At 73.2% G+C, this 48,261-nt stretch carries 38 protein-coding genes; 15 read left to right on the top strand and 23 right to left on the bottom strand.

What is annotated here, in order from left to right; all coding sequences use genetic code 11:
• Positions 1–150: 150 nt before the first annotated feature.
• Positions 151–525, bottom strand: a complete 375-nt coding sequence (locus tag ABZ385_RS31170; protein ID WP_030360404.1) for an RNA polymerase-binding protein RbpA — start codon at positions 523–525, stop codon at positions 151–153.
• 256 nt (positions 526–781) lie between these two features.
• The gene (locus ABZ385_RS31175) at positions 782–1,492 is read right to left on the bottom strand and encodes a hypothetical protein (RefSeq protein WP_358701017.1); all 711 of its coding nucleotides are present in this window, start codon (positions 1,490–1,492) and stop codon (positions 782–784) included.
• Positions 1,493–1,556: 64 nt separating this feature from the next.
• Here ABZ385_RS31175 and ABZ385_RS31180 point away from each other — a divergent pair, with 64 nt between their 5' ends.
• Positions 1,557–3,056, top strand: a complete 1,500-nt coding sequence (locus ABZ385_RS31180) for a PLP-dependent aminotransferase family protein (protein WP_358588069.1) — start codon at positions 1,557–1,559, stop codon at positions 3,054–3,056.
• A gap of 494 nt (positions 3,057–3,550) precedes the next feature.
• Here ABZ385_RS31180 and ABZ385_RS31185 read toward each other — a convergent pair whose 3' ends face one another.
• Together ABZ385_RS31185 and ABZ385_RS31190 are read right to left on the bottom strand one after the other, a co-directional pair.
• Complete coding sequence (locus ABZ385_RS31185) at positions 3,551–5,167, bottom strand: hypothetical protein (protein ID WP_358913988.1); 1,617 nt, start codon at positions 5,165–5,167, stop codon at positions 3,551–3,553.
• 37 nt (positions 5,168–5,204) lie between these two features.
• Complete coding sequence (locus ABZ385_RS31190; protein ID WP_030560547.1) at positions 5,205–5,399, bottom strand: hypothetical protein; 195 nt, start codon at positions 5,397–5,399, stop codon at positions 5,205–5,207.
• Between the two features lie 276 nt (positions 5,400–5,675).
• On the opposite strand from ABZ385_RS31190, the gene ABZ385_RS31195 reads away from it, so the two are divergent.
• Positions 5,676–6,068 carry an ankyrin repeat domain-containing protein gene (locus tag ABZ385_RS31195; protein ID WP_358913989.1) on the top strand — a complete coding sequence of 131 codons (393 nt, stop codon included), beginning with the start codon at positions 5,676–5,678 and terminating at the stop codon, positions 6,066–6,068.
• Positions 6,069–6,369: 301 nt separating this feature from the next.
• Positions 6,370–7,794, top strand: a complete 1,425-nt coding sequence (locus ABZ385_RS31200) for a HEAT repeat domain-containing protein (protein WP_358913990.1) — start codon at positions 6,370–6,372, stop codon at positions 7,792–7,794.
• A gap of 33 nt (positions 7,795–7,827) precedes the next feature.
• On the opposite strand, the gene ABZ385_RS31205 is transcribed toward ABZ385_RS31200, so the two are convergent.
• The 5 genes from ABZ385_RS31205 to ABZ385_RS31225 form a co-directional block, all read right to left on the bottom strand.
• The gene (locus tag ABZ385_RS31205; RefSeq protein ID WP_358913991.1) at positions 7,828–8,697 is read right to left on the bottom strand and encodes a biotin-dependent carboxyltransferase family protein; all 870 of its coding nucleotides are present in this window, start codon (positions 8,695–8,697) and stop codon (positions 7,828–7,830) included.
• Positions 8,694–9,344 carry an allophanate hydrolase subunit 1 gene (locus ABZ385_RS31210; protein ID WP_358588079.1) on the bottom strand — a complete coding sequence of 217 codons (651 nt, stop codon included), beginning with the start codon at positions 9,342–9,344 and terminating at the stop codon, positions 8,694–8,696. The genes ABZ385_RS31205 and ABZ385_RS31210 overlap by 4 nt, the downstream gene beginning before the upstream one ends.
• Positions 9,341–10,105 (bottom strand): 5-oxoprolinase subunit PxpA, encoded by a 765-nt coding sequence (locus tag ABZ385_RS31215; protein WP_358913992.1) that lies wholly within the window; start codon positions 10,103–10,105, stop codon positions 9,341–9,343. The genes ABZ385_RS31210 and ABZ385_RS31215 overlap by 4 nt, the downstream gene beginning before the upstream one ends.
• Before the next feature lie 115 nt (positions 10,106–10,220).
• Complete coding sequence (locus tag ABZ385_RS31220) at positions 10,221–11,003, bottom strand: putative hydro-lyase (RefSeq protein ID WP_358913993.1); 783 nt, start codon at positions 11,001–11,003, stop codon at positions 10,221–10,223.
• Complete coding sequence (locus tag ABZ385_RS31225; protein WP_358913994.1) at positions 11,000–12,325, bottom strand: MFS transporter; 1,326 nt, start codon at positions 12,323–12,325, stop codon at positions 11,000–11,002. The genes ABZ385_RS31220 and ABZ385_RS31225 overlap by 4 nt, the downstream gene beginning before the upstream one ends.
• Positions 12,326–12,453: 128 nt before the next feature.
• On the opposite strand from ABZ385_RS31225, the gene ABZ385_RS31230 reads away from it, so the two are divergent.
• From ABZ385_RS31230 to ABZ385_RS31245, 4 genes are all read left to right on the top strand, one after another.
• Positions 12,454–13,158 (top strand): GntR family transcriptional regulator, encoded by a 705-nt coding sequence (locus ABZ385_RS31230; RefSeq protein ID WP_358588085.1) that lies wholly within the window; start codon positions 12,454–12,456, stop codon positions 13,156–13,158.
• A gap of 117 nt (positions 13,159–13,275) precedes the next feature.
• Positions 13,276–14,802: a hypothetical protein gene (locus ABZ385_RS31235; RefSeq protein WP_358588087.1), complete on the top strand. Its 1,527-nt coding sequence runs from the start codon at positions 13,276–13,278 to the stop codon at positions 14,800–14,802.
• Positions 14,803–14,908: 106 nt separating this feature from the next.
• A complete protein-coding gene (locus tag ABZ385_RS31240) occupies positions 14,909–15,802 on the top strand; it encodes a hypothetical protein (RefSeq protein ID WP_358913995.1) in 894 nt (297 codons plus the stop codon).
• A gap of 91 nt (positions 15,803–15,893) precedes the next feature.
• Positions 15,894–20,570 (top strand): hypothetical protein, encoded by a 4,677-nt coding sequence (locus tag ABZ385_RS31245; protein ID WP_358913996.1) that lies wholly within the window; start codon positions 15,894–15,896, stop codon positions 20,568–20,570.
• On the opposite strand, the gene ABZ385_RS31250 is transcribed toward ABZ385_RS31245, so the two are convergent.
• The 5 genes from ABZ385_RS31250 to ABZ385_RS31270 all read right to left on the bottom strand — a co-directional run bounded on the left by ABZ385_RS31250 (position 20,563) and on the right by ABZ385_RS31270 (position 27,392).
• Positions 20,563–21,684, bottom strand: coding sequence for an aromatic ring-hydroxylating dioxygenase subunit alpha (locus tag ABZ385_RS31250; protein WP_358913997.1), 1,122 nt, complete (start codon positions 21,682–21,684; stop codon positions 20,563–20,565). The genes ABZ385_RS31245 and ABZ385_RS31250 overlap by 8 nt on opposite strands.
• Before the next feature lie 14 nt (positions 21,685–21,698).
• Entirely contained in the window at positions 21,699–22,877 is a 1,179-nt protein-coding gene (solA, locus tag ABZ385_RS31255; RefSeq protein WP_358913998.1) for an N-methyl-L-tryptophan oxidase, read from the bottom strand.
• A gap of 16 nt (positions 22,878–22,893) precedes the next feature.
• Positions 22,894–25,338, bottom strand: coding sequence for an FAD-dependent oxidoreductase (locus ABZ385_RS31260; RefSeq protein WP_358913999.1), 2,445 nt, complete (start codon positions 25,336–25,338; stop codon positions 22,894–22,896).
• Positions 25,335–26,420, bottom strand: coding sequence for an S-(hydroxymethyl)mycothiol dehydrogenase (locus ABZ385_RS31265; RefSeq protein ID WP_358914000.1), 1,086 nt, complete (start codon positions 26,418–26,420; stop codon positions 25,335–25,337). The genes ABZ385_RS31260 and ABZ385_RS31265 overlap by 4 nt, the downstream gene beginning before the upstream one ends.
• Before the next feature lie 186 nt (positions 26,421–26,606).
• Positions 26,607–27,392 (bottom strand): IclR family transcriptional regulator, encoded by a 786-nt coding sequence (locus ABZ385_RS31270; protein ID WP_358585230.1) that lies wholly within the window; start codon positions 27,390–27,392, stop codon positions 26,607–26,609.
• 190 nt (positions 27,393–27,582) lie between these two features.
• On the opposite strand from ABZ385_RS31270, the gene ABZ385_RS31275 reads away from it, so the two are divergent.
• Positions 27,583–27,906: a bifunctional 3-phenylpropionate/cinnamic acid dioxygenase ferredoxin subunit gene (locus tag ABZ385_RS31275; protein WP_358585228.1), complete on the top strand. Its 324-nt coding sequence runs from the start codon at positions 27,583–27,585 to the stop codon at positions 27,904–27,906.
• Between the two features lie 228 nt (positions 27,907–28,134).
• Here ABZ385_RS31275 and ABZ385_RS31280 read toward each other — a convergent pair whose 3' ends face one another.
• Entirely contained in the window at positions 28,135–28,611 is a 477-nt protein-coding gene (locus ABZ385_RS31280; RefSeq protein WP_358914001.1) for a hypothetical protein, read from the bottom strand.
• Positions 28,612–29,163: 552 nt separating this feature from the next.
• On the opposite strand from ABZ385_RS31280, the gene ABZ385_RS31285 reads away from it, so the two are divergent.
• The 4 genes from ABZ385_RS31285 to ABZ385_RS31300 all read left to right on the top strand — a co-directional run bounded on the left by ABZ385_RS31285 (position 29,164) and on the right by ABZ385_RS31300 (position 33,706).
• On the top strand, positions 29,164–32,025 hold the full coding sequence (locus tag ABZ385_RS31285) for a nitrate- and nitrite sensing domain-containing protein (RefSeq protein WP_358585224.1): 2,862 nt from the start codon (positions 29,164–29,166) through the stop codon (positions 32,023–32,025).
• Entirely contained in the window at positions 32,022–32,462 is a 441-nt protein-coding gene (locus ABZ385_RS31290) for a roadblock/LC7 domain-containing protein (RefSeq protein ID WP_358585222.1), read from the top strand. Before ABZ385_RS31285 ends, ABZ385_RS31290 begins: the two co-directional genes overlap by 4 nt.
• A gap of 84 nt (positions 32,463–32,546) precedes the next feature.
• Positions 32,547–32,990 (top strand): DUF742 domain-containing protein, encoded by a 444-nt coding sequence (locus ABZ385_RS31295; RefSeq protein WP_358585240.1) that lies wholly within the window; start codon positions 32,547–32,549, stop codon positions 32,988–32,990.
• 110 nt (positions 32,991–33,100) lie between these two features.
• Entirely contained in the window at positions 33,101–33,706 is a 606-nt protein-coding gene (locus tag ABZ385_RS31300) for an ATP/GTP-binding protein (RefSeq protein WP_358585220.1), read from the top strand.
• Positions 33,707–33,807: 101 nt separating this feature from the next.
• On the opposite strand, the gene glpK is transcribed toward ABZ385_RS31300, so the two are convergent.
• The 5 genes from glpK to ABZ385_RS31325 all read right to left on the bottom strand — a co-directional run bounded on the left by glpK (position 33,808) and on the right by ABZ385_RS31325 (position 39,130).
• Positions 33,808–35,328 carry a glycerol kinase GlpK gene (gene glpK, locus ABZ385_RS31305; RefSeq protein WP_358914002.1) on the bottom strand — a complete coding sequence of 507 codons (1,521 nt, stop codon included), beginning with the start codon at positions 35,326–35,328 and terminating at the stop codon, positions 33,808–33,810.
• Positions 35,329–35,350: 22 nt separating this feature from the next.
• Positions 35,351–36,106, bottom strand: a complete 756-nt coding sequence (locus ABZ385_RS31310; protein ID WP_358585216.1) for an MIP/aquaporin family protein — start codon at positions 36,104–36,106, stop codon at positions 35,351–35,353.
• 361 nt (positions 36,107–36,467) lie between these two features.
• Positions 36,468–37,658: a lipid-transfer protein gene (locus tag ABZ385_RS31315; RefSeq protein WP_358585214.1), complete on the bottom strand. Its 1,191-nt coding sequence runs from the start codon at positions 37,656–37,658 to the stop codon at positions 36,468–36,470.
• A complete protein-coding gene (locus ABZ385_RS31320; RefSeq protein WP_358585212.1) occupies positions 37,655–38,101 on the bottom strand; it encodes a benzoylsuccinyl-CoA thiolase in 447 nt (148 codons plus the stop codon). The genes ABZ385_RS31315 and ABZ385_RS31320 overlap by 4 nt, the downstream gene beginning before the upstream one ends.
• A 222-nt stretch (positions 38,102–38,323) precedes the next feature.
• Entirely contained in the window at positions 38,324–39,130 is an 807-nt protein-coding gene (locus ABZ385_RS31325; RefSeq protein ID WP_358698127.1) for a M15 family metallopeptidase, read from the bottom strand.
• Positions 39,131–39,202: 72 nt separating this feature from the next.
• On the opposite strand from ABZ385_RS31325, the gene ABZ385_RS31330 reads away from it, so the two are divergent.
• Positions 39,203–39,736, top strand: coding sequence for an NUDIX domain-containing protein (locus ABZ385_RS31330; RefSeq protein WP_358585208.1), 534 nt, complete (start codon positions 39,203–39,205; stop codon positions 39,734–39,736).
• A 298-nt stretch (positions 39,737–40,034) separates the two neighbouring features.
• Here ABZ385_RS31330 and ABZ385_RS31335 read toward each other — a convergent pair whose 3' ends face one another.
• Positions 40,035–42,410: a glycoside hydrolase family 31 protein gene (locus ABZ385_RS31335; RefSeq protein ID WP_358914003.1), complete on the bottom strand. Its 2,376-nt coding sequence runs from the start codon at positions 42,408–42,410 to the stop codon at positions 40,035–40,037.
• A 214-nt stretch (positions 42,411–42,624) separates the two neighbouring features.
• Between ABZ385_RS31335 and ABZ385_RS31340 the strand changes: the two genes are divergently transcribed.
• Positions 42,625–44,610 carry an acetoacetate--CoA ligase gene (locus ABZ385_RS31340; RefSeq protein WP_358914004.1) on the top strand — a complete coding sequence of 662 codons (1,986 nt, stop codon included), beginning with the start codon at positions 42,625–42,627 and terminating at the stop codon, positions 44,608–44,610.
• Between the two features lie 83 nt (positions 44,611–44,693).
• Positions 44,694–45,587: a hypothetical protein gene (locus tag ABZ385_RS31345; RefSeq protein ID WP_358914005.1), complete on the top strand. Its 894-nt coding sequence runs from the start codon at positions 44,694–44,696 to the stop codon at positions 45,585–45,587.
• A gap of 72 nt (positions 45,588–45,659) precedes the next feature.
• On the opposite strand, the gene ptsP is transcribed toward ABZ385_RS31345, so the two are convergent.
• Positions 45,660–47,330, bottom strand: a complete 1,671-nt coding sequence (ptsP, locus tag ABZ385_RS31350) for a phosphoenolpyruvate--protein phosphotransferase (protein WP_358698048.1) — start codon at positions 47,328–47,330, stop codon at positions 45,660–45,662.
• A 77-nt stretch (positions 47,331–47,407) separates the two neighbouring features.
• Positions 47,408–47,857 carry a PTS glucose transporter subunit IIA gene (locus ABZ385_RS31355; protein WP_358585198.1) on the bottom strand — a complete coding sequence of 150 codons (450 nt, stop codon included), beginning with the start codon at positions 47,855–47,857 and terminating at the stop codon, positions 47,408–47,410.
• Between the last annotated feature and the right edge of the window lie 404 nt (positions 47,858–48,261).

Consider the following 48,261-nt stretch of genomic DNA (forward strand, 5'->3'; position numbering starts at 1 on the left):
CGGCCCCACCCCCTGGCGCCGCGCTCCCGCCCCCGGGGGCCGCTCACCGCCGGGGGGGGGGCCTTAGCCCCCCCGGGGGCGGGGGCCACTGCTGAGCAGTGGCCCCGGCCCTCGTGTTTCGTGCTGTGCGGTGGTGCGCCGCGTCCGTCGTCAGGCGGACTTGCGGCTGTCCCGCGGATGCACCGCGATGTTCATGGCGCCGGACCGAAGGACCGCCAGGCGCTCCTCCAGGACCTCTTCGAGTTCCTCTCGAGTACGGCGCTCCATGAGCATGTCCCAGTGCGTACGCGCCGGCTTGCCCTTCTTCTCCTCAGGTCCGTCGCCGTCTACCAGGAGTGCCTGGGCCCCGCAGACCTTGCACTCCCACTCCGGCGGGATCTCCGCCTCGACCGAGAACGGCATCTCGAAACGATGTCCGTTCTGGCATGCGTACTCCACGGCCTGGCGCGGAGCCAGGTCGATGCCGCGGTCGGTCTCGTAGCTTGTCACCACGAGACGCGTGCCGCGAAGAGCTCGCTCACTCATGAATCGTGCCTCCCGGGCTTGTCGCCCACAGGACAGGTGTCGCTGTCGTCGTCATCCGGTCAACGTCCGGTCGGCGGTAAAGATTCCCGTTCAGGGTCATGCGTCGCCGTCGTATGCCGCCCCTTGTTGTACCCACCAGCGCCCGGTTTGTCACATCTGGCAGCAGATGTCACCCAGCGTTTCTGACGCTCCAGATCGCAGTAACGGTCCGCCTGGCAGGCCAAACGCGTACACTACCGCCCTTTGCCCTCAGTTGCTAAATCTTCTCGGTACGAGGTTCCCCCGCGTCGCGCGCGAAGCGGCGGTCGACCACCCGGATCCCGGCGGGGGCAAGGGCGCGGGCGGGGCCGAAGTGGCGCAGGAAGAACTGGGCGAGCGGGCCGATGGCGAGCGCGTACAGGACGGTGCCCGGGCCGACCGTGCCGCCGAACGCGAAGCCGGTGGCCACGACCGTCACCTCGATGAGCGTGCGCATCAGGCGGACCGAGCGGCCCGTGCGCCGGTGCAGGCCCGTCATCAGGCCGTCACGCGGTCCGGGGCCGAACGCGGCGGTGATGTACAGGCCGGTCGCCACACCGTTGAGGACGACACCGGTCAGCAGCAGGGGGACGCGGACGGCCAGGGTCTGCGCCTGCGGCAGCAGCGCCAGCGTGGCGTCCATCGAGAGACCGCAGACGAAGACGTTCGAGATCGTGCCGAGACCCGGCCGCTGGCGCAGCGGGATCCACAGCAGCAGCACCGCCGCGCCCACGGCGATGGAGACCACGCCGATCGACCGGCCCGTCAGCTCGGACAGGCCCTCGTTGAGCACGTTCCACGGCTCGGGACCGAGCCCCGCGGCCACCATCAGCGCGGAGCTGGCGCCATACAGCGTCAGACCGACGTACAACCGCGCCAACCGACGCACGAGCTGTGGCTTCATCCCGGACAAGTGGTGCTCCCCGCTGGTGACAGTGGCATGACGCATGACACCCTGTGGCTTGGAAGTAGACCGCGACCATGGCCAATCCGGGGAAGGTGGACTGGGAATCATGGCTCAGTGGACTTCGGCGATGGGCTCGACCCAGCTGGCCCGGCTCCTCGCCTCCCAGCAGGCACGCCCGAGCGGCACGGGCACCCGCCGCCCGCCCGCCTACCGCGCCCTGGCCGACGGCATCCGGCTGCTCGTGCTCGAAGGCCGCGTCCCGGTCGCCGCGCGCCTGCCCGCCGAACGCGAACTCGCGGTGGCGCTCGCCGTCAGCCGCACCACCGTGGCCGCCGCCTACGAGGCGCTGCGCACCGAGGGCTTCCTGGAGTCCCGCAGGGGCGCCGGCAGCTGGACCGCCGTCCCCGCCGGGAACCCGCTGCCCGCGCGCGGGCTCGAACCGCTGCCGCCCGAGGCGCTCGGCTCCATGATCGACCTGGGCTGCGCCGCGCTGCCCGCGCCCGAGCCCTGGCTCACCCGCTCCGTGCAGGGCGCCCTCGAAGCGCTGCCGCCGTACGCCCACACCCACGGCGACTACCCCGCGGGGCTGCCCGCCCTGCGCGAGATGCTCGCCGAGCGCTACACCGCGCGCGGCATCCCGACCATGCCCGAGCAGATCATGGTCACCACCGGCGCGATGGGCGCCATCGACGCGATCTGCCACCTCTTCGCGGGGCGCGGCGAGCGCATCGCCGTCGAGTCCCCCTCCTACGCCAACATCCTCCAGCTGATGCGCGAGGCGGGCGCCCGCCTCGTCCCCGTCGCCATGGCCGAGGGCCTCCAGGGCTGGGACATGGACCGCTGGCGGCAGGTGCTGCGGGACGCCGCTCCCCGGCTGGCGTACGTCGTCGCGGACTTCCACAACCCCACGGGCGCGCTCGCGAGCGAGGACCAGCGCCGGCAACTGGTCGAGGCCGCCCGCTCGGCGGGCACGGTCCTCGTCGTCGACGAGACGATGAGCGAGCTGGGACTCGACCCGGACCTCGACATGCCGCGGCCCGTCTGCGGCTTCGACCCCGCCGGCTCCACCGTCATCACCGTCGGCTCGGCGAGCAAGGCGTTCTGGGCGGGCATGCGCATCGGCTGGGTGCGCGCCGCTCCCGACGTGATCCGCAGCCTCGTCGCGGCACGCGCGTACGCCGATCTGGGCACCCCCGTCCTGGAGCAGCTCGCCGTGAACTGGCTCCTGAACACCGAGGGCTGGCAGGCCGCCGTGGACCTGCGCAGGCAGCAGGCCAGGGAGAACCGCGACGCGCTGGTCACCGCCGTGCGCCGCGAGCTGCCCGGCTGGGAGTTCGAGGTGCCGCGCGGCGGCCTCACGCTGTGGGTGCGCACCGGCGGCCTGTCGGGCTCGCGGCTCGCCGAGGTGGGCGAGCGCGTGGGGGTCAGGGTTCCGTCCGGGCCGCGGTTCGGTGTCGACGGGGCCTTCGAGGGGTACGTGCGGCTGCCGTTCACCGTGGGCGGCGCGGTGGCCGACGAGGCGGCGGCGCGCCTGGCCGCCGCGGCCCGCCTCGTGGAGACGGGCGCCGGCACGGGCGCGGAGGTCGCGCATCCCTTCGTGGCCTGAGGACGCCCCCCGCCGCGACGCCCCGCTGGTTCGGCTCTGCCCTGGGCTGGGCTCCCGCCGGTGTCAGCTCCCGCCGGTGTCAGCTCCCGCCGGTCTCGGCTCCCGCCGGCGCCAACTCCTGCCGGTCTCGGCTTCCGCCGGGCTGGGCTTCCGCCGGTGTCGGCTTACGCCGGGCGGGCTCCCGCCGGCGCCAGCTTCCGCCGGGCTGGGTTCCCGCCGGTGTCGGCTCCTGCCGGGCTGGGTTCCCGCCGGTGTCGGCTTCCGCCGGGCTCGGCTCCCGCGGGTGTCGGCTTCCGCCGGGCTGGGCTCCCGCCGGGCTCGGCTCCCGCCGGTGTCGGCTTCCGCCGGGCTGGGTTCCCTCCGGCGCCAGCTCCTGCCGGTCTCGGCTTCCGTCAGGCTCGGTTCCCGCCGGTGTCAGCTTCTGCCGGGCTTGGCTTCCGCCGGGCTCGGCTCCCGCCGGTACCAGCCCCCGCCGGGCTCGGCTCCCGCCCGCCTCAGCTCTCCGCGGCGACCGGGGCCGGCTCGGTGACCTCCTGGAGTTCTTCGGCCCGCTGTTCTGCGATCTGCTCCGTGATCTGTTCCGTGGGGCCCGTCTGCGGGGCGGTGCTCCGTTCCGGCAGCAGGTCCAGGACCGCGCGTCGGTGCGCCTCGCTCGTCGCGTCGTCGTACGGGTCGGGCGTCGCGGGAACCTGGAGGCGGTGCACCGGACCGGTGCCGAGCCGGGCGTAGCCACGCCCGGGCGGGACCTCGGACGTGGGCGTCGTGTGGGGCGGCGCCCCGAGGACCTCCTCCAGCCGGCGGGCACCGGCGGGCCCGAGCACCACGCGCGCGCGGGTGTGCTGGCGCACGGCGTCGCTGAGGGCGTCCAGGCAGTCCAGCTGGTCCGCCACGGCCACCGTCACGTTCGCCGCCCTGCCGTGCCGCAGCGGGACCTGGAGCAGCGACTGGGGATCGTCGCGCCCGTCGGCGGCCGCGAGGTGGCCGAGGGCGCTCGGCCGGTCCAGGAGGATCCACAGGGGGCGCTTGATGTCCTCGGGCGCCGAGTGGCCCGCCTGCCGGGCGCGGTTGGCGGCGATGAGCCTGCGCTCGGTCTCATGGGCCGCCCATTCGAGGCTCGCGAGCGCTCCGGCGACCCCGCATTCGATGGCGAGGACGCCCTCGCGGCCCGTCAGGCAGGCGTAGTCGCCGGTGCCGGTGCCCTCGACGACGAGGACATCGCCGTACTGCAGCGCCTGGAGGGCGATCGAGCGCAGCAGTGTGGTGGTGCCGCTGCCGGGCTGGCCGGCGATCAGCAGATGGGGCTCGGTGGAGCGGACGCCGGTGCGCCAGACGACGGGGGGCACGTCGCGGCACTGCTCGCCGTCCGTGACCGGCAGGGTGCGCCGCACGTCCGTCTCGTCGGTGAAGCCGAGGACGGTCTCCCCGGGGGCGGTGACGAAGCGCTGGGCCGCGATGTCGGTGGGGAGCGGGGGGAGCACGCTGACCGTCAGTTCGTTGCCCTCCTCATCCCACGCGAAGTGGTATTCGCGTCCGCGGCCCGACTTGGCGTGCAGCAGTTGTTCGATCCGCGCGCGGGACTCGGCCTCGCCGTCCGTGAAGTACGCGGGGTAGTGCACGACGAGCCGGGAGATCCGTCCCGTGTCGTCGAACGTGTAGGAGGGGAAGGCCTTGTCCCACGCGCCGCCGTGCGCGAAGAGCGGGTCGGGGTCCTCCGGGACGGAGAAGTAGGGGACGAGCGCTTCGTAGAGCGACTGCAGCCGCTGTGCCTGTGCCTCGTCCGGGCCGTCCGGCGCGGGCGGGTTGCGCTCCCGGCCGGTCCACGCGCAGGCCCCCATCAGACAGATCCCGGCGAGCAGGGGCCCGTAGGGGACGAGGGCCACCACCAGAATCACGGAGGCCACCAGGAACAGCAGCGGTCCGCGCTTGTCCTTCGGGGTCTCGGCCCACCTGCGCCGCCCGGCGGCAGCCAGCCGGCGCAGTCCACGAGCGATCGTGATCAGCGGGTGGAGAACGTCGGTGGCGCTGTCGGCGGCCGACCGTGCCAGCTCCCGGCTGCGCGCCAGGGACGCGGTGCCGTTGCTCAGGATGCGGGGGAGTGGGGGCCTGGCCACGTCAGTCTCCTGGAGGTGCGTGCGAAGGAAGGGAGCCTCAGAACTTGATGCCGCCGAGGAGGCTCGCGAGGCTCGCGCTGCCGGCCTTGATGCTCGGGGCGATGGCGGTGCCCGCCAGGAAGAAGCCGAAGAGGGCGCAGACCAGGGCGTGGGAGGCCTTGAGGCCGTCCTTGCGGAAGAAGAGGAAGACGATGATTCCGAGCAGTACGACGCCCGAGATGGAAAGGACCATGACGGTTCTCCTGATGTGGTGGGGACAGTCACCATGAGTTCTTCCAGGTTCACAGCATGTATCCATACGACAAAAGGTGCAAAAGAGTGAAATTCCCGGAATTTCCCTCGAATGGCAGAGCCCTTTCGGAGCTGTCGAAGAGCGGGCCGGCGGGTCTCGCGTGCGTGCCGTGATCTCTGCCTCGGCCGGGCCGCGTCATGTGCCCGCCCGGGCAGTACCCTGTCGATTCACTCGTACGGCTGCACCCGCAGCGCATCCCGGAAAGGCGGACACCCCATGAGCGAAGCCCCCGACCCCGAGGTCGTGGAGCTGGCGACCAAGATCTTCGATCTGGCCCGGCAGGGGGACACCGCGGCGCTCACGGCCTACGTGGACGCGGGTGTCCCGGCCAACCTCACCAACGACAGCGGAGACTCCCTGGTGATGCTGGCGGCCTACCACGGGCACGCCGACGCGGTCCGGGCCCTCCTGGAGCGCGGCGGCGACGCCAACCGCGCCAACGACCGGGGGCAGACGCCGCTCGCCGGAGCCGTCTTCAAGGGCGAGCAGGCGGTGATCCGCGCCCTCCTGGACGGCGGGGCCGACCCGGCCGCGGGGACGCCGTCGGCGCTGGACACCGCACGGATGTTCCAGAAGACGGAGCTGCTGGAACTGTTCGGGGCGCTCTGAACGGGTAACCGGGCAGCAGTGACGGGGGCGCTGGAAATGTGGTCGCGGCGGACATGACCGCCGGGTCATCATGACGACGTGATTCACGGACGCGACGGTGGGGCAAAAGGCGCCGAACCGCGTGGTCCGTGAGCGGCCCGCCCCCGGACCTCGGTCCGGGAACCCTTAAGGGCCACCGACGAGAGGCAGAGGAAGATGGTCTTCGACAAGCAAGAGACGGCGGGCGGCCCGACGTGTTGGCGTGCGGCCAGGTAATGCGTGATTCCCGGTTGCGTCGACGCTTGATGTGAGGCTGTTTCCCATGTTCGATCCGGTCATAGCGCCCAGCGGTACGCTGCTCGGCCTGCTGCAGCGGGGCCGCGGCGACGGCACGCTGCACGCGCTCACGGCACCCCGCTCCGAGGCGCTCGCCGCCCTCGACCACTGCGTGCTCAACGATCCACGCCACGACTGGCAGGTGGAGAACCGCTCGCTGTACTACGCCCGGCTCTACCTCGACCTGCACGGCGGGCTCGGCGAGATCGAGCGGCACCTCTTCGACGCCGAGGACGCCCTGGACCCGGACGACTCGCGGACCGGGCTCGCCCTCGCCGTCCTCGGGCACCTCGCCTCGTACGGCAGGCCCGACGCCCTCGCGCTCCTAAGGCGGTACGCCGCCCACGGCGTGAACTGGGCCTGGGCCCTGGACGAGCTGGCCCTGCGTGACGACGACGCGGGCCTGCGCGCCCTCGCCGCCCCCGTGCTCGCCAGGTTCCCCGCCGACGCGCAGGGCGAGGCCGACCTGGCCGCCGCCGTCCGCGACGCCTACGAACCACGGCCCTGGCGGCTGTGGGAGGAGGACCCCCGCCCCGAGATCGGCGCCCGCGTGCGGGCCGCGCGGGAACAGGGCTCCTTCGACCGCTGGCAGCGCCAGATGCGGCCCGCCGGACCGCGCCCCGGATGGAGCGTCCAGGCCGTCTTCGACTGGGCCCAGGAGGGCCTGGAGCGCGGTGCCGTGCTGCATGTGCCCGCCGCCCGCTGCCTGAGCGCCGTCGCGGGACCCGAGGACCGCCCGGCGATCCTGAAGGCCGCCCGCGCCGGCTCCGACGGCGCACGCGGCGCCGCCCTGCGCTATCTCGCCGACGCCCACGACCCCGAGGTCTTCGACCTCATCGAGGGGGCCGTGGAGAGTCACTCCCCGGCCGTCGTGGAGGCCGCGACCGAGGCCTTCGAGCGGATGCGCGGCGTCGCCGCCGTCGAACGGGCCCGGCGCTGGGCCTACCGCCCCGACGCCCTGGGCGCCGCCGCCGGCCGCGTCCTCGCCTGCCGCGGTGGCGCGCAGGACAGCGAGCTCGTCCTCGCCGCGCTGCGCGAGGCGGTCCGCGGCGAGGGGCCCGACGCGCCCACGCTGTGGACGCTCGTCGACGGCGCGGGACGCCTCGGCATCGCCTGCGCGGCCCCCGTGCTGCGCCACGTCTACCGCGAGACCGCCTCGTCCCAGCTGCGCGGCCGCGCCGCCCGCGCGCTCGCCGCCACCGACCCCACCTTCGCCTCCGGCTTCGCCGTCGAGTGCCTGTGGGACTGCGAGGAGACCACCCGCGGGGTCGCCGCACGGCACGCCGAGACCGGTGACGCCCGGGTCGTCAACCGGCTCCGCAGGCTCGCCGCGGACCCCGCCGAGGAGGACGAGGTACAGACCGCGGTACGCAGCAGGATCGGCCCCGACGCCGACGCGCCCGCCGTGTAGCGCCCGCCGCGCCGCGCCGTGCGGCCGGGCCGGTCACCGCCGGCCCGTGCCCAGGAAGCGCACCGGCGTGCCGGGCGCCGCCTGGGCGGCCGCCGCCAGGTCGGCCTCCCGGACGACCGCCACCACCGGATAGCCCCCGGTGGTCGGATGGTCGGCGAGGAAGACGACGGGCCCGCCGTCCGGCGGCACTTGTACGGAGCCGAGCACCATGCCCTCACTGGGCAGTTCGCCGTGGACCGCGCGCTCCAGCGGCGGACCCTCGGTGCGCAGTCCGATGCGGTTGCTCGCCGAGGACACCCGGTACGCGCGCGTGGTGAGCGTCTCGAGCGCCGCCCGCGTGAACCAGTCGGCGCGCGGGCCGAGCGTCACCCGCAGCACCAGCACCCGGGGTGGGGCGGGCTGTGGGACGCTGTCCACGCGCGCGTGCGGCCCGGCCGGGGCGCCGAGCGGCAGCACCGCCCGGTCCGCGAGCGGGGGCGGACCGAGCCCGGAGAGCAGGTCCGACGAGCGGCTGCCGAGCACCGCCTCGACGGCCACACCGCCGTCGAAGGCGACGTAGGACCGCACTCCTTGGACGGCACCACCGACGTCCAGGACCGCCCCCGCCGGCACCCGTACGGGCGCTCCCCAGGCGGCGGGCCGGCCGTCTACGGTCACGGGGCAGGGCGCGCCGCCGACGGCCACCGTCACGGGGCGGCGGGGGCGCACCGCGCAGCCGTTCAAGGTGGTCTCCAGGACGGCGGCGTCCGCAGCATTGCCCACCAGGCGGTTGACCAGGCGGGCGGCGGGGAGGTCCAGGGCGCCGGAGCGCGGGACCCCGAGGTGCGCGTACCCGGGGCGCCCCAGGTCCTGCACGGTGGTCAGCGCGCCGGCCCGCACGACGGCGAAGGCCCGGTCCGTCATCGCCGCTCCCGGGTGGCGTCCGGCGCGTCCGAGGGCGGGCCTTGCGGTACGAAGCGGACGCGCACGCCGGGAGAGAGCAGCGCGGCGGGCACGCGTGTGTGGTCCCACAGCACGGCGTCCGTCGTGCCGATCAGCTGCCAGCCGCCGGGCGACGCGCGGGGATACACCCCCGTGTACGGCCCGGCGAGGGCGACGCTGCCCGGGGGGACCGAGGTGCGGGGCGTGGCCCGGCGCGGCACCTCGTAGCGCTCGGGCAGCCCGGTCAGATACCCGAACCCCGGCGCGAACCCGCAGAAGGCGACACGGAAACGCGCCGCCGAGTGGATCCGGGCCACCTCGGGGACGCCCACGCCCCAGTGCGCGGCGACGTCCGCGAGGTCCGGGCCGTCGTACCTGACCGGGATCTCCACCACGGCCCCCGCGCGCGCGGGCAGCGGCGGAATGCCCCACCCGGGCAGTTCGGCGCGGACCCGGGCGGGCTCGTCCAGTCCGTCCAGGAGCACCGTGCGGGCCGCCGGGACGATCTCGCCCACCCGCAGGGAGCCGGCCGCGCGGCGGCGCAGCAGTTCCGCGTGGAGGGCCTGGGCCTCGGCGCCGTCGGCGAGTTCCACGAGCAGGGCCCGCTCGCCCACCGGCAGGACCCTCACGCGAAGGCCTCCACGCGCACGCCCGCCGACTCCAGGCGGGCCCGGACCCGGCGGGCCAGGTCCACCGCGCCCGGCGTGTCGCCGTGCAGACACAGCGACCGCGCGCGCACCGCGATCTCACGGCCCGTGCGCGAGGTGACCCTCCCGGAGCGTGCCATGTCCAGGGACCGTTCGACCACGGCGTCCGCCTCCGTGATGACCGCGCCCTCGCCGCTCCTCGGTACGAGCGTGCCCTCCTCGGTGTAGGCGCGGTCCGCGAACGCCTCGGTGACGGCCGGGAGCCCGGCCCGCCGCGCCGACTCCAGGAAGCGGGACCCGGGCAGCCCGAGGACCGGCAGCGAGCCGCCGGCGAGCAGCACGCCCTCGACGACCGCGCGGGCCTGCTCCTCGTCGTGGACGACACGGTTGTAGAGCGCGCCGTGCGGCTTCACGTACGACACGCGCGTGCCGGCCGCCCGGGCGAAGACCTCCAGGGCGCCGACCTGGTACGCCACTTCGGCCGCCAGCTCCTCCGCCGGCACGTCCATGGCGCGCCGCCCGAAGCCCGCCAGGTCGCGGTAGGAGACCTGCGCGCCGATCCGGACCCCGCGCTCAGCGGCCCGGTCGCACACCCTGCGCATGGTCACGGGGTCCCCGGCGTGGAAGCCGCAGGCCACATTGGCGCTGGTGACGACGGACAGCAGTTCCTCGTCGTCCGTCAGGTGCCAGCGGCCGAAGCCCTCGCCGAGGTCGGCGTTCAGATCGATGGAGGTGGTGCTCATCCGCGCGGGTCTCCTGGGTTCTCGGCGGCCGGTGGGGTTCTCGCCGGTCGGGCGGTTGTCGACGGTCGGGCGGGTTCTCGGCACCCGGGTACGGCGGTGCCGCGGGCCTCGGCTCTCAGGTCACGCGGTACTGCTCGTCCCGGGCGTCCGTGATGAACATCCTGCCCGGCGCGTGGGTGATCGCGAAGGGAGGCCTGGACGCCATCACGGCGGCCTGCGGTGTCACCCCGCACGCCCAGAACACCGGGATGTCGTCCGGCCCGGCCGCCACCGGGTCACCGAAGTCGGGCCGGGTGAGGTCCTCGATGCCGAGCCCCGCCGGGTCGCCGCAGTGCACCGGGCTGCCGTGCACCGCGGGCATCAGGGCGCTCTCCCTGATGGCGGCGGCGAGAGCGCCGGGCGGGACCGGGCGCATCGACACCACCATGGGGCCGCGCAGGCGCCCCGCCGGGCGGCAGGGGCGCGCGGTCACGTACATCGGGACGTTGCGGCCCTGCTCGACGTGGCGCAGCGGCACCCCGGCGTCGGCCAGCGCCCACTCGAAGGTGAAGCTGCACCCGATGAGGAACGACACCAGGTCGCCGCGCCAGCGGCCGACGACGTCCGTGGGCTCGTCGGTCAGCTCACCGTGCTCCCACACGCGGTAGCGGGGCAGATCCGTGCGCAGATCGGCCCCCGGGGCGAGCGGCGTGCTCCAGGAGCCCGCGTCCGTGGCGTCGAGCACCGGGCAGGGCTTGGGGTTGCGCTGGCAGAACAGCAGCATGTCGTACGCCCAGTCGGCGGGGACGGAGACGAGGTTGGCCTGGGTGAACCCCCGCGCCCGGCCCGCGGTGGGGCCGCTCTCGCCGGCACGGAAGGCGGCGCGCGCCATCGCGGCGCCGGTCTTTTCGGCGGTCACAGGAGTTCCCTCCCCCGCGTCTCCGGGAGGCCGAAGAGGGCGATGACGGCGAGGCCGTAACCGAGTGCCCCGAAGATCAGCGCGCCGCCGACGCCCCAGCTGTCGGCGAGGAAGCCGACCATGGTGGGGAACACGGCGCCGACCGCGCGGCCGGTGTTGTACGTGAAGCCCTGGCCCGTGCCGCGCACGGCGGCCGGATACAGCTCGCTGAGGAAGGAGCCGAAGCCGCTGAAGATCGCGGACATGCAGAAGCCGAGCGGGAAACCGAGCACAAGGAGAAGGCCGTTGGCCCCGTCCGGGATGTTCGTGTAGGCGAGGATGCTGGCCGCGGAGAGGAAGGCGAAGAGCGTGATGTTCCGTTTGCGGCCGAGCCTGTCGGTGAGATAGCCGCCGGTCAGATAGCCGAGGAAGGCACCGGAGATCAGGAAGGTGAGATAGCCCCCGGTGCCGACGACGGTCAGGCCGCGCTCGGTCTTCAGATACGTGGGGACCCAGGTGGCCAGTGTGTAGTAACCGCCCTGCACTCCGGTGGACAGGAGCACCGCGAAGCACGTGACGCGCAGCAGCCCCGGCTTGAAGATGGCCGTGAAGGACCCCTTGTGGGCGCTGTCACGACGTTGGGCGGCCGCCTCCGGGGCATCGTGCACGTTGCGGCGCACGTAGATCACCAGGAGGGCGGGCAGGGCGCCGGTCCAGAACATCACGCGCCAGGCGAGGTCGTCGTCCAGGAACTGGAAGACCACGGTGTACACGATCGCGGCGAGCCCCCAGCCCACGGCCCAGGCACTCTGGATCGCGCCGAGGGTGCGGCCCCGGTTCTTGGCGGTGGCGTACTCGGCCACGAGGATCGCGCCGACCGCCCACTCACCGCCGAAGCCGAGGCCCTGAAGCGCACGGAAGACCAGCAGCGTCTCGTAGTCGGGCGCGAAACCGCAGGCGACGGTGAAGACCGCGTAGGTGACCACCGTGATCATCAGCGCCTTCACGCGCCCGATCCGGTCGGCGACCACACCGGCGACGGCGCCGCCCACGGCGGAGACGACGAGGGTGACGGTGGTGAAGAGCCCGGTCTGGCCGCTGTCCAGGCCGAAGTACGCGGCGAGCGCCACCATGCTCAGCGGCAGCGTGAAGTAGTCGTAGGAGTCCAGGGCGTAGCCCCCGAAGGCGCCGGCGAAGGCCCGGCGGCCGCGCGGGCCGAGCGCCCGCAGCCAGCCGAACGCCCCGCTGTCGTCGGGGAGTCCGCCCTGGTCGCCACGCACGCCGGCGGGTACGCCGTCGCTCGTCTTGGCCGGGGTGGCCTGGGGTGGTGGAGTCGTGCTCATGGGCACCTCGCAGGAGAAGGACGGGGAGGGTGCTGGAGCGGGGATCTGGTGCCACAAGGTAGAGGATCGTTGAACGATCCCTCAATACCTGTGTTGTTTCGTCCTCGCTTCTGCGATTGAATCCGGGCATGGCTGAGGGGATGGCTGGAGTGGGCGAACTGGCCGACGACCGTGCGCTCCTGGGGCGCACCAGTACGGCGGAGAGGGTCGCGGACATCCTCCGGAGCCGCATCGCCGAGGGGTACTTCCCGCCCGGCACGCGACTGTCCGAGGACAGCATCGGCGGGGCGCTCGGCGTGTCCCGCAACACCCTGCGCGAGGCGTTCCGCCTGCTCACGCACGAGCGGCTGCTGGTCCACCAGCTCAACCGCGGGGTCTTCGTGCGGGTCCTCACGGTCGAGGACGTCCGGGACATCTACCGCACGCGCCGCCTCGTGGAGTGCGCCGTGGTCCGTGGTCTCGGCGAGCCCCCCTTCGCGCTCGACGGGGTGGCCGGAGCCGTCGCCGACGGCGTGCGGGCCGCCGCCGAGAAGGACTGGAAAGGCGTCTCCACGGCCAACATCCACTTCCACCGGGAACTCGTCGCCCTCGCCGGCAGCGAGCGCACCGACGAGCTGATGCGCAGCGTCTTCGCCGAACTCCGCCTGGCCTTCCACGTGGTGGCCGATCCGCGCCGCCTCCACGAGCCCTACCTCGAACGCAACCAGCGCATCCTCGACACCTTGCGGGCGGGCCATGCGGCGCGGGCCGAACGCCTGCTCGCCGCCTACCTGGAGGACTCGCTCGCGGGCCTCGTCGAGGTGTACGGGCGCCGGGTGGCCGAGAGCGGCTGAAAGTCGCCGTACGCGGGCGGCTGAGGCGGACGTTCCGGTGCGGCGGCCCCGGCCGGGGAGCCGGTCGCTTCTGCGCCGTTTCGACCGTTGTCAGACCGAGGACCTAGTCTGTGCACCGTGACTTCGCCTGCCGTTACGGACACCGCTCCGCCCCAGCTCAGCGCGGGGCCGAGGCCCGCCACGGGCCCGGCCGCCGACGAGGGCCTGGCGCGCCGCCTGCGCGCCCTGGCCTGCACGGCTCCGCTGCACGACCTCGACGTGCGCAAGGCCAACCTCGCGGGCGAGTACTCGGTCTACGCGATGGCCGAGGTGGCCCTGTCCGCCATCGACCTCGTCACGCTCACCATGGACTTCGACACCGGCGCCGACCACGAGCAGATCGTCGCCAGGCTGTTCCCGCGCGTCGCCGCGCAGGCCCCCGAGCGCCCCGCCGCCGAGCACGAGCGCGTGGCCCGCTGGGTCCTGGAGAACCTGATCAACGTCGGCAGCGTGGACCGCGGCTTCCGCGCGGTGTACGGCACCTTCGCGCCCGACGGGACGTACGTCCGCAGGGACTACGACTTCAAGCTCCTCGAAGAGGTCCCCGGGTACGGCGGCAGCGTCTATCTGCGCACGACCGACGAGGCGGTCAACGTCCTGGTGGGCGCCCTCGACACGGACGTCACCAGCGCCCAGATCGCCGCCGAGGTGAAGCTGGAGGTCCTCATCAGCCGCGGCAGGCTCGCCGACGCCCAGCTCGCCGCCGAGCAGGCCCGCTACCGGACCGTGCAGTACTCGGAGACGCTCCGCAAGGCCCTCGACGCCACCCGGCGCAACGTCCGGGCGGTCGACTGGCTCCAGGCCGTCCCCGACATGATCGCCGAGGCGCTCGACCACGTGGCCGACCGCTACCGCCACGAGAACGCCATCCTGACCAACATCCGCAAGGCCCGCGACGAGTCCGAGGACCCCGAGCAGAAACGCCGCGCCGCCGAGCTCGTCGACATCGTCAAGGACTGCATCCGCCGCCACACCCAGCTGCAGTCCCGCCTCCTCGAAGCGGGCCCGCTCTTCCGCGCCGAGCAGGACCGGCAGGCCTTCGCGACGCCCACAGCGCGCGCGGGGCTCGACCTGTACGGGCAGCTCCTCGCGCCCATCCTGCCGCTCCCCGCCGAGCGGGCGATCCGCGTGACGGACGCCTTCTTCGCGCGCGGCACCGGCCTGCGCACCCCCGTGTCCGTACGGGTGGGCGACCTCGTCGACATACTGCTCACCCCGCCGACGGAGCGCGAGCACCTCGGCGCGGAGATGCCCGAGCCCGACCTCATCGCCACCCCGGACGACAGCCGCTTCAGCGAGGAGCAGCTGGCGAGCGCCATGGAGTTGCTGACGCTGCCCGCCGACGCGCCGCGCCGCCTCTCCGGTCTGCTCGCCGAAGCCCGCCTGCGCGACCCCGAACTGCCCTACCTGGTCGCCCTCCTCGCCGTCCACGCGGCCAGCCCGCCGGTGGGCACCGCCTACCGCCAGGGCGAGGAGAAGCTGCTCTTCGCCGTGGACGACGGCACCGAACTGGACGACGAGGAGTTCGGCGGCGCCGACCTCATCGTCGGCACGGCCCTCCTGGACGCCGCCGGCATGGCGGCCGACCGCAAGGAGGCGTCGTGAACTCCCGTACACGCAGGTGCCCCTCCCGCACCCCAGGGCACCCCCCTGGCCGCCTCATGCGTCACCCCGGCCCCCTCACGCCCCACCCGACCAAGGAGCACACGCCGTGACCGACCACCCCGCAGAGCACGCCGCGTGGGGCGAGCCGGACTCCGCCACGGCGCCCGCCGCCCCCGCGCCCGTCACCCCGGCCGACGCCGCCGACGCGGCCCGCCTCGTCTCCTTCGGCCTGCAGCCCAAGCTCCAGCCCGCCCGCGACCAGGAGTACGGCGAACTGCTCCGCCGCTACCGCGAGGACCCGCCCTTCGCGCGGCTCGCCGACGCCGTCGCGACCGGGCTCGGGCTGGTCGTCCTGGAGGTCTCCCCGCGCGCGGGCATGGCCGTGACCGCCGCCGAGGACTCCGTCTTCGCCGTCCGCATGGGCGACTACGCCCGCCGCGCGGCGACGGACTCCACCGACCGCTTCCTGCACGGCCTCGCACACCTCGCGGTCGCCGCCATGGCCTTCCCGCGCCCCGAGGACCTCGCCGACGACGGATACATCGGCCGGGTCACGGTCAACGGCGTCGACGCGTTCGTGCGCCAGGCCTGCCGCCGACTGGAGGAGCGCGCCGAGGAGCAGGGCGAGAACACCGACCCGGCCACCGACGCCCCCGGGCTGGAGGCCGCCTGGCGGATCTGGGCGCGGCGCAGCTCCACCGGGGCCACCAAGGACGCCCGCCGCCTCGCCGGTTCGACCACCGGCATCGTCGGCAAGGCCGTCGCCTTCCTCACCGACTCCGGCTTCCTCCAGCGCACGGGCGACGACTCCGGAGGGACGTACCGCACCACGGCCCGCTACCAGCTCCAGGTCCGCGACATGGCCGGCAGCGCGGCCATGGCCGAGCTCCTGGACCTCGGCGTCGTACCGGTCACGGACGGCTCGGCGACGCTGCTGCCCCCCGAGGACACCGACGACCTGGAGCTGGCCGCCGACGCGGGACTGCCCTTCCACTCCTGACCCCGCGGCCCCTCCCGACCCACGCGGCGCCGCCGCCCCCGCCCCGCACCTCCCCGCCGTTTCCCACGACTTACGACGAGAGTCCGCCGCCATGTACGAGCTGTCCCGGATCCGCCTCTACTCCATCGGTCCGGCCGGTGCGCGCTACGCCGACACCGTGCTCGACCTGCGCGGTGTCGGCGCCGTGGTGCCCGACCCCGCACCCACGCAGGCGGAGTTCTTCGAGGACGAGCCGACAGGGCCGCCGCGCCGCCCCGCCCCCGCGGGCGTGCTCTTCCTGGAGAACGGCGGCGGCAAGTCCGTCCTGCTCAAGCTGATCTTCTCGGTGATGCTGCCGGGCCACCGGAACACCCTCGGCGGCGCCAGCTCCGGCGTACTGCGCAAGTTCCTGCTCGCCGACGACTGCGGGCACGTCGCCCTGGAGTGGCAGCACACCCTCACCGGTGAGTGCGTGGTCGTGGGCAAGGTCAGCGAGTGGCGGGGACGCCAGGTCTCGAACGACCCGCGGAAGTTCGCCGAGGCCTGGTACTCCTTCCGGCCCGGCCCCGGCCTGAGCCTGGACTCGCTGCCGGTCGCCGAGTCCACCGCCGTACGGCCCTCCGTGGAGGGCGCCTCGGGCGCGCAGGGACGCCGGCGCACCATGAAGGGCTTCCGCGACGCGCTGACCGAGGCCACCAAGGCCTACCCCCACCTCGAAGTGCACTGGGAAGAGATCCACGACCGCTGGAACGAACACCTCGGCGACCTCGGTCTCGACCCCGAACTCTTCCGCTACCAGCGCGAGATGAACGCCGACGAGGGCGAGGCCGCGGGCCTCTTCGCCGTCAAGAAGGACTCCGACTTCACCGACCTGCTGCTGCGCGCCGTCACGGACACCCGTGACACCGACGGCCTCGCCGACCTCGTCCACGGCTTCGGCAACAAGCTGGGCCGACGGGCCGAACTGATGGCCGAGCGGGACTTCACCGCCGGCTCCGTCGACCTGCTCGGGCGCATCGTCGAGGCCGCCGGCACCCGGGCACGCGCACGTGACGTGCACGCGGCCGCCGAGCGCAGGACCCGCACCCTGGCCCGGCGCCTGTCCGCCCGCGCCGTCGAGGAGCGCGGGCGCGCCGCGACCCTGACCGAACAGGTCACCGCCGCCGCCCACACCGTCACCGAGGCCGAACAGGCCCGCGGCAAGAGCGCCCTCATCTCCGCCGAACTGGCCTACCGCCACGCGTCCTTGGCGCTCACCGTCGCCGAGAAGGCCGCCGCCGCCCAGCGCCGCGAACTCGCCGACGCCCGCACCCTGCACGCCGCCTGGCAGGCCGCCGAGGCCGTCCTGCGCCACCGCGCGGCGGCCGACCGCTCCGCGCGCGTGGCCGCCGCGATCCGCGAGGCCGAGCGGGACGCCGCGCCCGCCCTCGCCGCCCGCGCGAAGGCCGCCGCCGACCTCGTGCGCGCCCTGCACACCGCCGCCGAAGGCGCCGAGGACGTCGCGAACGAGGAGGAGGAGCGCTCCGCCGCCCTCCAGGAGACCGGCGAGAGCGCGCACCGCGACGCCACCGCCGCCGCCACCGAGGCCCAGCGGGCCCGCAGCGAGGCCGGCCACCTGCGCCAGCGCCTCACGGAGGTCGAGCAGGAGACCGCCGAGGCCGTGCGCGCGGGCTGGCTCGACGACACCGCGCCCGACGCCGACCCCGCGCGGGCCGCCCTCGCCGCGAGCGACGCGGAGAAGACGACCGTCGCCGCCTGGGACACCGCCCGCGAGGCCGCCCGCCGAACCGCCGACCACGCCAAGGAGGCGGCCGCCGCCGAGGCCCGCGCCGAACTGACCGCCGCCCGCGCCTCGGACGCCGCGACCGCCGCCGAGGCCGCCCACGACGCGGAGCGCCGCGCCGCCGAGTCCATCGCCGGGGACGAACGGCTCGCCGAACTGCTGAGCCTGCCGACCGGCGTCAGCGCCGTCCCGCGCCCCCGCGGCGCCGAAACCGACAGCGCCCCCTCCCCGGCGCGCGGTGCCCTCTCCGTGGAGGAACTCGACCGCTCCGCCGACGAGCTGCGCGCCCTCCTCGAAGAAGGCGTCGCCTCCGCCGAACGGCAGCTCTTCGACCTGCGCACCGCCGCCGCCGATGACTCCCGCATCCTCGGCGCCCTCGGCGACGGCGGACTGCTGCCGCCCGGCCCCGACGTCCTCGCCACCGTCGAGTTCCTCGGCGAGCACGGCATCCCCGCACTGCCCGGCTGGCGCTATCTCGCCCAGGCCGTCGACCCCGCCGACCACGCGCGCGTGCTCGCCGCCCGCCCCGAGCTGGTCGACGGCGTGGTCATCACCGACCCGGACACCCACGCCCGCGCCCGCGAAGCCCTCGCGGACGCCGCCCTGCTGCCCCGCTCGGCCGTCGCCGTGGGCACCGCCGCCGCCCTCCTCGCCCCCACACCGGGCGAGCAGGCCACCGACAGCGGCGTCTTCCTCGTACCGCCGAACCCGGCCATGCACGACGAGCACGCCGCCGACGAGGAGCGGCAGGCGCTGCGCGCGCGGGCCGCCCGGCGGGACGAGGAGATCCGCTCCCTCGCCGCCCGGCTCGCCAAGGACCGCGAGCTGGCCGCCCGGCTCACCTCCTGGCGCGCAGGCTGCCCCGGCGGCCGCCTCGCCGAACTCGCCACCGCCGCCCAGGATGCCCGCGCCTTCGCCGAGGAGGCCGAGGCCGAGCTGGCCGAGGCCCGCACCGCCCGCGCCGAGGCCGACGAGGCCGCGAGCGAGGCGGCACGCGTGCGGGACGAACGCCAAGAGGCCGCCCAGCGCGCCCGCCGCGCCGCCGACGCCCTCGCGGGCCTCGCCTTCCGGCTCCGCGAGCGGGCCGGCTGGCAGGCCAAGCTGCGCGAACTGGCCGACGACGCCGCCGAGTCCGAGGCCCGCGCCCAGACCTGCCTGGACCGCGCCCGCGCCGCCGACGAGGACCGCCGCGCCGCCCAGCGCGCCGCCGACGACGCCCGCCGCACCGCCCGCGCCCTGCGCGCCGAACGCGCCGAGATCGCCGGCGCCCCCGAGGACATCCCCGAGGACACCGACGCCCCCAAGACGTCGCTGCCCGCCCTCCGCGAGGCCTACCGCGCGGCATCGCAGCTCTACGAGAAGGTGGGCGTCGGCGCCGACCTGCGCGCCGAACAGGCCCGCGCCGAGAGCGACGAGAGCGCCGCCCTCGCCGAGCTGGACCGGCTCAGCAACAAGGTGCGCACCCGCGCCGCCCTGCTCCTCGAAGGCACCGACGGCTCCGACGGCCCCTCCCGGCAGGCCGCCGCCGCCCGCGCCGAGGCCCAGGTCCAGCTCATCGAGGCCCGCGCCGCCACCGCCAGCGAGCAGCTCGGCCGGCTGCGCGGCGAGGCCGAGCGGCACGCCCCCGAGGACGGCGAGGCCCACACCGAGCTGCCCGAAGAGCTGGTCCCCGCCGACGCCGAACAGGCCCAGGCACTGCTGCGCACCGCCACCGGCGAACTGGCCGCGCACACCGAGGCGCTGGGCCGCGCCAAGGAGTCCCACGCCGCGCTGCTCCAGGCGCACCGCGCCACGGAGGACGCTGCGGGCGGCTTCGACGAGACGGCCGCCCTCCTGCGCGACCTCCTGCGCGAGCACCAGGAAGACCCCGAAGAGGAGCCCGACCCCTACTCCGGCACCCTGGAGGAGGCCCGCCAGGCCGCCGCCGAGGCCCGCCGTTCTTTGCGCGGCTGCGCCGCCGACCTGTCCGCCGCCGACACCGCCGTCCGCGAGGCCGGCGACATCCTCGTCCGGCACGCCAACTCCACCCGCTACGAGCAGGTCCGCACGCCCGCCCGCCAGCAGATCCGCGAGCTGCCCGCCTCCGCGCTGCCGGAGCACGCCAAGAAGTGGGCCGACGCCTTCGCGCCCCGGCTGCGGGTGCTGACCGACGAGCTGGCGCAGCTGGAGCGCAACCGCGACAGCATCGTGGACCGCCTGCGCGGTCTCGTGGAGTCGGCCCTCGCGACGCTCAGGTCCGCCCAGCGCCTGTCCCGCCTGCCCGAGGGCCTCGGGGAGTGGTCGGGCCAGGAGTTCCTGCGGGTCCGCTTCGAGGAGCCCGACCAGGCCACCCTCGTGGAGCGCCTCGGCGAGGTCATCGACGAGGCCACCCGCGCGGCCGTGAAGAAGAACTCGGACCTGCGGCGCGACGGCATGTCCCTGCTGCTGCGCGGCGTCCAGGCCGCGCTGGAGCCGCGCGGCGTCGCCGTCGAGATCCTCAAGCCGGACGCCGTGCTGCGCGCCGAGCGCGTCCCGGTCGGACAGATGGGCGACGTCTTCTCCGGAGGGCAGCTGCTCACCGCCGCCATCGCCCTGTACTGCACGATGGCCGCCCTGCGCAGCAACGACCGGGGCCGGGACAAGCACCGGCACGCCGGCACGCTCTTCCTCGACAACCCCATCGGCCGCGCCAACGCGACGTACCTCTTGGAGCTCCAGCGGGCCGTCTCCGACGCGCTCGGTGTGCAGCTGCTCTACACGACCGGCCTGTTCGACACCACGGCGCTCGCGGAGTTCCCGCTGGTCATCCGGTTGCGCAACGACGCGGACCTGCGGGCGGGGCTGAAGTACATCAGCGTCGAGGAGCACCTGCGCCCCGGCCTGCCGCAGCGGGACCCCGATGACCCCGACGGCGAGACGGTGCACGGCGAGATCACGGCCACGCGGATGTACAAGCGCCCCACGGCGCAAGCGTCTTTGCCGGCGCGGCCCTCTTCGGCGCCCCAGCCCTCCTCGGCCACTACGTAGCGAGCTGTTTGGTGAGCCACTCGTGGAAGAGCCCGATGTGGTGCTCGGTCGGCACGAGCACCCCGCCCCCGCGGTAGGCGCGGGACGCCATCGCGGGCTGGGTGCGCTCGCAGGCCGCGAAGTCCTGGACGTTGACCCGGTGGAAGAGTTCCACGGACTTCGACAGGTCGGCTCCGGAGGCGACGACGTCGGGTGCGTACAGCCAGTCGCACTCGACGAGCGTGTGGTCCTCGGCCATCGGGAACATGCGGTGCAGGATCACGTGGTCGGGGACGAGGTTGATGAAGACGGTCGGTTTCACGGTCACCGCGTAGTAGCGGCGGTCCTGCTGGTCGCCGACCTCGGGGAGGCGGCCGAAGCCCGCGCTGCCGTCGACCGTGAAACCCCCGACCTCCTCGCCGAACGCGGCGCCGTGCCCGACGTAGTACTGCGCGGCGAAGCCGTCCGCGAACTCCGGCAGGACGTCGGTGAGTTCGGGGTGGATGGTCGCGCAGTGGTAGCACTCCATGAAGTTCTCCACGATCAGCTTCCAGTTGGCGCGCACGTCGTACGTGACGCGCCGGCCGAGCGCGAGCCGCTCGGTGCCGTAGCGCTCGATGGAGGCCGCGTCGCCCAGCCGCTCGACCACCGCGCCGACGACGCTCTCCTCGAAGGAGGGCGGTTCCTCGGCCAGGCACAGCCAGAGGTAGCCGAGCCACTCCCGCAGGGCCACCTTCACCAGGCCGTACGCGGAACGGTCCACGTCCGGCATCCTGACCAGGTTGGGCGCGGCGATCAGTCTGCCGTCGAGGTCGTACGTCCAGGCGTGGTACGGGCATTGGAGGGCGCGGCGGACCTGCCCGGACTCCTCGGCGCACAGGCGGGCGCCGCGGTGCCGGCACACGTTCAGGAAGGCGCGCGGTTCGCCGGTGCGCGAGCGGGTGACCAGGACGCTCTCCCGCCCGACCCGTACCGTGCGGAAGGCGCCCGGCGTGTCGAGATCGGCGGCGCGCACCGCGCAGAACCAGAGCGCTTCGAGGACGCGTTCCTGCTCCTGCCGGAAGATCTCCGGGTCGGTGTAGTAGCGGCCGGGGAGGGTCGCGATGAGACTCGGCGGCAAGGGGGTCGTCGTCACGGTGGTCGTCCTCCTCAAGAAGGCGCTCGGACTCCGCGGGCGGGCGCGGCGGCGAACCGGGCGGGGTCGAACAGCTCGATGGGCTGCCCGGTGGCGCCGTCCAGCGCCAGGTCGGCGACGATCTCGCCGACCACGGGCACGAACTTGAAGCCGTGCCCGGAGAACCCGGCGGCGACGGTGACCGACCCGGGGTGCGCCGGATGGCGCGCGATGACGAAGTGCTCGTCGGGAGTGTTGGAGTACATGCAGGTGGCGGCCTTCAGGAAGCGGCCGGGGAGCGACGGGATCAGCCGGCCCACCTGTTCGGCCATCGCCGCGATCTCGTGGTCGTGGACCGTCCGCTCGATGGTCCGCGGCGTGCAGGGCGTGCCCTTGCGGAAGAAGGCCACCTTGACCCCCAGCTCGGGCCCGTCGATCGCGGGGAAGCCGTACACCTGTACGCCTCGCGCGTCCTCCCATACGTAGATCGGATGCCGGTCCGGCAGGAAGGGCCGTACGCCGCCGGTGGGCTGGAACCAGTACATGACCTGCCGTTCGACGTGGAACGGCACGCCCAGGTCGGTGAGCAGCTCCGGCGCCCACGCGCCGGGGCAGACCACCAGGTGGCCCGCCGTGTACGTGCCTGCGGCGGTGTGGACGCGTACGCCGCCCCGGCAGGGCTCCCAGCGCGTCATGGGCTCCTCGAAGCGCAGGTCGGCGCCGTCGCGCGTGGCGAGCTCCAGGTGGGCGGCCACCGTGCTCTCGGGGCGGACCAGGCCCGCCCGTGCCTCGTACAGCGCCACCTCGTCGTCGTCCGGGGTGAGGGTCGGGAACCGGCGGCGGATCTCTTTCGCGTCGAGCATCTCGTGGGGCAGGCCCCACCGTTCGGCGGAGAGCAGCGAGCCGGCAACGGGGCGGCTTTCGGGCCGGCCGAGCATCACGCCGCCGCACAGGGTGGCGATCTCACGGCCCGTGTCCCGTTCGAGGCGCTCGTACAGCTCGTACGCGCGCAGCAGCAGCGGGACGTACGCGGGGTCCTCGAAGTAGGACTGCCGGGTGACGCGGGAGCCGCCGTGGCTGGAGCCGCGCCGGTGCGCGGGGCCGTACCGCTCCAGGCCGAGGACGCGGGCGCCACGCGCGGACAGGTGGTGGGCGGCGGCGCCGCCCATGCCGCCGAGGCCGATCACGATCACGTCGTAGGTGGTGGGGGACACCGGGGCCTCCTGGCGGCTAGCGGCGGATGCGGGTCATCTCCGGGTCGAACAGGGGTTCCTCGGCGACCGTCGCGGGAACCTTCTCGCCGAAGTACTCGACGTCGACGCCCGTACCGGCCCTCAGGGGCGGCAGCCAGGCGTACGCGACACAGCGGCCCAGCGTGTATCCGTACGAGGCGCTCGTGACGTACCCGGCCGGGGCGCCGTCGACGTACACGGGCTCTTTGCCGAGGACGACGGCGGCCGGGTCGTCGAGGAGCAGGGGCGTGAGCCTCCGCGCAGGCTCACCCAGCGCTGCCAGGGCGGCGCGGCCCACGAAGTCCCCCTTGTCCATGCGCACCGCGAAGCCGAGGCCCGCCTCGTAGGGGTTGTGTTCGGCGGTCATGTCGTGCCCCCACGCGCGGTACCCCTTCTCCAGGCGCAGGCTGTTGAAGGCGGACCGCCCGGCCGCGATCACCCCGTGCGCCCGCCCCGCCTCCCACAGCGTGTCCCACAGGCGCAGCCCCAGGTCGGCGGTGGTGTACAGCTCCCAGCCCAGTTCACCGACGTAGCTCAGGCGCATCGCGGTCACCGGGACGTGCCCGGCCCAGGTCTCCTTGGCCCTGAAGTAACCGAACCCCTGGTGCGAGAAGTCGTCCGGGGTGAGCGGCTGGACCAGCGCGCGGGCCGCGGGCCCCCAGACACCGATGCAGCAGGTCCCCGAGGTGATGTCCCTGAGGTGGACGTCGGCCGGGGCATGCCGAAGGAGCCGGTCCAGGTCGGCGGGGGAGTTGGCGCCCACCTGGAAACGGTCGGGGGCCAGGCGTGCCACCGTCAGGTCGGAGCGGATGCCGCCCGCCTCGTCGAGAAGGAGGGTGTAGGTGACGGCGCCGGGCCTCTTGGCGAGGTTGTTGCTGGTCATGCGCTGGAGGAAGGCGAGCGCACCGGGACCGGTGACCTCCAGCCGGCGCAGGGGCGTCATGTCGTACAGGGCCACCCCCTCGCGGGTGGCACGGGCCTCGGCCGCCACGGTCGGGGACCAGTGGCGCGCCGCCCAGGCGTCGCGCGCGGGCAGCGCGATCCCGTCGGCCAGGCGGGCGTTCGCCTCGTACCAGTGCGGGCGCTCCCAGCCGCCGCCCTCCAGGAAGACGGCGCCCAGCTCCCGCTGGCGGGCGTGGAAGGGGCTGACCCGTAGGGGGCGCGGCTCGTCCGGTGGCTGGAGCGGGTGGATGACGTCATAGACCTCCACGAACTGCCGGGTGGCCCGCTCGGCGACGTACGCGGGGGAGCGCTGGGCGTCCTCGAAGCGGGTCGGCTCGCATTCGTGCAGGTCGAGGGAGGGGCGCCCGTCGACCATCCACTCGGCGACCGCTCTGGCGGCGCCCGCGGAGTGCGTGACCCACACCGCCTCGGCCAGCCAGAAGCCGCGCGGCGCACGGCACTCGCCGAGCACCGGCATGCCGTCCGGGGTGAAGGAGAAGACGCCGTTGAAGCCCTCCTCGATCTCGGTCCGCCCCAGCGCGGGAAGCAGCCACCGGCAGTCCTGCCAACTGGGCGCGAAGTCCTCCTCGGTGAAGGGGTACGACGACGGCATGCTCTCGGCGTCGTCGTAGGCGGGGACGCCGAACGGGTCGACGGGCAGCGGCCGATGGGCGTACGAGCCGATGCCGATGCGGTCGGTGTGCTCCCGGAAGTACAGATCGCGGTCCTGGAAGCGCAGGATCGGCCGCGACGCCTCGGTGCGCGAGTCGTTGGCCCCGGCCTGCTCGGAGAGGGGACGGGTGATCGCGTACTGGTGGGCGAGCGGCAGCAGCGGCACGTCGACGCCCGCCATCCGCCCGATCACCGGGCCCCAGAAGCCGGCCGCCGAGACGACGTGGTCGGCGGGGAAGGTGCCGCGGTCGGTGACGACGGCGCAGACCCGGCCGCCGTCCTGCTCGATGCCGGTCACGGTGTGGCGGTCCAGGAAACGTGCGCCACGCGCGCGTGCCCGCGCCATCTGCGCACGGCAGGCGGGAACGGCGCGGGCCAAGCCGTCGTCCGGTGTGTACAGACCGCCGTACAGCCGGCTCTCGTCCACCAGCGGCCACAGCTCCTTGCAGCGCGCGGGCCCGACGAGTTCGGCGCGGACGCCCCAGGAGGCGGCGAGACCGGCCCTGCGGTGCAACTCGGCCCAGCGCTCGGGCGTGGTGGCCAGTTCGAGGCCGCCCACGGGGTGGAAGCACGGAAGGCCGTCGGCTTCGAGGGAGGTGAACTTCTCCACCGTGTACGTCGCGAACGCGGTCAGCGTTCTGGACGGGTTGGTCCGGAAGACCAGCCCGGGGGCGTGGGAGGTGGAGCCGCCGGGCGCGGGCAGCGGCCCCTGGTCGAGCACGGTGACGTCGGTCCAGCCGCGGGCGGTCAGCTCGTCCGCGAGCGAGCAGCCGACGATTCCGGCGCCGACGACGACCACACGGGGCCCCCGGCCCGCGAAGCGGCTCACAGGGCCACCACCGAGCGCAGCACCTCACCGCGCCGCATCCGGTCGAAGGCCTCCTCCACCTCGTCCAGGGAGATCGTCTCGGAGACGAACCCGCCCAGGTCGAGGCGGCGGCTGAGGTACTGGTCCACGAGGATCGGGAAGTCCCGCGCGGGCAGGCAGTCGCCGTACCAGGACGACTTGAGGGCGCCGCCGCGCGAGAAGACATCGAGCAGCGGCAGATCGACCCTCATCTCCGCGTCGGGCACCCCCACCTGGACCAGCACGCCGGCGTGATCGCGCATGTAGAAGGCCTGCTTGTACGTCGACGGGGTGCCGACCGCGTCGATGGCGACGTCGACCCCGTGCCCGCCGGTCAGCTCGTGGACGGCCGCGACGGGGTCGGTGCCACGGGAGTTGACGGTGTGCGTCGCGCCGAAACGGGTCGCCGCGTCCAGCTTCGCGTCGTCGATGTCGACGGCGATGACGCGCCGGGCCCCGGCCAGGGACGCCCCGGCGATCGCGGCGTCGCCGACACCGCCGCAGCCGATGACCGCGACGGTGTCGCCGCGACCCACCCCACCGGTGTGCACGGCCGCCCCGTACCCCGCCATCACGCCGCACCCGATCAGGCACGCCGCCTCGGGGCGCGCCGCCGGATCGACCCGCACCGCCTGGCCTGCGGCGATCAGCGTCTTCTCGGCGAAGGCGCCGATGCCGAGGGCGGGGCTCAGCGGCGTGCCGTCTTGGAGGGTCATCGACTGTGCGGCGTTGCGGGAGTCGAAGCAGTACCAGGGGCGCCCGCGCCGACAGGAACGGCACTCACCACAGGGGGCGCGCCAGGCGAGCACCACATAGTCACCGGCGACGAGGCCGACGACGTCCGTGCCCACCGCCTCGACGGTGCCGGCCGCCTCATGGCCGAGCAGGAACGGGAAGTCGTCGGTGATCGCGCCCTCCCGGTAGTGCAGATCCGTGTGGCAGACCCCGCAGGCCTGCACGGAGACGAGCACCTCTCCGGGACCGGGATCTGGCACGACGATCGTCCGCACCTCGACGGGTGCGCCCTTCTTGACGGCGACGACGGCACGGACCTCGTGGGGCACGGCCAGACTCCTCTGCTGTTGCGCACGGCTCGGTGGCGTGGATGCGTACGAAGGCAGATTCTGTTGCGTACTGCACGACCGGTTGCGCTATGAGAGACATACTGGGAACGCCATCGAGAGGCCGTCAAGGGGGCGGCACCCCATCTGTCCGAAGCCGTGCCCCAGGACTCAGAAGCCGTGCAGGACTCAGAAGCCGTAGCCCATCCGCCGGGACAGCTCCACGGACGCCGCGACCGTCCGCTTGGCCAGTTCGGTCAGGCGGTCCTCGGTCAGCCGGTACACCGGCCCCGACGTGCTGAGCGCCCCGATGACCTTGCCGTCGTGCGCCCGCACCGGCGCGGCGACGGCGGCGAGTCCCACCTCCAACTCCTCGACGGCGACGGCGAAACCCTGCCCGACCACGGCCTCCAGCTCGCCGCGCAACGCCACCGTGCCGGTCACCGTGTGCTCGGTCATGCGGGGCAGCGTGCGGGCGATCAGGCCCTCGCGCAGCGTCGTCGGCAGGTGCGCGAGCAGCACCTTGCCGCTGGACGTGGCGTGCAGCGGGGTGCGGCGGCCGAGCCAGTTCTGCGCGGTCACCGAGGCGGGCCCGCGGGCCTGCATGATGTTGACGGCGGCGTCGTCGTCCAGGACCGCGATGTTGACGGTCTCGCCCAGCTCGTCCGCGAGTTCGCGGCAGACCGGGCCGCCCTCCTGGGAGATGTCCATGCGCACTGCCGCCGCCCCCGCGAGGCGCAGTACGCCGGCACCCAGGAAGTACTTCCCGCGGTCCTTGGCCTGGCCGACCAGGCCGCGGTTCTCCAGCACCCCGAGGAGCCGGAAGGCCGTCGACTTGTGGACGCCCAACTCGTCCGCGATATCCGTGACTCCGGCCTCGCCGTGCCGGGCGAGGATCTCCAGGACGCTCACGGCGCGGTCCACGGACTGCACCGAGCCGGCGGCCGCCTTCGGCTGTTTCGCTGTGCCGCTCATATGTCGACCCCCACCACCTCGCGGCCCTGTGAAGCCGCGTCTTCGGGAAGCCCTTGACGTGACGGGCGTCCCGACCGGACTCTGTTGCGTAGAGCGCTCCCTCGTGCGCCATGTGAAACGTCATGTTATCGAAGGGTCTTGGCCCCCCGAAGGGGCGAGGACCGGGCCGAACGACACCAGAGGGGGGCCCATGATTTCCGTCTGCCGCCTCGAAGACCTCCCCGCGGGCGAGTCCGTCCGCCTCGACACCACGCCGCCCGTCGCGGTGTTCAACGCCGACGGCGAGCTGTTCGCCATCGACGACACGTGCAGCCACCAGGACGCTTCCCTGTCGGAGGGGTGGCTGGAGGGCTGCCTGGTGGAATGCCCCCTCCACGCCGCGGTATTCGACCTCCGCACCGGCCGCCCCACCGGCCCGCCCGCGCGCCGCCCCGTCCGTACCCACCAGGTATACGTCGAGGACGGCATGATCCGCGTACGGCTCACGGCCGCCGAGGAAGGGTCAGCCGCGTGAGAGCCGACGCGGGCCCCGCACGAATCCCGGAGGGCGTATACGAGCGTCCGCCGGCATGAGGACCGTCACCGTCACCGTGGCCGGTGCCTCGCTCGCCGGCCTGTCCGCGGCCCGGGAACTGCGTGCAGGGTTCGACCGGTGACCCGGTCGGGGCCAACTCGCCCTGCCCGATGGCGAGGAGACGACGGAGACGGCCCCGTAACCACCGCCCCACTCCTCACTCACTCCTCAGGAGTGGGACAGCTGCCCCGCTCCTTCGCGCCTGCGCACGCGCACCCGTATAGGCACCTTGCCGCGCTCGGCGGCCCGTTCCTGACGGCGGGCCCGGCGCCGCTCGCGCCGCAGCCGCCGTGCCGTACTGCTGGGCACGGACACCACCCCGTGCCGTTGGTTCCACACCTGGCGGGTCACCCACACGTCCAGGACGCCCCAGGTGGCCACGACCGTGCTGGCCACGCTGCTCAGGACCATGGGGAAGGAGAGCCACGACCCCGCGAGGGCGGTGAGGAAGGCGACCATCGCCTGCACAAGGGTGACCGCCACGATGATCACGGCCCGTACGGCCGCCGTCCGCACCGGGTCCGGCAACCGCCGTCTGCGGGCGGGCTCCTCCACCCACAGCGGTGGGCGCGGCGCCGACCGCTCCCGCGCCGGTGCGGCGACGGACTGCCGCGCCCGCTCGGTGGAACTCCGCCCGCGCGGCAAGGCACTTGGCCTCCCGGCCCCCTGCGGGGAGGCACCCCGCGCCGCGGCCCATGCCGCCTCGTCGCTCCCAGACGCCCTGCGGCGCTCCGCCGTGCCCGTCATCTCGTCACTCCCCCCGCCGCTTCGCGGTCCTTCACGAACAACCCTCCGGTGAGGCCCTTCGACCCAACTCACCTGTGGCTGCCCGGTTTACTGCCCTTTATGTCACCCGCCCCACGGCCCACCCGCGGTCCGACCACTCTTCACCGTCTCTCCCTGACCGACGAACGAGAGATCGGAAAGATTCCCGCTCCGGTTCCGTGAAGCGAAGAGTTCCGGCCAACTGGCGTGCCGCGTAAGGCCGATGAGGCCCGGCGCGATGCCCCACATGCTGGGACGCAATCTCCCGTAATGGGGGGACAACTAGGGACGTCCCTTTCTCGTCACGGCCGAAAAGCGTTCGGATGTGTCTTCGAGTTGCTCGGAGGTCAGTAGTAGGCTCGCGCCGTTTGTTGACGCACATGTGTGCCCCTGGCCCGTGCAACGGCCGCAGGGGCCGATCTGGGGGAGGCCATGCGCTTTCGCGGGAAGTCCATCCGCCGGAAGATCGTGGCACTGCTGCTCGTGCCGCTGGTTTCCCTGACCGCGATCTGGGGTTTCGCCACCGTCATCACCGGCCGCGAGGCGAGCGCCCTGCTCGACTCGGCCAACATCGTCGACAAGATCGGCTACCCCATCGAGGACACGGTCCGCGTGCTCCAGCAGGAGCGCCGCCAGACCCTCGTCCACCTCGCCGACCCGCGCGCCTCCGACGCCCTCGCGGCCCTGCGCCGCAGCCGTGACGTGACCGACGACATGATCGCCGAGGTCCGCGCGAACGCCGAGGACGAGGACGTCCGCGACAGCATCGACGGCAACTCCCGACAGCGGCTCGCCTCGCTCCTCGACGCCTTCGACGGCATCGAGTCGCTGCGCCGCACCGTCGAAGAGGGCACGGTCACCCGCGCGGGCGCCCTGAAGATGTACTCCAAACTGATCGACCCCTGCTTCAGCCTGCTCACCACCCTCAACGGCCTCGACGACGCCGGCCTCGACCAGCAGGGCCGCGCGCTGATCGGTGTCGCACGCGCGCGTGAACTGCTCGCACGGGAGGACGCGCTGCTCGCGTCGGCACTCGTCTCCGGCCGCGTCACCCGGGACGAGATCCGCCAGGTCGCCGAGCTGAGGGCCCAGCGCACCCTCTTGTACGAGGTGAACCTCCCGCCGCTGCCCGAGGACGAACGCGCCCGCTACGAGCGCTACTGGAACGGCGCCGAGACCACCCAGCTGCGCAAGGCCGAGAAGGACGTCGTCGAGTCCGTGCCGGGCACCCCGCACGCGGTGACGTCCGCACACTGGGACGAGACGGCGGGCCGCACCCTCAAGGACCTCGCCAAGCGCGACGACGAGGCGAGCGACCGCTTCCAGGAACGCGTCGAGCCCGTCGCCGTCGGGGTGGTCGTGCGCGTCGTCCTCGCCGGCGTGCTCGGTCTGCTCGCGCTGCTGGTCTCGCTCTTCATGTCCGTACGCATCGGACGCGGCCTCATCCGCGACCTGCGCCGCCTGCGCCTGGAGGCCCACGAGGCCTCCGGCGTCCGCCTGCCCGGCGTACTGCGCCGCCTGGCGGCCGGCGAACAGGTCGACGTGGAGACCGAGGCGCCCCGGCTCACGTATGACAAGGACGAGATCGGACAGGTCGGGCAGGCCCTCAACACCCTGCAGCGTGCCGCCGTCGAGGCCACCGTCAAACAGGCGGACCTGCGGCGCGGCGTCTCCGAGGTCTTCGTCAACCTCGCCCGCCGCAGCCAGGTCCTGCTGCACAAGCAGCTCACGCTCCTGGACACCATGGAGCGCAGGACCGAGGACACCGACGAGCTGGCCGACCTCTTCCGGCTCGACCACCTGACCACCCGCATGCGGCGCCACGCCGAAGGCCTGGTGATCCTCTCCGGAGCCGCCCCGTCCAGGCAGTGGCGCAAGCCCGTCCAGCTCATGGACGTCGTGCGCGCAGCCGTGGCCGAGGTCGAGGACTACGAGCGCATCGAGGTGCGCCGCCTGCCGCGCATCGCGGTCACCGGCCCCGCCGTGGCCGACCTCACGCACCTGCTGGCCGAACTCCTGGAGAACGCCACGGTGTTCTCGCCGCCGCACACCGCCGTGCAGGTCCTCGGCGAGCACGTGGCCAACGGCTTCACCCTGGAGATCCACGACCGGGGACTCGGCATGGCCGCCGACGCCCTCCTCGACGCGAACCTCCGCCTCGCCGAGACCCCCGAGTTCGAACTGTCCGACACCGACCGGCTCGGCCTCTTCGTCGTCAGCCGGCTCGCGCAGCGCCAGCGGGTCCGCGTCTCCCTCCAGCCCTCTCCGTACGGCGGCACGACCGCCGTCGTCTTCATCCCCGAGGCCCTTCTCACCGACGACGTGCCCGACACCGCCGGCGCCGGTTTCCGCCTCGACCGGTCGCGGACCAGGGAGACCGTGCCCAGCACGGACGAGGCGGCCGACCGCGCGGCGGCCCTGGCCCAGGTGCCCGTGCGGCTCCCCGGCCTGCCCGCCTCCGTGCTCGACGGCCCGGTGGAACTGGAGGCGCCCGTCGGCATGGGGGACCTCGACCCCTTCCCCGGAGCACTCGGCGACGACGACAGCGAGCGCGGCGACCTCTTCCGCCCGCGCCGCCGGGTGGCGGGCATACCCGGCGAACAGCACCAGCAGGCCCGCGACGACCACGAGACGGGCCGCCCCGAGCCGACCCGCCGCGACCTCACCCCGGCCCGCCCCTCGGCGCGCCCCGAGTCCTCCGCCCGCCCCGGCGACGACCTCGCCGACGCCCGCTTCACCGAGGACCGCCTCTCCGCGGGGCCCGTACCGCTGCCGCGCCGCAGGACCCCGAAGCTGGTCAGCTCGCACGGGCGCCCCGTGACACACACCCGGCCGCAGGACAACGGCCGGCCCCAGGCCGGCGCGGCCGAGGACGACGCCCCGCGGCCCCCGGCACCCCGGCAGCGCCCCACCTGGCCCGATCTGTCACCGCCGCACCAGGACGCCACCACCGCCGACCCGGCGCCCGAACTGCCCCGGCGCTCCCGCCGTACCGGCCCGCAGGGCGGCGCCGCCCCCGGCCGCGGCACCCGGGAGGACGCCCCGACGACCGACCCGGGCGGACTGCCCCGCCGCGTCCGGCAGGCCAGCCTCGCCCCGCAGTTGAAGGACGGCCCCGACCGCCGCTCCGACCGCCCCGGGACCCGGCCGGAGGAGCGCGACGCGGAAGAGGTACGCAGCCGCATGGCCTCCCTCCAGAGGGGCTGGCAGCGCGGCCGCGACGAGAACGCCGCCGGGGACGACGCCACGGACGGCACAGCACCAGGAACGACATCTGAGGGGAACGGTCGATGACCGCACCGAAGGCCGACGCACACACCATCACGAACGGGGGACCGGGCGAGCTGAACTGGCTCCTGGACGACCTGGTGCAGCGCGTCGCCGGCATCCGCAAGGCGCTCGTGCTCTCCGGCGACGGCCTGCCCACCGGCGTGTCCAAGAACCTGACGAGGGAGGACAGCGAGCACCTCGCCGCCGTCGCCTCCGGGTTCCACAGCCTCGCCAAGGGCGTGGGCCGGCACTTCGAGGCGGGCAGGGTCCGCCAGACCGTGGTCGAGCTGGACGACGCGTTCCTCTTCGTCACGGCCGCGGGCGACGGCAGCTGCCTCGCCGTCCTCGCGGAAGCCGACTCCGACGTCGGCCTCGTCGCCTACGAAATGACGCTGCTGGTCAAGAGGGTGGGTGTGCATCTGGGTACGGCACCGCGCACGGACCTGCCCGCGGGAGGGTAGTGGGAGGGCATGAGCCACGACGGTCGAGGGACGCAGAGAACGAAGGCACTGCGCGGGATACCCGGACGAGCGGGGGTGCCGGGGCTGCCCCGGCACCGGGGCACGGCGCCACGGCAGGCGGCGCCCCGGGAGACGCCGGGGCCGCAGGAGACGCCCCGCTGGTTCGACGACGACGCCGGCCCCGTCGTACGCCCGTACGCCATGACGCGCGGTCGCACCACGAGCCCCGCCCAGCACCGCCTCGACCTCATCGCGGTCGTCATGGCGGGGGAGCGGGCCGCGGCCGATCCGGAGGCGGACCACAGACTGTCCCCGGAGCACGTGGACATCGTGGAGCTGTGCCGGGACGCGCCGCAGTCCGTCGCCGAACTGGCGGCCGAACTGGACCTGCCCGTCGGTGTGATCCGCGTGCTCATCGGTGACCTGGTGGACGACGAACTGGTGCACGTGACCCGGCCCGTCCCCCCGGCCGAGCTGCCGGACGAGAGCATCCTGCGCGATGTGATCAGCGGCCTGCGGGCCCTTTGAACGGCGCGTGGGGGTGGCCGGGCCCGGCCACCCATCCGTGAGCGAGACCCCTGGCGGCGGCGGATACGGACCGGCCCCGCGTGACACCACTGATCCAGGAGAAGTGAGCGATGATCTTCCGGCGTACTGAGCGCGGCAAGGCCGCCGTCGAGCCGGTCACCCTGAAGATCCTGGTGGCGGGAGGCTTCGGTGTCGGCAAGACGACCCTCGTCGGCGCGGTCAGCGAGATCAAGCCGCTGCGCACCGAGGAGACCCTGAGCGAGGCCGGCCGGCCCGTCGACGACACCCGCGGTGTCGCGGGCAAGCGCACCACCACCGTGGCCATGGACTTCGGCCGCATCACCCTGCGCGAGGACCTCGTCCTGTACCTCTTCGGCACACCGGGGCAGGACCGCTTCTGGTTCCTGTGGGACGAACTGGCGACGGGGGCGCTCGGCGCGGTGGTCCTCGCCGACACCCGCCGCCTGGAGGACTGCTTCGCCGCCGTCGACTACTTCGAGCGGCGCTCCATACCGTTCGTCGTCGGCGTCAACTGCTTCGAGGGCGCCTCCCGTTACCCCGCGGAGGTCGTCAGGCAGGCCCTCGATCTCGACGACAGGGTGCCTGTCGTGCTTTGCGACGCGCGTGATCGGGAGTCCGTCAAGGACGTCCTCATCGACGTCGTGGAACACGCGATGGCGGCGGCCGCGGCGGCCAGGGAGCCGGCGACGACGTGACAGGCCCCTCTGCCACGTAGTCAGGTCTTCGTCTTACGTGGTGGCCCGGGGGCACGGCCCGTACCCCCGCCGACCGGGGTACGGGCCGTGGCTCGCTCGGCTTAGCCTTCGCCGTCCTCCAGCCAGCCGAAACTCCGCTCCACCGCCTTGCGCCAGTGGTGGTACTCCTTGTCCCGCGTGGCCGCGTCCATCCGCGGCGACCACTCCACGTCCCGCTGCCAGTGCGCCTTCAGCTCGTCGAGGTCGTGCCACACCCCGGTCGCGAGCCCTGCCGCGTAGGCGGCGCCCAGGCACGTCGTCTCGGACACCTTCGGCCTGATCACCGGCACCCCGAGGACATCGGCCTGATGTTGCATCAGCAGATTGTTCTTCGTCATGCCGCCGTCCACCTTGAGGGTCGTGATCCGCACCCCGGAGTCCTGGTACATGGCGTCGACCACTTCACGGGTCTGCCAGCTGGTGGCCTCCAGGACCGCGCGCGCGAGGTGCGCCTTGGTGACGTACCGGGTGAGCCCCGTGACGACACCGCGCGCGTCCGAGCGCCAGTACGGCGCGTACAGCCCGGAGAAGGCGGGCACGATGTACGCCCCGCCGTTGTCGGCCACGCTCTGGGCGAGGGTCTCGATCTCGTCGGCGTGGCGGATGATGCCGAGTTGGTCGCGGAACCACTGCACCAGGGCGCCGGTGATCGCGATCGACCCCTCCAGGCAGTACACGGGCGCCTCGGAGCCGATCTTGTAGCCCATGGTCGTGAGCAGCCCGTTCTTCGAGGGAACGGGCCGGTCACCGGTGTTCAGGAGCAGGAAACTGCCCGTGCCGTACGTGTTCTTGGCCGTCCCCGTGTCATAGCAGGCCTGCCCGAACACCGCCGCCTGCTGGTCGCCGAGCGCGGAGGCGACGGGCACCCCGGAGAGCTGCCCCACGGCCGTGCCGTACACCTCGGACGACGACCTGATCTCCGGCAGCATCGCCTCCGGGATGTCCATCGCCGACAGGATCGACTGCTCCCACTGGAGCGTGTGGAGGTTCATCAGCATGGTGCGGCCCGCGTTGGTGACGTCGGTGACGTGCTTGCCGCCGTCCCTGCCGCCCGTGAGGTTCCAGATCAGCCAGGAGTCGATGGTGCCGAACGCGATCTCGCCCCGCTCGGCGCGCGCCCGCAGCCCCGGCACGTTGTCCAGCAGCCAGGCCGCCTTGGGCCCGGAGAAGTAGCTGGCGAGCGGCAGCCCCGTCTGTTCGCGGAAGCGGTCCTGGCCGTCCGTGCCGCCCAGGTCGTCGCAGAGCCCCGAGGTACGGGTGTCCTGCCAGACGATCGCGTTGTGCACGGGCTTGCCCGTGGCGCGGTCCCACAGGACCGTCGTCTCGCGCTGGTTGGTGATGCCGAGGGCGCTCACCTGGTCGGCGCGGAGCCCGGCCTTGGCGATCGCCCCCGCGACCACCGCCTGCACCTTGGACCAGATCTCGGTGGCATCGTGCTCCACCCAGCCGGGCTTGGGGAAGATCTGGCGGTGCTCGCGCTGGTCCACGGCGACGATCGCGCCGCCCTGGTCGAAGATGATGCAGCGGCTGGAGGTGGTGCCCTGGTCGATGGCGGCGACGAACTTCCCGGAGCTGTCCGGCATGGCTACTCCTTGGTGGGAGGACTCAGAAGGCTGCGTTGTAGATGAGGCCCGCGAGGGCGCCGCCGATCAGCGGCCCGGCCACCGGAACCCAGGCGTAGCTCCAGTCGGACGTGCCCTTGCCGGGAATCGGCAGGAACGCGTGCACGATGCGCGGACCGAGGTCGCGCGCCGGGTTGATGGCGTAGCCCGTGGGACCGCCCAGGGACAGACCGATGCCGACGACGAGGAAGGCCACGATCAGCGTCTGCGTGCCGGACTCGCCGAGGCCCTTGGTGAGCCCGAAGGCCAGGACCGGCAGCACCAGCGCGACGGTGGCGATGACCTCGGTGATGACGTTGGCGACCGGGTTCCTGATCTCCGGGATGGTCGAGAAGATGCCGAGTGTCGGTGTCGGCTCGTGCGCGCCGGTCACCTCGTCCTTCACGCCTCGCGCGCCGTTGGCGTTGAACTGCGCCAGGTACACGAGGTAGGCGAGCACGGCGCCGAGCATTGCGCCGACCAGCTGGCCGAGCACGTAGACCCAGACCTTGCCCCACTCGCCGGTGTCGATGGCGATGCCGAGCGTGACGGCCGGATTGAGGTGCCCACCGGAGAGCGGTCCCGCGGTGTAGGCGCCCGCGAGCACCCCGAAACCCCATCCGAAGGCGATGACGACCCACCCGGAGGCCTTTGCCTTCGAGTGGCTGAGCGTGACGGCGGCGCACACGCCGGCGCCGAGCAGAATCAGGATCGCGGTGCCGATGACCTCACCGACGAAGATGTCCCCGTTCGAGTACATGGCGGCTCCTAGGCCCTCGCCCGGGGCAGTGCGCCCCGGTACTCCGTGCAGGGTGCGTTTCCCACGGCCGGTGCCTGGATACGACCGGCTGACGCAGCCGGGGGCAGGGAGTCTCCCGCGCCCTGCCCGGCGTCCGTGCGAGCGTGCCGTGGCAGTCACATCGCCCATGGGGGATGACCTGGTGACCAGGTCCTGCGTGCGGACCTTTCGCACGCGCAGAGGCTCTGTGCGCGCGTGGAGCCGAGGTGCGGCGACGCCGACTGACACCGGAAGTGTTCACCGGCGGTGATGGAGCGTCAAGGTCGCGGACGACACCGGTTAACCGGTGGGACACCTTCCCCCGGAGCGTCCCGGGAGCGGATCAGCGCACCGCGACGACCGCCGACCCATGGCCGAAAAGCCCCTGGTTCGCGGTGAGCCCCACGCGCGCGCCCGCGACCTGCCGAGGTCCGGCGGTGCCCCGCAACTGCCAGGTGATTTCGCAGACTTGCGCGAGCGCCTGCGCCGGCACGGCCTCGCCGAAGGACGCGAGCCCGCCACTGGTGTTCACGGGCACGCGCCCGCCGATGGCCGTCACCCCGTCCCGCAGCAGCTTCGCCCCCTGGCCCTCGCCGCAGAGCCCGAGGTCCTCGTACCACTGCGGTTCGAGAGCGGTGGACAGGTCGTACACCTCCGCCACGGATATGTCCTCGGGACCGATGCCCGCCTCCTCGTAGGCCGCTCGCGCGATGGACGCCCGGAACGTCTCGGCGGCGGGCGCCACCACCGCCGCGGAGTCCGTGGCGATGTCCGGCAGGTCCAGTACCGCGCTCGGATAGGTCGGCGTCACCGTGGACACCGCGCGGACGCGCACGGGGTCCGGCGCGCCGTGCCGCCGGGCGAACTCCATGCTGGACAGCACCAGGGCGGCGGCTCCGTCCGACGTGGCGCAGATGTCGAGCAGCCGCAACGGATCGGCGACGACCGCCGAGGCTGCGACCTCCTCGGCCGTGACGGCCTTGCGGTAGCGGGCGTACCCATTGAGGGCGCCCATCGCCGCGTTCTTCACCTTGACCTGGGCGAAGTCCTCCAGTGTGTCGCCGTGCACCGCCATCCGGCGGCGGGCGTAGAGCCCGAAGTACGCCGGGTTGGTCGCACCGAGGACGCGGAACCGCAGCCAGTCGGGGTCATCGGGCCGATCACCGCCGGCGGGCCGGAAGAACCCCTTGGGCGCGGCGTCGGCCCCGACCACCAGGACCACGTCGGCCATACCGGCGAGGATCTGGGTCCGCGCGACGGCGATCGCCTGGGCGCCGGACGCGCACGCCGCGTACACGCTCGCCACCCGCGCCCCCTGCCAGCCGAGCGCCTTGGCGAACGTCGCCCCGGCGACATGACCCGGATAGCCGCCACGGACCGTGTCGGCGCCCACGATCGAACCGACGTCCCGCCAGTCGACCCCGGCGTCCGCGAGGGCGGCGCGCGCCGCCACCACCCCGTACTCGACGAAGCCGCGCCCCCACTTCCCCCAGGGGTGCATGCCCGCGCCGAGCACCGCCACCTCGCCGCTCATGCGCCCACCCCCACGGGCCGCCAGTGCCAGGTCGTCCAGATCGTCGCCTCGTCCTCGTGGAGCACGCCGGGGACGACCTCCACCTCCATGCCCACCTCCAGGTCGGTGACCGAGACGCCGGGAGCCGCCTGCCCGAGCACCACCATGCGCTCCGCCTCCAGCTCCACAGCGATCAACGTGTACGGGCGCCAGGGAAGTTCCGGGTCGGACACGTAGGGCGCGGGCGGGCGGTAGCGCCCGTCGGTGTACGACCAGACGCGCCCGCACCGGGACAGCGGCACCTCGACGAGATCACCGCCCGCGCAGCCGGGATTGCGGCAGTAGGCGTCCTCACGCGGGAAGAAGACGCAGGCGCAGACCGAGCAGCGCGTCCCCAGCAGACAAAAGCTCTCACCCTCCCCGGCGAACCAGTCGGCCACTACGGGGGTGCGCGTACGCGACAAGGTTCCTCCATGGCACTCGAACTGACGGATCGTCAGGAGTGTGGCACGGGCAACCGGATTTCGTGAGGGGAGAGGCAGCCGGAGACCGCGAGATCCGATGGCCACACAGGCCGGCGCCGGGGGAACCGGACAGCCCGCTTTCGCGTCCGAGTATCGGAGAGGGCGACCGGGACCGACGGGGGTGGCCCCGGTCGCCCTCTCGTACGCCGCGCGCGCCGCCCGTCAGCGCCCCGTCAGCGATCGCCGCGAGACGGGGAAGTCGAAGTACGTGTCGGGAAACAGCTCGGGCTTGTGGGTGAAGTGCCACCACTCCTCGGGAAGGTTGACGAACCCCGCCTCGGACAGCGCGCCCCTCAGCAGCTCGCGGTGGGCCCGCTGCTGCCCGCTCACGCGTGGATCGTCCGTGTGCGACAGCGTGTCGAAGCAGTCGAACCCCGTCCCCATGTCCACGGAGTTGTCCGGGAAGCGCTCGCTCCAGGGTGCGTGACACGGCGCCAGCGGCTCACCGGGCACGTACGGACGCGTCGGCAGGGCCGGCAGCCTCACGACGGTCAGATCCACCGTCGAACCGCGACTGTGCCCGGACTTCTCCGCGATGTACCCGTCCGCGAACAGCCGCGACTTGTCGACATGGGGATAGAACTCCGCCTTCATGCGTTCATCGCCCAGATCCTTGGCCCACCGCACGAACTGGTCCACGGCCCGCTGCGGCCGGTAGCAGTCGTACACCTTCAGGGAGTAACCCTTGCGCAGCAACGAACGCTGCGCCTTGTGCAGCGCCCTCGCCGCGGGCGCCGTGAGGATGCACATCGGCTTCTTGTAGCCGTCTATGGGCTCGCCCACGAAGTTGTGGGGCGTGATGTAGCGCATCTCCTGGATGATCGTCGGGTCGACGTCGCGCAACGCCACGAACTCCTTCGGAGCCTTCGGCTCCGGTCTGGCGTACGCGGGGGAGGGGGCCACCGCCACGGCCAGCAGAGCGGCGGTAGCGGCGACCAGGGCACGCAGAACAGGGGCAAATGCTGTCATGCCCCTGCGTCTACCAGGATCACCCCCGACCAGGGAAGACCGACGCCGGGGAGATCGGATACAGTCCGCGGCGTGTCCGCATCCCCACACCTCACCAACTCCGCCCCGGGCTCCCACTGTTCGAGCTGCGGAGCGCCCTACGAAGACCAGCTTTCCGGCTGGCCCCGCACCTGCGCCGTCTGCACCACCGTGGCCTACCGCAATCCCCTTCCCGTGGCGGTGGCCCTCCAGCCCGTGTACGACACCCAGGGCACCGGCCTGGTCGTCGTGACCCGCACCATCGCCCCCGCGCTCGGCGGCATCGCCCTGCCCGGCGGTTTCGTCGACGACCGAGAGGACTGGCGGCACGCCGTCGTGCGCGAGCTGAAGGAGGAGACCGGCATCAGCGCCCAGAGCCGCGACATCCGCCTGATCGACGCGGCCAGCGACCCCGAGGGCCATCTCCTGATCTTCGGCCTGCTCCCCGAACGCCCGGCCGCCGACCTGCCGGCCTCCGTGGCGACGGACGAGACCGAGGGCTGGCACATACTGCGCCGCCCCGCCGAACTGGCCTTCCCGCTCCACACCCTGGCGGCACGCGCGTGGTTCGAGGGCCGCTACATCTGACCCCCGCCCAGCACTCCCCACCGCGGCGGCGGCCGCGCCAGGCCGCGGCGGGGACCGAGCGGCGACCCGGGGCGAGCCGACCCCCCGGGTGGGCCGCCGCAGGGGAACCAGCCGCACCCGAGACCAGACCGCGCACGGGAACTGGCCGTGGCCGGAACCGAGCCGCGCGTCCCGGATGCAACCGAGTCGCAGCTGGAACCAAGCCGCGTCCCGGACCGAGCCGTGTCCCGGGCCGAGCCCCAACCGGAAATCAGCCGCAGCCGAAACCGCACCGTGCGGCCCCTACGCCGCCCCCGTCCTACCCCTCGGCGAGCCCGAGCCCCCGCACCCGCACCGGCCGCCCCGGCGCCACCCGCCCCTCCTCGCCGCCGTCCCTCTCGACGACCACACGCCCGGCGCTCCACCGCGTCGTGAACCTCTCGACCTCCGGCTCCTCCCACCCGTCACCGGCGTCGGCGATCACCAGACCGCTCCCCGTACGCCCCTCGGCCGGCGCCCACGCCTCCAGTTCGAGGCCGCCGTCACGCCCCCGCACCGGCAGCACTGTGCCCGCCCGCGCGAACACCGGGATACGCGACAGCGGCGCCTCCACCCGCACCTGGCCGGGACCCGCGTACGCCTTTCCGGTGGCCGTGTCGTACCACCGCCCCGGCGGCAACCGCACCGCACGCTGCCGCACGCCGCTCTCCAGCACCGGCGCCACCAGCAAGGAATCCCCGAGCAAGAACGCGTCCCCGCACTCGCGCAGCGCCCTGTCCTCGGGACAGCCCCACCACAAAGGCCGCACATAAGGCGCCCCCGTCCGCCGGGCCAACTGGGCGAGCGTCACGAAATACGGCAGCAGACGCCTGCGCTCCAGGAGCGTCACGCGCGCGTGCCCCAGCACTTCCGCACCGAACTCCCAGGGCTCGCGCCGACCGCCTCCCACACTCGCGCGCGTACGGAACAGGGGCAGGTACGCCCCCAGTTGCAGCCAGCGCAGATACAGCTCCGGAGACGGGCTGCCGTCGATCCCGCCCACATCAGGACCGGAGTACGGCACACCGCACAGCCCGAGCCCCAACACCAGCGACAGTGCGGCCCGCAGCCCCGGCCAGTCCGTCGACACGGCGCCGGACCACGCCCCTCCGTAGCGCTGCATCCCCACCCACCCGGAACGCGAGAACAAGAAGGGCCGCTCCTCGGGAAGCACCTCCCGCAGCCCTTCGTAGGCGGCACGAGCCATCGCCAGCCCGTACACGTTGTGGGCCTCCCGGTGATCCCCGCCCCGCCCCTCCAGCGAATGCCGCGCCGAACGCGGCAGCGTCGCCTCCCCGAACGCGGCGAAGGACACCGGCTCGTCCATGTCGTGCCAGAAACCCGAGAACCCCTGGTCGAGCCGCTCCTGGTAGAGACGGCCCCACCACTCCCGCACGCGTGGCCCGGTGAAGTCCGGATACAGCACATCGCCGGGCCACGCGACACCGCGTACCCGGCGTCCCGCCGCGTCCCGTACGAACACGTCGGCGGCCACCCCGCTGTCGTACGCCCCGACGCCCGGCCCGGCCTTCACCGCCGGACCCACGACCGACACGAGCCGAGTCCCTTCCCTGCGCAGCTCGTCCGCGAACTGCGGCAGCTTCGGGAAGCGCTCCTTGTCGACCGTGAACACCTGATGCGCCTCACCGTGCGCGATGCCCAGATGCAAGGCGTCCAGCGGCAACCCGTGCTCCAGGTGGCCCGCGGCGATCCGCCGCACCTCCTCCTCGCCGCCGGGCCCCCGCCACGCGCGATGGTGCCCGAGAGCCCACGACGGCGGCAGCACGGGCGGACCCGTCAGCGACGCCCAGGTGTGCAGCACGCGCGCGGGAGTGCCGACCATCGCCCAGCACCGCAGCGGCCCGCCCGCCATCCGCACCTCGCACGAGCCGCCCCGGTCATGTCCCGACCCGGCCCCCTCCTGCCCCTCCCGGACCAGGACCTCGCCCTCCCACGTGTTGTCGTGGAAGACCAGATGCGTACCGGCGTCGGCCACCACCACCTGCACCGGCATCGTGATGGACAGCGGATCGTCCCCCGCCCCGAAACCGCCCCCAGGATCGGTGTTCCACAACCGGTACGCCCCGTCCCGCAGCCGAGGACCGCCGGCCCGTCCCCCGAGTCCAAAGAACCGCGCGTCGGCCGGCACCTCCGACCGCTGCACCCAGCGGGCCACACCCCCCTCGGACGACTCCCACCAGCGCGGCGGCAGATCGCGCCGCAGCATCACCCCACCCGGGGTGCGCAGTTCGACGGCCCCCTGACGCGACACGACCACCGTCGCCCGCTCCGACACCACCCGCCAGCCGCCCGCCTTGTCGGGCTCCAGGACCGCCCGCGGATCCGCCTCCGGACTGGCGCCCCGCAACCCGTACGACGGCTCGGGCCCCGCGCCGTCCCACCCCCAGAACACGGCGCCACCGGACGTCACCCGCACCCGCAGCTCGGACCGCGCGAACCGCACCACCCCACCGCCCGGCCCCGGCTCCACCTTCACCACGGGGCCGGGCACCCGCGCCCGCTCCCCACCCCGAGAGGCGGGCCCCGTCGCATCCGCCCGCCATCTGCGCCACGACGAACGCACCGTGCGCAACCCCCGCGCCGCGTTGACCATGCCGACCGCCTTCACCGAACGCACCAGGTCACGACCGCTCATGCCGCTCACCCTGCCACCGAGAACACCGCCCATGTGGTGCGTTCAACTGCCGTTCACCTACGGCCGGGCGCACAGCGGCCGGACCGACCGCGCGGAGCACACCCTGGTGCGGAAGTCGATCACGTGGCATCGTCCCTTTCAGCCGTGTCCACGCGCACACCCAGCACGTGCGCACTCCACACGCATACGACGCGTACAGTCCGGGAGCCGCCCCATGACGTCCTCAGCGAACCCCGCGCCGCTCTGGCAGCCGAGCCCGGAGAGGATCGCCGCAGCACAGGTAACCCGGTTCCAGGCCTGGGCCGCCGAGCACCACGGCGCGCCGGCCGACGGGGGCTACGAAGCGCTGCACCACTGGTCGGTGACCCACCTGGAGACGTTCTGGAAGGCCGTCACCGACTGGTTCGACGTCCGCTTCACGACCCCCTACGCGCGCGTGCTGGGCGACCGCTCCATGCCCGGCGCCCAGTGGTTCCCCGGCTCCACCCTCAACTACGCCGAGCACGCCCTGCGCGCGGCCGAGGACCCCGCGCGCGCGGACACCCCGGCCCTCCTGCACGTCGACGAGAGCCACGACCCGCGACCCGTCACCTGGGCCGAACTGCGCCAACAGGTCGGCTCCCTGGCCGCGGAACTGCGCGCGCTCGGCGTACGCCCCGGCGACCGCGTCAGCGGCTACCTGCCGAACATCCCCCAGGCCGTCGTCGCGCTCCTGGCCACCGCCGCAGTCGGAGCAGTCTGGACCTCCTGCGCCCCCGACTTCGGCGCCCGCAGCGTGCTGGACCGCTTCCAGCAGGTCGAACCGGTCGTCCTGTTCACCGTCGACGGCTACCGCTACGGGGGCAAGGAACACGACCGCCGCGACACCGTCGCCGAACTCCGCTCCGAACTGCCCGGCCTCCGCGCGGTCGTCCACATCCCGCTGCTCGGCACCGACGCCCCCGAAGGCGCCCTGGAGTGGTCCGCCCTCACCGCGGCCGACGTGGCACCCGTCTTCGAAGCGGTGCCCTTCGACCACCCCCTGTGGGTGCTGTACTCCTCCGGCACCACCGGCCTGCCCAAGGCCATCGTCCAGTCCCAGGGCGGCATCCTCGTCGAGCACCTCAAACAGCTCGGCCTGCACTGCGACCTCGGACCCGACGACCGCTTCTTCTGGTACACCTCGACCGGCTGGATGATGTGGAACTTCCTCGTCTCCGGCCTCCTGACGGGCACCACCATCGTCCTGTACGACGGCAGCCCGGGCTACCCCGACACCGGCGCCCAGTGGCGCGTCGCCGAGCGCACCGGAGCCACGCTCTACGGCACCTCGGCCGCCTACGTCATGGCCTGCCGCAAGGCGGACGTCCACCCGGCCCGCGACTTCGACCTCTCCCGCGTCAAGTGCGTCGCGACGACCGGCTCCCCCCTGCCGCCCGACGGCTTCCGCTGGCTCCACGACGAGTTCGCGGACACCCCCGGCGGCCTGTGGACGGCCTCGGTCAGCGGCGGCACGGACGTCTGCTCCTGCTTCGCCGGCGCCGTCCCCACGCTCCCCGTCCACATCGGCGAACTCCAGGCCCCCTGCCTCGGCACGGACCTCCAGTCCTGGGACCCCCAGGGCAAGCCGCTCACCGACGAGGTCGGCGAACTGGTCGTCACCAACCCCATGCCCTCCATGCCCATCCACTTCTGGAACGATCCGGAGGGCACCCGTTACCACGACAGCTACTTCGACACCTACCCCGGCGTCTGGCGCCACGGCGACTGGATCACCCGCACCTCACGCGGCTCCGTGATCATCCACGGCCGCTCCGACTCCACGCTCAACCGCCAGGGCGTCCGCATGGGCTCCGCCGACATCTACGAAGCCGTCGAGCGCCTGCCCGAGATCCGCGAATCCCTCGTCATCGGCCTCGAGGAGCCCGACGGCGGCTACTGGATGCCGCTCTTCGTCCACCTCGCGCCGGGCGCACGGCTCGACGACGCCCTGCGCGACCGCATCAAGCGGATCATCCGCGAGCAGCTCTCCCCGCGCCACGTCCCCGACGAGGTCATCGAGGTGCCCGGCATCCCGCACACCCTCACCGGCAAGCGCATCGAGGTCCCGGTCAAGCGCCTCCTGCAAGGCACACCGCTGAACAAGGCGGTCAACCCCGGCTCGGTCGACGACCTCGACCTCCTCCACTTCTACGAGGACCTCGCCCGCAAGCGCCGCTGAGCCGTCTCCCCGCAGCTCGACGCCGTTGTCAGTGCCCATGATTACTCTGAGTGAGCATTGATCGACCGAGTGCAGGGGGAACCATGGCGCACACCCGAAACGACACGATGCGACGTGCTCTGCGCCGCGAAGTCGCCGGAACCATCGGCCTGCTGGCCGACGAGGAGGACTTCGCGGCGATGCGTCGCTACCGCACCTTCGCCTTCGACGACCACGACATCTACCTCCAGCAGGTCGAAGCCCTGCTCAAGACCCTCGCCTCGCAGGGCAGGCACACCACCCTCACCCTCTTCGACCCCGAGGAGTACGAGGAGTACTGCGCGCAGACCGGCCTGGACCCCGACACCCCCGCCAGCCGCACCCGCTTCACCGCGGAACTGGCATCGGGCGGCCCCACCGTGCCCTACGACGGCCAGCCCCTCGCCGACCTCCTGCCCGACCTGGTCGACCAGGCGGTCCGACAGGCGACCTGGGAGTACGCGACGATGGTGCTCGCCCGCTCCGGTCCCTGCGCCACCTGCGGCGAGGACATCGGCCGCGCCGCGTTCGCCCGCGCATCGGAACTGATCACCCGCGCCCTCCACGCCGCGGGCCCGGGCATCCGGCACCTGGTGTGCAGCGTGCCCTCCGACGCCGAGACCCTCCTGGCCGCGCTGCACGTGGAAGTCGACGAGGACGGCAGCGCCCGGCTCGACGACACCGAGGCACTGGAGTTCGCCACGGTCCTCGCGGTCGGCATCGCCGCCCACCGCCCGGCGGGCATGGTGCTGCGCTGCATCGCCGAAGGCACCCGCGACCGCGTCCAGGGCTGGCGCATGAGCGGCGGACGACTCCAGCCCCTCACCGCCGCCGAGGTCTTCGACGCGTACTGCACCGACGCCATCTCGGGAGACCTCGTGGCCCCCGAATCCGGCGTCGACTACTGCGCGGCACCCGACCTCGAGGACGACGGACCGGAAAGGGGCCACACGCACTGAACGCCGCAGGGGGCGTCCCACCGGCTCGGTGGAACGCCCCCTGCGGGAGCAAGCGGGCTGCACGCCTACGCGCTACTCGCCCGAGAGGACCGCCTGCGCGGCCTTGCGGGCCTCCTCGGCGGTGTCCGCGGCACGGGCCGCCGAGGCGGCACGCTCGCACTGGGCCAGCGTGTACTTGCCGAGCGTCGCCCGCACGTAGGGAATGGACGCCGCACCCATCGACAGAGAGGTGACCCCCAGACCGGTCAGCACACACGCGAGCAGCGGGTCGGACGCGGCCTCGCCGCACACGCCGCAGCTCTTGCCCTCGGCCCTCGCCGCCTCCGCGGACATCGCGACCAGGTCGAGCAGCGCGGGCTGCCACGGGTCCTGCAGCCGCGACACGGCCCCGACCTGCCGGTCGGCCGCGAAGGCGTACTGCGCGAGGTCGTTGGTGCCGAGCGAGAGGAACTCGACCTCCTGCAGGATCGAGCGCGCCCGCAGAGCCGCCGACGGGATCTCCACCATCGCGCCGAACTTCGCCCGCAGCCCGGCCTCGCGGCACGCGTCCGCGAACGCCTTGGCGTCGGTGCGGTCCGCGACCATGGGAGCCATGACCTCCAGGTACACCGGCAGTCCCTCGGCGGCCTTGGCCAGCGCGGTCAGCTGCGTGCGCAGCACCTCCGGGTGATCGAGCAGCGTCCGCAGACCCCGCACGCCCAGCGCCGGGTTCGGCTCGTCGCCCGGCGTCAGGAAGTCGAGCGGCTTGTCCGCACCGGCGTCCAGGACCCGCACGACGACACGGCCCTCGGGGAAGGCCTCGAGAACCTTGCGGTACGCCTCGATCTGCTTCTCCTCGGACGGCGCCTTGGTGCTGTCGTCCAGGAAGAGGAACTCGGTACGGAAGAGACCGACGCCCTCGGCACCCGCCTCGACGGCCGCCGGCACATCGGCGGGACCACCGACGTTGGCGAGCAGCGGCACCTTGTGCCCGTCGGACGTGGCGCCCGGCCCGGTCGACGCGGCGAGCGCGGCCTTGCGCTCGGCGGCGGCGGCCGCCAGCTGCTCCCGCTTCTCCGCGCTCGGGTCCACGAAGATCTCACCGGTGCTGCCGTCGACGGCCACGACCGTGCCCTCGGCGAGCTCACCGGCACCCGGCAGCGCGACGACGGCGGGCACACCGAGCGCCCGCGCGAGGATCGCGCTGTGGCTGGTCGGGCCGCCCTCTTCCGTGACGAAGCCGAGCACCAGCGCCGGGTCGAGCAGAGCCGTGTCCGCGGGCGCCAGGTCCCGGGCGATCAGTACGTACGGCTCGTCGCTGTCCGGCACACCCGGCATCGGGACACCGAGCAGCCGCGCGACGATGCGATTCCGCACGTCGTCGAGGTCGGCCACGCGCCCGGCCATGTACTCACCGGCGCCGGCCAGCAGTTCACGGTAGTGGGAGAACGCGTCGTAGACCGCGCGCTCGGCCGTGCTGCCGACGGTGATGCGCCGGTCGACGTCGGACATGAGCTCCGGGTCCTGAGCGATCATGGCCTGTGCCTCGAGCACCGCCTGGGCCTCGCCGCCGGCCAGATTGCCGCGTGCATTCAGGTCGGCCGCCACAGCTTCCACGGCCTGGCGGGCGCGCCCCTGTTCGCGCTCGGCCTCCTCCGCGGGAATCTGCTTGGCCGGCGGCTCGAGAACCGCCGTGCCCATGTGCCGAACCTCGCCGATCGCCACACCGTGGCTCACACCGACGCCTCGCAGCGTTGTCTCCATCTCACCCGTCTCCGATAGTGCGGCGGGCGAAGCCGCCGCGTTGATTGTGCTGAGCGCCGTCGGTGACGGCGATGACGTCACTTCCAGGAGAAGAGCGCGTCGCCGGTCTTCACGTCGCCGTCCTCGACCAGCGCGGAGAGGGACTCGGCCGTGGCTTCGAGGGCCACGACGGGGCACACGGGGGACTTGCCGGCGGCCTCAACTGCGGCGGGGTTCCAGCGCACCACGGCCTGGCCGCGCCGCACGGTGTCCCCCTTGTTGACGAGGAGCTCGAAGCCCTCACCATTGAGCTGCACCGTGTCGATGCCGAGGTGCGTCAGGACGCCGTGACCCTGATCGTCGACCACCACGAAGGCGTGGGGGTGCAGAGAGACGATGATGCCGTCCACGGGGGACACGGCCTCGGAAGCCTCGCGCACGGGATCAATGGCCGTACCAGGGCCGACCATGGCACCTGAGAAGACGGGATCCGGTACTGCGGACAGTCCAATGGCGCGTCCTGCAAGCGGGGACGAAACACTGGTCATGGCATGCCTCCCAGGGGGTGGAGATTCGTAGCCGCCGTCGCTGCCTGTCCTGGACGACGCGCTGATCAGAAGCGTAAGTCATAAGAAGTCCCGGTTCCGCACGACAGATCCCGGTTGACGGACGTAGGGGCGCAGCTCAAACGATTTGCGCCCGCCCGTGCGGCGATGTAGAGTCGAACTCTGCCTGAGGTCGTGGGACGCGGTTCAGCGTCCCGGCTCGGCGACATCCTTCACGACAGATCCTATCCCTGAGTCTGGTTCCGCATGCCGCGGTGACTGTGGTCAGAGAGTCGAATGAGATCTGATAATGTCGGAGCCGCCGGAAAGGGAAACGCGAAAGCCGAAAGGCCGGAGCGGGAACCGGAAAGGCACCGAGGAAATCGGACACGAAAGAGTCTGATAGA

This window comes from Streptomyces sp. NPDC005898, from assembly GCF_040629635.1.
Classification (GTDB): Bacteria; Actinomycetota; Actinomycetes; order Streptomycetales; family Streptomycetaceae; genus Streptomyces.

Coding starts and splice junctions, on each gene's coding strand:
- ptsP (WP_358698048.1), bottom strand. CDS start 47,330: ATGGAGACAACGCTGCGAGGCGTCGGTGTGAGCCACGGTGTGGCGATC.
- ABZ385_RS31345 (WP_358914005.1), top strand. CDS start 44,694: ATGGCGCACACCCGAAACGACACGATGCGACGTGCTCTGCGCCGCGAA.
- ABZ385_RS31290 (WP_358585222.1), top strand. CDS start 32,022: ATGACCGCACCGAAGGCCGACGCACACACCATCACGAACGGGGGACCG.
- ABZ385_RS31300 (WP_358585220.1), top strand. CDS start 33,101: ATGATCTTCCGGCGTACTGAGCGCGGCAAGGCCGCCGTCGAGCCGGTC.
- ABZ385_RS31315 (WP_358585214.1), bottom strand. CDS start 37,658: ATGAGCGGCGAGGTGGCGGTGCTCGGCGCGGGCATGCACCCCTGGGGG.
- ABZ385_RS31195 (WP_358913989.1), top strand. CDS start 5,676: ATGAGCGAAGCCCCCGACCCCGAGGTCGTGGAGCTGGCGACCAAGATC.
- ABZ385_RS31215 (WP_358913992.1), bottom strand. CDS start 10,105: ATGAGCACCACCTCCATCGATCTGAACGCCGACCTCGGCGAGGGCTTC.
- ABZ385_RS31225 (WP_358913994.1), bottom strand. CDS start 12,325: ATGAGCACGACTCCACCACCCCAGGCCACCCCGGCCAAGACGAGCGAC.
- ABZ385_RS31180 (WP_358588069.1), top strand. CDS start 1,557: ATGGCTCAGTGGACTTCGGCGATGGGCTCGACCCAGCTGGCCCGGCTC.
- ABZ385_RS31205 (WP_358913991.1), bottom strand. CDS start 8,697: ATGACGGACCGGGCCTTCGCCGTCGTGCGGGCCGGCGCGCTGACCACC.
- ABZ385_RS31355 (WP_358585198.1), bottom strand. CDS start 47,857: ATGACCAGTGTTTCGTCCCCGCTTGCAGGACGCGCCATTGGACTGTCC.
- ABZ385_RS31285 (WP_358585224.1), top strand. CDS start 29,164: ATGCGCTTTCGCGGGAAGTCCATCCGCCGGAAGATCGTGGCACTGCTG.
- ABZ385_RS31175 (WP_358701017.1), bottom strand. CDS start 1,492: ATGCGTCATGCCACTGTCACCAGCGGGGAGCACCACTTGTCCGGGATG.
- ABZ385_RS31170 (WP_030360404.1), bottom strand. CDS start 525: ATGAGTGAGCGAGCTCTTCGCGGCACGCGTCTCGTGGTGACAAGCTAC.
- ABZ385_RS31310 (WP_358585216.1), bottom strand. CDS start 36,106: ATGTACTCGAACGGGGACATCTTCGTCGGTGAGGTCATCGGCACCGCG.
- ABZ385_RS31340 (WP_358914004.1), top strand. CDS start 42,625: ATGACGTCCTCAGCGAACCCCGCGCCGCTCTGGCAGCCGAGCCCGGAG.
- ABZ385_RS31335 (WP_358914003.1), bottom strand. CDS start 42,410: ATGAGCGGTCGTGACCTGGTGCGTTCGGTGAAGGCGGTCGGCATGGTC.
- ABZ385_RS31230 (WP_358588085.1), top strand. CDS start 12,454: ATGGCTGAGGGGATGGCTGGAGTGGGCGAACTGGCCGACGACCGTGCG.
- glpK (WP_358914002.1), bottom strand. CDS start 35,328: ATGCCGGACAGCTCCGGGAAGTTCGTCGCCGCCATCGACCAGGGCACC.
- ABZ385_RS31275 (WP_358585228.1), top strand. CDS start 27,583: ATGATTTCCGTCTGCCGCCTCGAAGACCTCCCCGCGGGCGAGTCCGTC.
- ABZ385_RS31245 (WP_358913996.1), top strand. CDS start 15,894: ATGTACGAGCTGTCCCGGATCCGCCTCTACTCCATCGGTCCGGCCGGT.
- ABZ385_RS31200 (WP_358913990.1), top strand. CDS start 6,370: ATGTTCGATCCGGTCATAGCGCCCAGCGGTACGCTGCTCGGCCTGCTG.
- ABZ385_RS31190 (WP_030560547.1), bottom strand. CDS start 5,399: ATGGTCCTTTCCATCTCGGGCGTCGTACTGCTCGGAATCATCGTCTTC.
- ABZ385_RS31325 (WP_358698127.1), bottom strand. CDS start 39,130: ATGACAGCATTTGCCCCTGTTCTGCGTGCCCTGGTCGCCGCTACCGCC.
- ABZ385_RS31270 (WP_358585230.1), bottom strand. CDS start 27,392: ATGAGCGGCACAGCGAAACAGCCGAAGGCGGCCGCCGGCTCGGTGCAG.